The organism is Labedaea rhizosphaerae, assembly GCF_004362825.1.
In the GTDB taxonomy this organism is placed as follows: Bacteria; Actinomycetota; Actinomycetes; order Mycobacteriales; family Pseudonocardiaceae; genus Labedaea; species Labedaea rhizosphaerae.
On the sequence record NZ_SNXZ01000002.1, the window covers coordinates 1,522,794 to 1,579,297 of the forward strand.

55 protein-coding genes and 1 pseudogene (2 of these 56 cut by a window edge) are annotated in these 56,504 nt (G+C 71.2%); 36 read left to right on the plus strand and 20 right to left on the minus strand.

All coding sequences use genetic code 11. From position 1 onward, the window contains the following. Positions 1-490, plus strand: partial view of a GntR family transcriptional regulator gene (locus EV186_RS16500; RefSeq protein WP_133850087.1) — the 3' portion only. 236 nt of this gene lie to the left of the window's left edge; 490 of the gene's 726 nt are visible here — the last part of the coding sequence; its start codon lies beyond the left edge, outside the window; its stop codon occupies positions 488-490. A gap of 30 nt (positions 491-520) precedes the next feature. Further along, entirely contained in the window at positions 521-1,465 is a 945-nt protein-coding gene (locus EV186_RS16505; RefSeq protein WP_243754063.1) for a phosphotransferase family protein, read from the plus strand. Here EV186_RS16505 and EV186_RS16510 read toward each other — a convergent pair. Genes EV186_RS16510 through EV186_RS16520 form a run of 3 tightly spaced genes read right to left on the minus strand, consistent with a single transcriptional unit; the run spans position 1,462 to position 3,436 of the window. Continuing rightward, positions 1,462-1,836: a DUF6176 family protein gene (locus EV186_RS16510; RefSeq protein WP_133850088.1), complete on the minus strand. Its 375-nt coding sequence runs from the start codon at positions 1,834-1,836 to the stop codon at positions 1,462-1,464. The two genes, EV186_RS16505 and EV186_RS16510, sit on opposite strands and share 4 nt — an antisense overlap. After that, positions 1,833-2,537 carry a GntR family transcriptional regulator gene (locus tag EV186_RS16515; protein WP_208115618.1) on the minus strand — a complete coding sequence of 235 codons (705 nt, stop codon included), beginning with the start codon at positions 2,535-2,537 and terminating at the stop codon, positions 1,833-1,835. Before EV186_RS16515 ends, EV186_RS16510 begins: the two co-directional genes overlap by 4 nt. After that, complete coding sequence (locus EV186_RS16520; RefSeq protein WP_166659199.1) at positions 2,534-3,436, minus strand: LysR family transcriptional regulator; 903 nt, start codon at positions 3,434-3,436, stop codon at positions 2,534-2,536. The genes EV186_RS16515 and EV186_RS16520 overlap by 4 nt, the downstream gene beginning before the upstream one ends. Positions 3,437-3,493: 57 nt before the next feature. Here EV186_RS16520 and EV186_RS40495 point away from each other — a divergent pair, with 57 nt between their 5' ends. Further along, entirely contained in the window at positions 3,494-3,628 is a 135-nt protein-coding gene (locus tag EV186_RS40495; RefSeq protein WP_279538296.1) for a hypothetical protein, read from the plus strand. A gap of 55 nt (positions 3,629-3,683) precedes the next feature. On the opposite strand, the gene EV186_RS16525 is transcribed toward EV186_RS40495, so the two are convergent. After that, positions 3,684-4,301 (minus strand): UbiX family flavin prenyltransferase, encoded by a 618-nt coding sequence (locus tag EV186_RS16525; protein WP_133850090.1) that lies wholly within the window; start codon positions 4,299-4,301, stop codon positions 3,684-3,686. A 118-nt stretch (positions 4,302-4,419) separates the two neighbouring features. Here EV186_RS16525 and EV186_RS16530 point away from each other — a divergent pair, with 118 nt between their 5' ends. The 12 genes from EV186_RS16530 to EV186_RS16585 all read left to right on the plus strand — a co-directional run bounded on the left by EV186_RS16530 (position 4,420) and on the right by EV186_RS16585 (position 18,186). Next, positions 4,420-5,298 (plus strand): amidohydrolase family protein, encoded by an 879-nt coding sequence (locus EV186_RS16530; RefSeq protein ID WP_166659200.1) that lies wholly within the window; start codon positions 4,420-4,422, stop codon positions 5,296-5,298. Continuing rightward, on the plus strand, positions 5,295-6,089 hold the full coding sequence (locus EV186_RS16535; protein ID WP_243754064.1) for an alpha/beta fold hydrolase: 795 nt from the start codon (positions 5,295-5,297) through the stop codon (positions 6,087-6,089). The genes EV186_RS16530 and EV186_RS16535 overlap by 4 nt, the downstream gene beginning before the upstream one ends. Further along, the gene (locus tag EV186_RS16540; RefSeq protein WP_133850092.1) at positions 6,086-6,955 is read left to right on the plus strand and encodes an FAD binding domain-containing protein; all 870 of its coding nucleotides are present in this window, start codon (positions 6,086-6,088) and stop codon (positions 6,953-6,955) included. The genes EV186_RS16535 and EV186_RS16540 overlap by 4 nt, the downstream gene beginning before the upstream one ends. Continuing rightward, complete coding sequence (locus EV186_RS16545) at positions 6,952-7,422, plus strand: (2Fe-2S)-binding protein (protein ID WP_133850093.1); 471 nt, start codon at positions 6,952-6,954, stop codon at positions 7,420-7,422. The genes EV186_RS16540 and EV186_RS16545 overlap by 4 nt, the downstream gene beginning before the upstream one ends. Next, a complete protein-coding gene (locus EV186_RS16550; protein WP_133850094.1) occupies positions 7,419-9,863 on the plus strand; it encodes a xanthine dehydrogenase family protein molybdopterin-binding subunit in 2,445 nt (814 codons plus the stop codon). Before EV186_RS16545 ends, EV186_RS16550 begins: the two co-directional genes overlap by 4 nt. After that, positions 9,863-10,483 carry an SRPBCC family protein gene (locus EV186_RS16555; RefSeq protein WP_133850095.1) on the plus strand — a complete coding sequence of 207 codons (621 nt, stop codon included), beginning with the start codon at positions 9,863-9,865 and terminating at the stop codon, positions 10,481-10,483. The genes EV186_RS16550 and EV186_RS16555 overlap by 1 nt, the downstream gene beginning before the upstream one ends. 166 nt (positions 10,484-10,649) lie before the next feature. Then, entirely contained in the window at positions 10,650-11,993 is a 1,344-nt protein-coding gene (locus EV186_RS16560) for a uracil-xanthine permease family protein (RefSeq protein ID WP_133850096.1), read from the plus strand. Positions 11,994-12,010: 17 nt separating this feature from the next. Then, positions 12,011-13,192 carry an amidohydrolase family protein gene (locus EV186_RS16565; protein WP_133850097.1) on the plus strand — a complete coding sequence of 394 codons (1,182 nt, stop codon included), beginning with the start codon at positions 12,011-12,013 and terminating at the stop codon, positions 13,190-13,192. Positions 13,193-13,248: 56 nt separating this feature from the next. Continuing rightward, positions 13,249-13,932 carry a TetR/AcrR family transcriptional regulator gene (locus EV186_RS16570; protein ID WP_133850098.1) on the plus strand — a complete coding sequence of 228 codons (684 nt, stop codon included), beginning with the start codon at positions 13,249-13,251 and terminating at the stop codon, positions 13,930-13,932. Beyond that, complete coding sequence (locus EV186_RS16575; RefSeq protein ID WP_133850099.1) at positions 13,920-14,648, plus strand: SDR family oxidoreductase; 729 nt, start codon at positions 13,920-13,922, stop codon at positions 14,646-14,648. Before EV186_RS16570 ends, EV186_RS16575 begins: the two co-directional genes overlap by 13 nt. Before the next feature lie 100 nt (positions 14,649-14,748). Further along, positions 14,749-17,190, plus strand: a complete 2,442-nt coding sequence (locus EV186_RS40795; RefSeq protein WP_424982781.1) for an ABC transporter permease subunit — start codon at positions 14,749-14,751, stop codon at positions 17,188-17,190. A 21-nt stretch (positions 17,191-17,211) separates the two neighbouring features. Then, positions 17,212-18,186 (plus strand): glycine betaine ABC transporter substrate-binding protein, encoded by a 975-nt coding sequence (locus EV186_RS16585; protein ID WP_133850100.1) that lies wholly within the window; start codon positions 17,212-17,214, stop codon positions 18,184-18,186. Between the two features lie 3 nt (positions 18,187-18,189). Here the strand turns inward: EV186_RS16585 and EV186_RS16590 are convergent, their stop codons facing one another. Continuing rightward, complete coding sequence (locus EV186_RS16590; protein WP_133850101.1) at positions 18,190-18,729, minus strand: TetR/AcrR family transcriptional regulator; 540 nt, start codon at positions 18,727-18,729, stop codon at positions 18,190-18,192. 50 nt (positions 18,730-18,779) lie between these two features. Here EV186_RS16590 and EV186_RS16595 point away from each other — a divergent pair, with 50 nt between their 5' ends. After that, positions 18,780-19,115, plus strand: coding sequence for an ester cyclase (locus tag EV186_RS16595; RefSeq protein WP_133850102.1), 336 nt, complete (start codon positions 18,780-18,782; stop codon positions 19,113-19,115). On the opposite strand, the gene EV186_RS16600 is transcribed toward EV186_RS16595, so the two are convergent. The 4 genes from EV186_RS16600 to EV186_RS16615 all read right to left on the minus strand — a co-directional run bounded on the left by EV186_RS16600 (position 19,116) and on the right by EV186_RS16615 (position 24,887). Continuing rightward, positions 19,116-19,592, minus strand: coding sequence for a lipoprotein LpqH (locus EV186_RS16600; protein ID WP_133850103.1), 477 nt, complete (start codon positions 19,590-19,592; stop codon positions 19,116-19,118). 25 nt (positions 19,593-19,617) lie between these two features. Next, complete coding sequence (locus tag EV186_RS16605) at positions 19,618-20,634, minus strand: LacI family DNA-binding transcriptional regulator (protein ID WP_133850104.1); 1,017 nt, start codon at positions 20,632-20,634, stop codon at positions 19,618-19,620. Between the two features lie 168 nt (positions 20,635-20,802). Then, positions 20,803-23,163 (minus strand): glycoside hydrolase family 3 C-terminal domain-containing protein, encoded by a 2,361-nt coding sequence (locus tag EV186_RS16610; protein ID WP_133850105.1) that lies wholly within the window; start codon positions 23,161-23,163, stop codon positions 20,803-20,805. Then, positions 23,160-24,887, minus strand: coding sequence for a discoidin domain-containing protein (locus EV186_RS16615; RefSeq protein WP_133850106.1), 1,728 nt, complete (start codon positions 24,885-24,887; stop codon positions 23,160-23,162). The genes EV186_RS16610 and EV186_RS16615 overlap by 4 nt, the downstream gene beginning before the upstream one ends. Positions 24,888-25,095: 208 nt before the next feature. Between EV186_RS16615 and EV186_RS16620 the strand changes: the two genes are divergently transcribed. Genes EV186_RS16620 through EV186_RS16630 form a run of 3 tightly spaced genes read left to right on the plus strand, consistent with a single transcriptional unit; the run spans position 25,096 to position 27,823 of the window. After that, the gene (locus EV186_RS16620) at positions 25,096-26,016 is read left to right on the plus strand and encodes a DUF1996 domain-containing protein (RefSeq protein ID WP_243754065.1); all 921 of its coding nucleotides are present in this window, start codon (positions 25,096-25,098) and stop codon (positions 26,014-26,016) included. Then, positions 26,009-26,581: a DUF305 domain-containing protein gene (locus EV186_RS16625; protein ID WP_133850107.1), complete on the plus strand. Its 573-nt coding sequence runs from the start codon at positions 26,009-26,011 to the stop codon at positions 26,579-26,581. Before EV186_RS16620 ends, EV186_RS16625 begins: the two co-directional genes overlap by 8 nt. A gap of 18 nt (positions 26,582-26,599) precedes the next feature. Then, positions 26,600-27,823 (plus strand): PucR family transcriptional regulator, encoded by a 1,224-nt coding sequence (locus EV186_RS16630; RefSeq protein ID WP_481808310.1) that lies wholly within the window; start codon positions 26,600-26,602, stop codon positions 27,821-27,823. On the opposite strand, the gene EV186_RS16635 is transcribed toward EV186_RS16630, so the two are convergent. Then, on the minus strand, positions 27,824-28,138 hold the full coding sequence (locus EV186_RS16635) for a hypothetical protein (protein WP_133850109.1): 315 nt from the start codon (positions 28,136-28,138) through the stop codon (positions 27,824-27,826). 178 nt (positions 28,139-28,316) lie between these two features. On the opposite strand from EV186_RS16635, the gene EV186_RS16640 reads away from it, so the two are divergent. The 3 genes from EV186_RS16640 to EV186_RS16650 are packed head-to-tail and all read left to right on the plus strand — an operon-like array spanning position 28,317 to position 31,887. Beyond that, entirely contained in the window at positions 28,317-30,641 is a 2,325-nt protein-coding gene (locus tag EV186_RS16640) for a xanthine dehydrogenase family protein molybdopterin-binding subunit (RefSeq protein ID WP_133850110.1), read from the plus strand. Between the two features lie 10 nt (positions 30,642-30,651). Beyond that, the gene (locus tag EV186_RS16645; RefSeq protein WP_133850111.1) at positions 30,652-31,128 is read left to right on the plus strand and encodes a (2Fe-2S)-binding protein; all 477 of its coding nucleotides are present in this window, start codon (positions 30,652-30,654) and stop codon (positions 31,126-31,128) included. A gap of 48 nt (positions 31,129-31,176) precedes the next feature. Further along, positions 31,177-31,887: a cytochrome P450 gene (locus tag EV186_RS16650; RefSeq protein WP_243754066.1), complete on the plus strand. Its 711-nt coding sequence runs from the start codon at positions 31,177-31,179 to the stop codon at positions 31,885-31,887. A 9-nt stretch (positions 31,888-31,896) separates the two neighbouring features. Here EV186_RS16650 and EV186_RS16655 read toward each other — a convergent pair whose 3' ends face one another. Next, complete coding sequence (locus EV186_RS16655) at positions 31,897-32,814, minus strand: acetamidase/formamidase family protein (protein WP_133850112.1); 918 nt, start codon at positions 32,812-32,814, stop codon at positions 31,897-31,899. Between the two features lie 33 nt (positions 32,815-32,847). Here EV186_RS16655 and EV186_RS16660 point away from each other — a divergent pair, with 33 nt between their 5' ends. Further along, complete coding sequence (locus EV186_RS16660) at positions 32,848-33,057, plus strand: KTSC domain-containing protein (protein WP_133850113.1); 210 nt, start codon at positions 32,848-32,850, stop codon at positions 33,055-33,057. Here the strand turns inward: EV186_RS16660 and EV186_RS40005 are convergent. Continuing rightward, the gene (locus tag EV186_RS40005; protein WP_243754067.1) at positions 33,054-33,845 is read right to left on the minus strand and encodes a hypothetical protein; all 792 of its coding nucleotides are present in this window, start codon (positions 33,843-33,845) and stop codon (positions 33,054-33,056) included. The genes EV186_RS16660 and EV186_RS40005 overlap by 4 nt on opposite strands. A gap of 137 nt (positions 33,846-33,982) precedes the next feature. On the opposite strand from EV186_RS40005, the gene EV186_RS16670 reads away from it, so the two are divergent. From EV186_RS16670 to EV186_RS16680, 3 genes are read left to right on the plus strand one after another with little or no spacing between them, the layout of a single operon-like run. Next, positions 33,983-34,996 carry an MATE family efflux transporter gene (locus tag EV186_RS16670; protein WP_133850114.1) on the plus strand — a complete coding sequence of 338 codons (1,014 nt, stop codon included), beginning with the start codon at positions 33,983-33,985 and terminating at the stop codon, positions 34,994-34,996. After that, entirely contained in the window at positions 34,993-35,655 is a 663-nt protein-coding gene (locus tag EV186_RS16675; RefSeq protein ID WP_133850115.1) for an alpha/beta fold hydrolase, read from the plus strand. Before EV186_RS16670 ends, EV186_RS16675 begins: the two co-directional genes overlap by 4 nt. 30 nt (positions 35,656-35,685) lie before the next feature. Continuing rightward, entirely contained in the window at positions 35,686-38,454 is a 2,769-nt protein-coding gene (locus EV186_RS16680; RefSeq protein ID WP_133850116.1) for an AfsR/SARP family transcriptional regulator, read from the plus strand. 217 nt (positions 38,455-38,671) lie between these two features. On the opposite strand, the gene EV186_RS16685 is transcribed toward EV186_RS16680, so the two are convergent. Further along, complete coding sequence (locus EV186_RS16685) at positions 38,672-39,685, minus strand: ScyD/ScyE family protein (RefSeq protein ID WP_243754068.1); 1,014 nt, start codon at positions 39,683-39,685, stop codon at positions 38,672-38,674. A 272-nt stretch (positions 39,686-39,957) separates the two neighbouring features. On the opposite strand from EV186_RS16685, the gene EV186_RS16690 reads away from it, so the two are divergent. The 3 genes and pseudogenes from EV186_RS16690 to EV186_RS16700 all read left to right on the plus strand — a co-directional run bounded on the left by EV186_RS16690 (position 39,958) and on the right by EV186_RS16700 (position 43,222). After that, complete coding sequence (locus EV186_RS16690) at positions 39,958-41,097, plus strand: MalY/PatB family protein (protein WP_133850118.1); 1,140 nt, start codon at positions 39,958-39,960, stop codon at positions 41,095-41,097. A 72-nt stretch (positions 41,098-41,169) separates the two neighbouring features. Further along, positions 41,170-41,692, plus strand: a pseudogene (locus EV186_RS40800) (rRNA adenine N-6-methyltransferase family protein). Positions 41,693-41,854: 162 nt separating this feature from the next. Next, positions 41,855-43,222: an MFS transporter gene (locus EV186_RS16700; RefSeq protein ID WP_133850119.1), complete on the plus strand. Its 1,368-nt coding sequence runs from the start codon at positions 41,855-41,857 to the stop codon at positions 43,220-43,222. A 19-nt stretch (positions 43,223-43,241) separates the two neighbouring features. Here EV186_RS16700 and EV186_RS16705 read toward each other — a convergent pair whose 3' ends face one another. Then, complete coding sequence (locus EV186_RS16705; RefSeq protein ID WP_133850120.1) at positions 43,242-44,267, minus strand: TIGR03617 family F420-dependent LLM class oxidoreductase; 1,026 nt, start codon at positions 44,265-44,267, stop codon at positions 43,242-43,244. Positions 44,268-44,324: 57 nt separating this feature from the next. Between EV186_RS16705 and EV186_RS16710 the strand changes: the two genes are divergently transcribed. Next, entirely contained in the window at positions 44,325-45,119 is a 795-nt protein-coding gene (locus EV186_RS16710) for an alpha/beta fold hydrolase (RefSeq protein ID WP_133850121.1), read from the plus strand. Here EV186_RS16710 and EV186_RS16715 read toward each other — a convergent pair. The 3 genes from EV186_RS16715 to EV186_RS16725 are packed head-to-tail and all read right to left on the minus strand — an operon-like array spanning position 45,116 to position 47,964. Beyond that, entirely contained in the window at positions 45,116-46,243 is a 1,128-nt protein-coding gene (locus tag EV186_RS16715) for an aminotransferase class V-fold PLP-dependent enzyme (protein ID WP_133850122.1), read from the minus strand. The two genes, EV186_RS16710 and EV186_RS16715, sit on opposite strands and share 4 nt — an antisense overlap. Further along, positions 46,240-47,415, minus strand: coding sequence for an alkaline phosphatase family protein (locus tag EV186_RS16720; RefSeq protein WP_208115622.1), 1,176 nt, complete (start codon positions 47,413-47,415; stop codon positions 46,240-46,242). The genes EV186_RS16715 and EV186_RS16720 overlap by 4 nt, the downstream gene beginning before the upstream one ends. Before the next feature lie 18 nt (positions 47,416-47,433). Further along, entirely contained in the window at positions 47,434-47,964 is a 531-nt protein-coding gene (locus EV186_RS16725; RefSeq protein ID WP_133850123.1) for a DUF2269 family protein, read from the minus strand. A 236-nt stretch (positions 47,965-48,200) separates the two neighbouring features. On the opposite strand from EV186_RS16725, the gene EV186_RS16730 reads away from it, so the two are divergent. Beyond that, positions 48,201-49,790 carry an ABC-F family ATP-binding cassette domain-containing protein gene (locus tag EV186_RS16730; protein ID WP_133850124.1) on the plus strand — a complete coding sequence of 530 codons (1,590 nt, stop codon included), beginning with the start codon at positions 48,201-48,203 and terminating at the stop codon, positions 49,788-49,790. 9 nt (positions 49,791-49,799) lie between these two features. On the opposite strand, the gene EV186_RS16735 is transcribed toward EV186_RS16730, so the two are convergent. Both EV186_RS16735 and EV186_RS16740 read right to left on the minus strand, forming a co-directional pair. Beyond that, a complete protein-coding gene (locus tag EV186_RS16735) occupies positions 49,800-50,348 on the minus strand; it encodes an isochorismatase family protein (RefSeq protein ID WP_133850125.1) in 549 nt (182 codons plus the stop codon). A 10-nt stretch (positions 50,349-50,358) separates the two neighbouring features. Further along, positions 50,359-51,300, minus strand: a complete 942-nt coding sequence (locus EV186_RS16740; protein WP_133850126.1) for an NAD(P)/FAD-dependent oxidoreductase — start codon at positions 51,298-51,300, stop codon at positions 50,359-50,361. Between the two features lie 66 nt (positions 51,301-51,366). Here EV186_RS16740 and EV186_RS16745 point away from each other — a divergent pair, with 66 nt between their 5' ends. Continuing rightward, entirely contained in the window at positions 51,367-51,933 is a 567-nt protein-coding gene (locus tag EV186_RS16745) for a helix-turn-helix domain-containing protein (RefSeq protein WP_133850127.1), read from the plus strand. Positions 51,934-52,008: 75 nt separating this feature from the next. Here the strand turns inward: EV186_RS16745 and EV186_RS16750 are convergent, their stop codons facing one another. Continuing rightward, positions 52,009-53,007, minus strand: coding sequence for a LacI family DNA-binding transcriptional regulator (locus EV186_RS16750; protein ID WP_133850309.1), 999 nt, complete (start codon positions 53,005-53,007; stop codon positions 52,009-52,011). A 111-nt stretch (positions 53,008-53,118) separates the two neighbouring features. On the opposite strand from EV186_RS16750, the gene EV186_RS16755 reads away from it, so the two are divergent. The 4 genes in view from EV186_RS16755 to EV186_RS16770 are tightly spaced (at most 30 nt apart) and all read left to right on the plus strand, a layout consistent with a single transcriptional unit that may run on beyond the window. Next, positions 53,119-54,117: a Gfo/Idh/MocA family oxidoreductase gene (locus EV186_RS16755; RefSeq protein ID WP_133850128.1), complete on the plus strand. Its 999-nt coding sequence runs from the start codon at positions 53,119-53,121 to the stop codon at positions 54,115-54,117. Next, complete coding sequence (locus EV186_RS16760; RefSeq protein WP_133850310.1) at positions 54,117-54,998, plus strand: TIM barrel protein; 882 nt, start codon at positions 54,117-54,119, stop codon at positions 54,996-54,998. The genes EV186_RS16755 and EV186_RS16760 overlap by 1 nt, the downstream gene beginning before the upstream one ends. A 30-nt stretch (positions 54,999-55,028) precedes the next feature. Next, complete coding sequence (locus EV186_RS16765; RefSeq protein WP_133850129.1) at positions 55,029-56,051, plus strand: sugar ABC transporter substrate-binding protein; 1,023 nt, start codon at positions 55,029-55,031, stop codon at positions 56,049-56,051. A gap of 27 nt (positions 56,052-56,078) precedes the next feature. Further along, positions 56,079-56,504 carry the beginning of an ABC transporter permease gene (locus EV186_RS16770; RefSeq protein WP_243754069.1) on the plus strand. 594 nt of this gene lie beyond the right edge of the window, so 426 of the gene's 1,020 nt are visible here — the first part of the coding sequence; the start codon lies at positions 56,079-56,081; its stop codon lies off the right edge, out of view.

Here is a 56,504-nt window from a genome sequence, read left to right on the forward strand (position 1 = left end):
GCTGGAGCGCGAGGGGCTGGTGATCGTCCCACCGCGGCGGCGCCCCTTCGTGTCGCCGGTGGCGTTGTCGCAGGTGCGGGAGATCTACGAGATCCGCGCCAGCCTGTACGCGCTGGTGTCGGAGCTGGTGGTGCAGCGGGCCACCGACGAGGAGATCTCGTCGTTGTGGCGGTGGCAGAAGGTGCTGGAGAACGACGCGGCGACCGGCGACGTCGACGGCTACTTCTGGCACAACGTCGGCTTCCGGGACGCCGAGGCGGCGTTGTCGCGCAACGGCGAGTTGCAGCGCCGGTTGAGTTCGCTCGGGCTGCAGATGCACCGGTTCCGGCACCTGAGCCTGTCGCTGCCCGGCCGGTTGTTGAACTCCGTCGCCGATCACGAGCGGTTGGTGCGGGCTTATGCCGATCGCGATGTGGCGTTGGCGGCCGCGGTGAGCAAGTCGTTGGTGTTGCGCGGGTTGCGGGCGATCGAGGCTTCGGGTCGGTTCTGACCCCTGCCCCGCAGGTGTGAGGATGCTCGGGTGTCCTCTCGCGCGCGTGTCACGGATCCCGGCCGCCTCGCCCGGTGGTGTGTCGAGCACCTGGGCAGCCCACCGCAGGAGGAGCTGTTCAGCTCCGGGCACCTGTCGGCGGTCCTCGGGCTCCGGCTGGCGGATGGCCGCGAGGTCGTGGTCAAGGTCCGTCCGGCATCGCGGCGGTTGGCAGCGTGCGTCGACGTCCAGCGCCGCATGTTCCAGGCTGGTTACCCGTGTCCGGAGCCGCTCACCGGCGCCACGGCCTTCGGCGACGACCTCGCGACCGCGGAGGTCCACGTTCCCGGCGGCGCACTGCTCCCGAGCGCCGACCACGCGGCCCCGGCCTTCGCCGAGGCTTTCGCGCGGCTGATCCGGCTGGCCCCGCGGCCGGACGAGGTGGGCATGCTCGATCCGCCACCGTCGTGGGCGGACTGGAACCACACCAGGACCGGACTGTGGCCGCGCCCGGAGGAGGACCTCGAGGCCGACCTCGACGCGGTGCCCGGCGCGGAGTGGCTCGACGAGACCGGGCGCCGCGCCCGAGACCGGCTGCGAGCCAGCGAATCCGACCGGTCCGACAGGTCCAACGCCGTGATCGGCCACTGCGACTGGCTGGCCGGCAACCTGCGCTGGCGCGGGGACGAGCTGCTGGTGGTACACGACTGGGACAGCGTGATCGTGGCGAGCGAAGCCGTCCTGGTCGGCTTCGCCGCCGCGCTGTATTCCACCGTCGACGCGGACGAGCTGGCAGGCGTCGAAGACACGGAACGGTTCCTCGACGCCTACTGCCGTGTGCGTGGCCGGGAGTTCAGCGATGACGAACGCCAACGGTCGTGGGCGGCCGGGGTCTGGACCAGGGCCTACGACGCGAAGTACCAGTACTCGGTCGGGCAGCCCATCACGTCGTTGACGCAGGACGAGGCCCGCGAGCGCCTCCGTCGTGCGGGCTAGTCACGCAGGGCCCAGTCGAGCACAGCCTTGCGCACGGGATCGGGCAGCATCAGCACCTGCGGCTCCGCCTCGACCCAGCCGGGTTCTTTGACCTTCATGCCCTGGGCGACGTGGTCCCGGTCGATGGGGAGGTTCTCGTCCAGCTCGTCGCCGTGCTCGCCACGCACCTGCACCCAGTACAGGTACTCGTCGGCGCCTTCGCGCAGGCGGAACACGATCTCGATGGCCATCCGCTCGCGGTCCAGCGTGGCCACGCACTCGTCGAGGCGATCGTTGAGCATGGCCATCCACTTGTCAGCTTCCGCCGAAGCGCCCGGCATGACCTTCGCGCGGGACAACTCGACCTTCAGCCCCGCGGGGATGCTCTTCACTCGCCCACCCACCCCGACTGCTCGATGGCCCGCAGCCCGCCCATGATGATCGACTTGGTGATGGCCACCGCCAGCTCGGCGTCCCGGTCGGCGTACGCCTGCAGCAACCGGTCGTGGTCGTCGACCGAACGCTCGAGCCGGCCGGGCAGCGACAGGCTCACGTGCCGCAGCTGCAACGTCCGCAGGCCCAGGGAACTCAAGGTCCGCGCCAGCTGGGCGTTGCCCGCCACCTCGGCCTCGGCCTGCCGGAACGCGACGTTGTCCCAGAAGTACCCGTCGACATCGCCGGACGCGGCGTCCTGGGCGAGCTTGCCGTGCCACTCGTACAGCACGTCCAGCGGCGGTTGCCGTCGCACGATCAGCTCCGACACCAGACCGTGCAGGCTCGCCCGGACCTCGTACACCTCGCGGGCCTGCACCAGCGTCACCGGCGCGACCCGCGGGCGTTTGCGGGCGGGGATGTCGACTAGACCTTCGCGCTGCAACGTCAGCAGGGCCTCGCGCACCGGCGTGCGGCTGCTGGAGTAGCGCTTGGCGAGCTCGACGGAGTTCACGTCGGCGCCCGGGGGCAGGCGGCCGTCGATGATCTGCAGGGCGACGTCCTCGACGATGCGGTCGACCAGGGAGCGCTCGGCGTCCAGGCCGTTGCCGAGCATCTGCCGCAGCATCAGTGTCGCGGTACTGGTGTCAGGGTCGGTCACGACTCCCCCACCGACACGTCGCACAGCACGTCCAGCATCCACAAGGCGGCTTCGGTGTGGTCGGCGTCCTTGCGCCGCACGGCCGCGATCCGCCGGTGCGGTCCGTCCCCGGCCAGCGGCACGGCGGCCACGTCCGGCCGCAACGCGACGAGGGCCAGGCGCGGGACGATGCTCACGCCGATGCCCGCCGCGACCAAACCCTGCGCGGACAGGTAGTCCTCGGTGACGAACCCGATCTCCGGCTCGAACCCGGCGATCCGGCACATGGTGGCGAACGCGTCGTCGTAGGGCGGCTGGTGACCGCGCACCACCCAGGACTCGCCCGCGAACTCCATCAGGTCCACTTCGGACTCGCCGGCGAACGGGTGGTCGGCGGGCACGAGCAGGTACAGCGGATCGTCCACAAGGGGCAATCGCTCGATGTCCGCGGGTACGGTGCGGGGCAGGAAGTCGTAGTCCCACACCAGACCGACCTGGATGTCGCCGTCGCGCAGGGCCGCGGGCATGTCGGCGGCGTGCGCCGAACGCAGGTGCACCTTCGTGTCGGGGTGGCGTTTGCCGAACTCGCGCAGCACGCGGGGGATCAGGTCGGCGGCGGCCGTGGGGAACGCGCCGAGGCGCACGCTCGCGGAGCGCTGGGTGAGGTCGTGCATCTCCTGCTCGATCGTCGCCATGGACCCGAGCAGGGCCTTGGACCGCTCGGCGAGCAACTCCCCCGCCTCGGTCAGCTCGACGCCCCGCGGTCCACGCACCATCAACGCGACGCCGAGCTGGCGCTCCAGCAACGCCATTTGCTGCGACACCGCGGAGTGCGTCATGAACAGCGCCTCCGCCGCGGCGGTGAACGACCCGCGCTCGGCCACCGCGGCGAACACCTGCAGCCGACGGACCTCCAGCACGCGCGCGGTCCTCTCTGCCGTGAAAAGGCCATTGTGCCACGCGATAGGTTTCGCCCCATGCCTGAGCTGGGTCTCCGCACGTGGCCACCGACCCCGATCGAGACCGAGCGGCTGGTCCTGCGCGCGGCCGAGGCACGCGACCGCACAGCGCTGCTGGACCTGTTCTCGTCGCCGGAAGTCAGGCGGGCCTAGAGCTGCCAAGCCCTGAATGTCCCATTGGGGGCGCTGGGTGTCCCGGATGGGACATTCAGGGCTTGTCGGCCAGGCGGGGGGCCGTGGTGACCTCTTCGCCCTTCCACTCCTCGGGCGCGAGCTCCCCCAGTCCCACCCGCGCCAGGGCGCGGCGCGCGACGTGGTCGATCAGGTCGTCGACCGACTCCGGGCGCGGGTAGAACGCGGGCACCGGCGGCGCGATGATCGCGCCCGCCTCGGTGACGGCGACCATCGACCGCAGGTGGCCCAGGTGCAGTGGTGTCTCGCGCACCATCAGCAGCAGCGGCCGGCCCTCCTTGAGGCAGACGTCGGCGGCGCGGGACACCAGGTCGTCGGTGTAGCCGGTGGCCACGGCCGAGAGCGTCTTGATCGAACACGGCACGACCAGCATGGAGTGCACGTCGAAGCTGCCCGAGGCGATCGAGGCGCCGATGTCCTTCGCGCGGTGGAAGACGTGGGCGAGTTCGCGGACCTCGCCCGGCGTGACGTCGCATTCGTAGCGCAGGGTGCGCATCCCGGCGGACGACACCACGAGGTGCACTTCCACGTCGGGTAGTTCACGCAACACGGTCAGCACACGCAGGCCGATCGCGGTGCCGCTGGCGCCGGTGATCCCCACGACCACCCGCCGGATCCGTCTGTCGCTGCGCATGCCCCATGGCATCACGGCCGCTACCGCGGGCACCAGCTTCCTGCTGTCAGACCTGCTAATGGCCGCCCACAGGAAAGCTCGCTGGTCCGGTCCGCGGCGCGAACCTAGCGTCACCTTCATGACCGTTCTGGACGCGCACGCACACCTCGTGCCGCGCTCGTTGCTCGGCGAGGTCGGCAAGCTGCCACCGTTGCCCGGCATGACCGATGTGGACGTCCGCGCGCGGTGGCTGGCGGACACCGGGATCACCAAGCAGGTGCTCTCGCCGTGGCTGGACGTCCAGGCCGGCGGCCCGGACTGGACGGCCCGGCTGAACGACGCCATGGTCGCCGCCGCGAGCGACCTCGGCACCGTGACCCTGGCCAGTGTGGACACCGCGGACCCGGACCGCGCGGCCGAGGACCTGGTGACCGCGGCGAAGCCGGCCGAGGTCGCCGGGGTCATCGTGAACACCGGCACCGCACCGGTGGAGAACCCGTTCGCTCCACTGTGGAGCGCCGCGGCCGAGCACGGCGTGCCGATCGTGCTGCACCCGCCGACCCGACCGCCGACGCCGGAGCTGGTCGGGCTCGGCAACGTGCACGGCCGGCTCATCGACACCACGATCGCGGTCAGCAGGTTGATCCTCACCGGCGTGCTCGACCGGCACCCCGGGCTGAAGCTGCTGGTGGTGCACGGCGGCGGTTTCCTGCCGTACCAGGCGTCCCGGCTCGACGGCGGCTACCGCTCGGGCGAGTCCAAGGTGGTCGACCTCGAGCTCGGCCGGCCCAGCGCGTACCTGTCGCGGCTCTACTACGACACGGTGGCGCTCTCGCCCGCGTCGATCCGGTTCCTGGCCGGGATCGCGCCCGGGCACGTGGTGCTGGGCAGCGACTACCCGTTCCCGATCGGCGACCAGCAACCGGCGGACACCGTGCGTGCGGCCGGGCTGGACGAGACGGAAACCGCCTCCATCCTGCACGGCGCAGCCGCGGACTTCTTCGGAGTGACCGCGTGAGCGCACCTTTGCGGCTGACCGCCGCCACCGCTACCGGGCACCTGTCCGTGCTGCGCTGGGGCGCGGGTGAGCCCATCGTCCTGCTGCACCCGCTGGCCCTGGCCGGTGAGCTGTGGACGCCGATCGCCGCGCGGCTCACCGGTGGCGCGGTGTACGCGCCGGACCTGCGCGGGCACGGCCACTCCAGCTGGGACGGCCGGCCGTTCTCGATCGCCGACATGGCCACCGACCTCGCGCACGCGCTGGACTCGCTGGGCCTGTCTTCGGTGCACCTGCTCGGCATGTCGATGGGCGGCAGCGTCGGGCTGACCTTCGCCGGCACCCACCCGGAGCGGGTTCGCTCGCTGGTCCTGGCCGACACCACCGCCTGGTACGGCCCGGACGCGGTCGCCACGTGGGAACAGCGTGCGGTGAAAGCGAAGGAGACGCCCCGCGCGGAGCAGCTGCCGTTCCAGCGCGACCGCTGGTTCTCCCCCGACTGGGCGCGGGAGCACGCGGACGAGGTGCGGCGGGTCTGCGACATCTTCCTGCGCACCGACAGCGCCGCCCACGCGGCGTCGTCGCTCGCTATGGGGGCCATGGACTCCCGCGAGCTGCTGCCCAAGATCACCGCGCCGACCCTGGTGCTGGTCGGCGAGCACGACTACGCGACGCCGCCCGACATGGCCCGGGTGCTCGCCGACACCATCCCCGGCGCGACGCTGCGCGTGCTGCCCGACCTGCGGCACATGTCGCTGATCGAGCGGCCCGAGCTCGCCGAGGTCATCCGCAAGCACATGGAGGTCCGGTGAAACCAGGACGGTTCACTTACCACGCCCCGCGTTCGCTGGACGCGGCGCTGGCGTTGCTCGCCGAGCACGGCGACGAGGCGAAGGTGCTGGCCGGCGGGCAGAGCCTGGTGCCGATGCTGAACTTCCGGCTGGCGCAGGTCGACCACCTCGTCGACATCAACCGGATCGGGCCCGAGTTCGCCGGCCCGAAGGTCACCGGCGACACGGTGACGATCCCGGCCTTGGTGCGCCAGCGCGTCCTGGAACGCTCCGCCGAGGTCGCGGCCGTGCTGCCGGTGTTCGCCGCGGCGCTGCCGCAGGTGGCGCACCCGCAGATCCGCAACCGCGGCACGGTGTGCGGCAGCTGCGCGCACGCCGACCCGGCCGCGGAGCTGCCCACGGTGATGTCCGTTGTGGACTCGACGTTCCGGATCGCGTCGGCCCGCGGCACCCGCGAGGTGGACGCCGCGGACTTCTTCCAGTTCCACCTGACCACCGCGCTGGAGCCGGACGAGCTGCTCACCGAGGTGGCGATCCGGGTCCCCCAGCCGGGAACCCGCATGGCGTTCAAGGAGTTCGCCACCCGTCGCGGCGACTTCGCACTGGTGGCCGTCGCGGCGTCGGCCACAGTGGACGAATCCGGCACGGTGACGGCTTGCCGCATCGCCGCCGCCGGGGTCGCGCCGACGCCACAACGGCTGCACGATGCCGAAGCGGTGGTCATCGGCTCCACAGTGGACGACGAAGCGATCGCCGCGGCGGAGGCAGCGGCCAGTGCCGCGGTCGACCCCACCGGCGACATCCACGCGACCGCCGAGCACCGGCGCCGGCTCACCGCCGTGCTGGTGCGCCGGGCGCTCGCGGAGATCAAGGGAGACCAGTCGTGACCGACAACATCACCGTGACGGTGAACGGGAAACAGCACACGGCGACGGCCGACGACCGGCTCACCCTCGCCGACTTCCTGCGGGAGAAGCTGCGCCTGACCGGGACGCACCTCGGCTGCGAGCACGGCGTCTGCGGCGCGTGCACGATCATCGTCGACGGGTCAGCGGTGCGGTCGTGCCTGATGCTCGCCCGCCAGGCCGACGGGGCCGAGCTGGAGACCGTCGAGGGGCTGGCCGAGGGCGGCAAGCTCAACCGGTTGCAGCAGGCGTTCAAGGACAACTACGCGCTGCAATGCGGGTTCTGCACGCCGGGCTTCCTGATGAGCGTGACGGCGGCACTGCGCGAGGGCCCGGTGCGTGACGAGGACGAGGCCAGGGACGTGTTGAGCGGCAACATCTGCCGCTGCACCGGCTACCAGGGTCTCGTCGACGCCGTGCTGGAGACCAGCAAGGAGATGCACTCGTGACCGGCACCATCGGCGCGTCGGTGAAGCGGCGCGAGGACGACCGGTTGCTCACCGGCCGCGGCCGCTACCTCGACGACCTCGACCTCCCCGACGCCTTGGCCATCGCTTTCCTGCGTTCGCCGCACGCGCACGCCAAGATCAACTCGATCGACGTCGACGAGGCGCTGCAGGCACCCGGCGTGGTCGCGGTGTACCGCGGCTCGGACCTGATGGCGATCCACAAACCGTTGGCGCCCAAGGTGCAGCACCCCATGCTCAAGGAGCTGCCGCGCTACCCGATCCCGTGCGAAGAGGTGCACTACGTCGGCGAGCCGGTGGCCGTCGTGGTCGCCGAGAACCGCTACCTCGCCGAGGACGCGCTCGAACTGATCGACGTGGACTACGACGTGCTGCCCGCGATCTCGTCCACCGCGGCCGCGCTCGCCGAGGGCGCGCCGCTCGCGCACAGCGACGCCGACAGCAACGTCGCCGTCACGCTCACCCAGCGCTGCGGTGACGCCGAAGCCGCGTTGAACAGCGCACCGAACCGGCTCTCCGGCGAGTTCCGGGTCATGCGGGGCGGCGGGCACTCGATGGAGGCCCGCGCGGTCGCGGCCCGGTTCGAGCCGGCCACCGGCCAGGTGACCGTGTGGGACACGACGCAGTCGCCGCACTACGCGCGCCAGCAACTCTCGATGATCTACGAGATGGCCGAGGACGACATCCGGGTCATCGCCCCGCCCGACGTGGGCGGCGGGTTCGGGCCCAAGGCGCAGTTCTACGGCGAGGAAGTCGTCGTGCCCTGGGTGGCCATGCTGCTCGGCCGCACGGTGAAGTGGGTCGAGGACCGCCAGGAGAACTTCGTCAGCGCCATGATGGAGCGCGGCCAGACCCACCGCATCGAGGTCGGCTTCGACGACGACGGCAAGCTGCTGGCCGTCCGGGACCACATCGAGCACGACCAGGGCGCCTACTGCGCGGGTCTGCAGGTCCCGTCCATCACCACGAGCACCGTGCCGGGGCCGTACAAGATCCCGAACATCCACACCGAGCTGTACGCCTGCTACACGAACATGGTGCCGACGTCGTCGGTGCGCGGTGCCGGTCGCCCGCAGGCCGTGTTCGCGATGGAACGCATGATGGACCGGATCGCCGAGCACCTGGACCTCGACCCCGCGGAAGTGCGGCGCCGCAACCTCATCCAGGCCGACGAGTTCCCGTACCGGGTCGGCATCACCTTCCGCGACGGCAGCCCGCTGACCTACGACAGCGGCGACTTCCCCGCGTTGCTCGAGGGCACGCTCGACAAGCTCGACTACGAGCGGTGCAAGCGCGAACGCGACCAGGCCCGTGCCGAGGGCCGCCACGTCGGGATCGGGATCGCGGTTTACGTGGAGGGTTGCGGGCTCGGCCCGTACGAGGGCGCGAAGCTCCGCCTGGACAACCGCGGCAAGATCCTGGTCACGCTGGCCGCCGCCGGGCAGGGCCAGGGCTACGAGACCGTGTACGCGCAGATCGCCGCGGAGGCCATCGGCGTCGACATGGACCTCATCGAGGTCGTCACCGGCGACACCGGCCGCATCCCGTTCGGGCAGGGCACGTTCGCCTCGCGGATCACCGCGACCGCCGGACCGGCCGTGTACAACGCCGGGCACCAGCTGCGGGAGCGGCTCAAGGACACCGCCGCGCACCTGCTCGGCTGTGCGCCCGGCGACATCGAGTTCGACGGCGACCGCGCCACGTTCGCGGGCGATGCCGAGAAGTCGGTGTCGCTGCAGGAGATCGCGCGCGTGGCGAACATCGGCAAGCACGGCATCACGCTGCCCAAGGGCATCAAGCCGGCGATCGAGGTGTCGAGCTACTTCGCCCCCGAACGGGCCGCCTACGCCAGCGGCGCACACGCCGCCGTGGTCGAGGTGGACCCGGACACCGGTGGCGTGAAGGTGCTGAAGTACGTGATCGGCCACGACTGCGGCAACGTGATCAACCCGCGGCTGGTGGACGGCCAGGTGATCGGCGGCTTCGCGCACGGCATCGGCAACGCGCTCTACGAGGAGCCGGTCTACGACGCCGAGGGCCAGCCGCAGGCGGCGAGCTACCTGGACTACACGCTGGTGTCCGCCGCCGAGGTGCCGCGGGTGGAGCTGTTCCACCTGCACACGCCGAGCCCGCTGAACCCGTTGGGCGCCAAGGGCGCGGGCGAGGGCGGCACCATCCCCGCCCCCGCCGCGATCGCCAACGCCGTCGAAGACGCCTTGCGTTCCATCCGGCATCGCGGCGGTGTCGAGGACGGCCGCCCCGACCACAGCGGCAAGCAGCCACCCGGCGGCCGTGCTCGGCATCGCCTTGAAGGCGATGCCGACGGAGCGCGGAGCGCGACCATCCAACGCAGTCCTCGGATCGACTACGCCCCGGTCACCCCGCACCGGGTCGCCACCGCCGTGAGAGAAGCAGGGCACTGATGCGCATCGACAACTCCTTCGACATCGACGCGAGCCCGGACCAGGTCTTCGAGTTCCTGCAGGACGCGCACAACGTGGCCGCGTGCTTCCCGGGCGCCGAACTGACCGAGGACCTCGGCGACGATTCCTACAAGGGCAAGGTCAAGATCAAGGTCGGCCCGGTCACGGCCGCGTACGCGGGCACCGCGACCATCGTCGAGCGCGACGACGTGAACCGGGTGGCCGTGCTGCTGGCCGAGGGCAAGGACGCGAAGGGTTCCGGTTCGGCCAAGGCGACCGCGCGCATGCAGGTCGACCCGCACGGCGCGGGCGCCACGGTCACGTTCTCCACCGACCTGACGATCTCTGGCAAGCTGGCGCAGTTCGGTCGCGGCATCATGGCCGACGTGTCGGGCCGCATGGTCGCCGAACTGGCGGCCCAGGTCCGGACCCGCATCACCGCCGCGACCCCGGCGGCCGAGTCTGCTGCGGCGTCCGCGGAAGCCCCGCCGACGCTGCCCACGCCACCGGCCGCCGCGCCACCGATGAAGTTCTCCAGCATCCTGCGCGCGATGCTGGCCGGTTTCGTCAAGCGGGTGCGGGCGCGCATCCGCGACCGCCGGGCCAGGAACCCCCGCTGAGCCCGATCCATTCATTCCGCATGCATGAACCCGCCCCTCCGACATCCTCCCTGGTCACTCCGCCTCTGCCCACCAACTCGCCCTGGGATTTAGCCCGCTGAATCCCGTTTAATGGGTGGGCGCCGTCGCGGCGAGGCGCGCCAGGGGCACCGCCAGGAGCAAGCTCATGAGCACCACCGCATCGACCCGGACCACCACCGCGGGCGTCTTCGACGTCGGCATCGACGACCGGGTGCCCATCGGCACCGCCGCCGGCCTCGGGGTGCAGAACATCCTCGGCATGGCCGGGCTGTTGATCTTCCCCGCGCTGATCGGCGCGGCCTTCCACCTCAACCCACACGACACGGCCTACCTGTACGGCGTCACCTTCATGACGTCGGGGCTCGTGGTGATCCTGCAGTCGGTGTTCCTGCTGCGGTTGCCGATCATCCAAGGCCCGTACGCGGGCACGCTGGCCGCGCTGCTCGCCGTCGGCCACGGCGAGGGCGGCCTCGGTGCCGCGTACGGCTCCATGGTCGTGGCCGGGCTGATCTGGTGCGTGCTCGCCGTACCCGCGCGCCGGTTCAGCCCGGTCGCCCTGCTCAGCCGGTTCGTCCAGGACCCGGTGGTGCCGGGCGTGATCGTGATGATCCTGGCGACGCAGCTCTCCAGCACGGGCCTGCCGACGTGGCTCGGCACGCCGTCGAGCCCCGGCTTCCCGCTGGTCAACCTGGGGGCCGGCGCGATCGCGGCAGCCCTGGTCATCGCGTTGACGTTGCTCAAGCCGCAGGCCGGCCTGCGGCTGGTGTTGCGCCGGGCCGCCGTGCTGATCGCGATCGTCGTGGCGACGATCGTGTACGCGGTGTTCGCGCCGACGTCGTTCGGGGAGATCGGCAACCACCTGGGCGTGACCGTGCCGAAGGTGTTCCCCTTCGGCTTCTCGGTCCACCCCGACCTGGTGCTGATCTTCTTCATCACGCTGCTGCCCGCGATCGCCGAGAGCGTGGCCACCTACGGCATCGTGGCGAAGTGGGGCGGGCAGGACCTGCCGGGCCACCGGGTCGCGCAGGGCGTGTTCGGCGAGGTCGTCGGGAGCACCGTCGGCAGCGTCTTCGGTGGACTGTCCACATTGGCCTACCCGGACAACGTCGGCCTGCTGCGGGTGACGCGGGTCGGCTCGCGGTACGTCACGCTGGCCACCGGGATCATCCTGCTGGTGCTGGGCGGGCTGGCGCCGTTCGACGCGTTGTTGCAGGCGGTGCCGCTGCCGGTGCTCGCCGCGGCCGGGACGGTGCTGTTCGGCGTGCTCTTCGCCAGCGCCATCGACGTGCTCTCCGGTGTCAAGTGGACACAGCGGAACCTGCTGGTGGCCGGGGTTCCGTTCATCACGGCGATCGGCGGGTTGTTCATCCCGCCGACCACGCTGGCGGCCATGCCGGTGCTCGTGCGGTTGATCCTCGGGCAGCCCCTGATCCTCGGCACCGTGCTGCTCATCGTGTTGCGTTTGGCCCTAGGCGAGCGGGACGACTGAGTCGCACACTCCCGCGTATGACCACCTTCGCGACCGACCGACCGCTTCGGACCGCCGTGCGCGGTGCGCGGCTGTTCGACGGCGCGTCCGTGACGTCTTCCTCGGTCGTGCTCTTCGACGGGACGCGGATCGCCGCGGTCGGCCAAGCGGTTCCGGCGGACGCCACGGTGATCGACCTGCCCGGCACGACGCTCCTGCCCGGGCTGGTCGATCCACACGTGCACATGGCGTTCGACAGTTCCATGGACGTGGTCGGGGCGCTGGCCGCCCGCGACGACGACGCTGTCCGTGCGGCGATGGTGGCGTTCGCGCGGACGGCGGCGCTGGGTGGGGTCACCACGGTGCGCGACCTCGGCGACCGCGACTTCCTCTCCCTCGCCGTGCGGGACACGGCCGATCCGGCCATGCCGACGATCCTCACGGCCGGGCCGCCCATCACGTCGGCGGGCGGGCACTGCCACTTCCTCGGCGGGGAAACCGTTGGGGTGGACGGGATCCGTGCCGCGGTGCGCGAGCGGGCCGAGCGCGGGTGCGACGTCATCAAGGTCATGGCCAGCGGCGGAAACCTGACGCCCGGCAGCGTGCAGCACCTGCCCCAGTTCGCGGTCCCGGAGCTGCGGGTCGCGGTCGAGGAGGCCCACCGGTTCAACCTGCCCATCACCGCGCACGCGCACGGCACGCAGCCGGTCTACGACGCCGTCGCCGCCGGGCTGGACTCGATGGAGCACGCCTCGTTCATCACCGCGGACGGGGTGGACCCGGCGCCGCCCGACCTGCTGGCGACCATCGCCGCGCGAGGGATCACGTTGAGCATGACGCTGGGCACCAAACCGGTTCCCGGCGGCATGCTGCCGGGGATGGCCGCCCGGATGCCGTTGCTGGTGGCCAACCTGCGGGCGATCCTCGCCGCGGGGATCCAGGTCGTCGCGGGGACCGATGCGGGGGTCGCGCCGACCAAGCCACCGGACGCCGTTCGCTGGGCCCCCGCACAGCTGGTCCAGGTGGGGGTCTCACCCGTCGATGCGTTGCGCGCCAACACGTCGGTGGCCGCCGACCTGTGCGGGATCGGCGACCAGAAGGGGCGCCTGGCTGCCGGGTACGACGCCGACATCCTGGCCGTCGACGGCGACCCTTTGGCCGATCCCGCCGCTCTGCACGACCTCCGGGCGGTGTTCGTCCGCGGCACCAGGGTGCGGTAGCGATGTTACCGCCGACACGGTAGCGATGTTTACAACAACGGCGTAGCATCGTTCACGTGGATACGAAAACAGCGATACTCCAGGCGGCCACCGAGCTGCTCGTGGCATCGCCGACCGGCGAGGTCTCCACCCGCGCCATCTGCGAGCGGGCGGGAGTCGGCGCTCCGACGCTCTACCGGCACTTCGGCGACAAGGACGGGCTCATGTCCGCCGTCGTCGACCACGCCTTCGAGCGGTACCTGGCCGGCAAGCGTGCGGCCACGCCGTCGCCGGACCCGGTCCAGGACCTGCGGGACGGGTGGGACAACCACGTCGCGTTCGCGCTCGAGCACCCCGCCCCCTACCGGCTCATGCACTCGGTCGCGGTGCCACCGGCCTCGGCCAAGGAGGCGCAGCGGCTGCTCGAGCTGGTGCTCGAACGGTGCGCCGCGGCCGGCCGGTTGCGGCTGCCGGTGGACGTGGCCGGGCAGCTGGTCATGTCCGCCAACGTCGGCATCGCGCTGATGCTCGTCACCCGGCCGGAGCTCTACGACCGGGACACCTCGACCCGGCTCCGGGACGCCGTGCACGCGGCGATCCTGACCGGCACCGAAAGCAAGCCGGCCACGCGTGCGGCCGTCGCGACGCAACTCGCCGCGCAGCTGCCCGCCGCGCCGCTCACCCCAGCCGAGTCCGGATTGCTGACCGAATGGCTGCACCGGCTCGCCACCACGAAGGAGGAATCACCATGGCACGAGTAGCGATAGTCACCGGCGGATCCGGCGGCATCGGGCAGGCGTCCGCGCTGAAGCTGGCCCGCGACGGGATGGCGGTCGTCGTGCACTACGGCGGCAACCGCGACGTGGCCGACGAAACCGTCAAAGCGATCACGGAGGATGGCGGCAAGGCGATCGCGGTGCAGGCCGACATCACCGAGCCCGCGTCCGTCGCGGCGATGTTCGACCAGGCCGAGCAGGAGTACGGCGGCGTGGACGTCATCGTGCACACCGCCGGGGTGATGAACCAGCCGACACCGTTGGTGGACGTCGACTTCGACACGCTGGACCGCGTGCACCGCATCAACATCCGCGGGACGTTCGCGGTGGCCCAGCAGGCGGCGCGACGGGTGCGCGACGGCGGCGCGATCGTCTTCTTCTCGACGTCCGTGCTCGGGCTGAACCTCCCGGGCTACACGGTCTACAACGCCACCAAGGGCGCCGCCGAAGCGATCACCATGATCCTGGCCAAGGAGTTGCGCGGCCGCGACGTCACGGTCAACACGGTCGCGCCCGGACCGACGGCGACCAAGCTCTTCCTCGACGGCAAGGACGAGGAGACCATCTCGCGACTGGCGAACCAGGCGCCGCTGGAACGGCTCGGTCAGCCGGAGGACATCGCCGAGGCGGTCGCGTTCCTCGGCGGCCCGGCCCGGTGGGTGAACGGGCAGGTGATGCGCGTCAACGGCGGCATCGCCTGACGCACTTGGATCGACGGGCCCGGTGTCGAGGGTGTAGACAGAACGGGCACGTTCATGATCCGCTGGGCGGGTCCGACGTGAGGGGAGCGGGCCGCTGAGCTTGTGGGATTACCTGCGTCAGAACTGGATCGACGTGGTCAACGACGCGATCCGGCACGTCGACCTCACCCTGGCCACGATGGTGATCGCCACGCTCATCGGCGTCGCGATCGGCATCCTGACCTACCGGCGGCCGATCCCCGCGGCGCTGGCCACGACGACCACGTCGGTCTTCCTGACCATCCCGTCGCTCGCCCTGCTCGGCATCTTCATCGGCCCGTTCGGGCTCGGCCTGACCAACGTGCTGGTCGCGTTGGTGCTCTACGCACTGCTGCCGATCACCCGCAACACCATCGTCGGGCTGCGTGGCGTGGACCCGGCGGTGATCGACGCCGGGCGCGGCATGGGGCTGGGCCGGGCCAAGCTGCTCTGGCGGGTGCGGTTGCCGCTGGCGTGGCCGGTGATCCTCTCCGGCATCCGGGTGTCCACCCAGATCACCATCGGCATCGCGGCGATCGGCGCCTACGTGAAGGGCCCGGGCCTGGGCAACCAGATCTTCAACGGGCTCGGCCGCTTCGGCGCCGCGAACTCGCTGAACCAGGTGCTCACCGGCACCCTCGGCATCATCGTGCTGGCCCTGCTGTTCGACCTGGCGTTCGTGGTGGTGCCGAAGGTGCTCGGCTGGCTGCTGCGCCTGGTGCGCCGCGGCGTGCGGGCCAAGCCGAGCGCCCACGAGGTCACCAGCACGCCGGGCGAGGTCATCGCGCTGGCCGGGGTCGGCAAGCGCTACCCCGGGCAGGCGGAGCCCGCGGTCGACAACATCACCCTGACAGTCCCCGCGGGCGAAGTCGTCGTCTTCGTCGGGCCGTCAGGCTGCGGCAAGACGACCACGATGCGGATGATCAACCGGCTGATCGAGCCGGACAGCGGGCGCATCTCCGTCGGCGGCACCGATGTCCTGCACACCGACCCGGACGAGCTGCGGCGCGGCATCGGTTACGTCATCCAGCAGATCGGCCTGTTCCCACACCTGCGCGTGGCCGACAACATCGCGGTGGTCCCCCGGCTGCTCGGCTGGCCACGCGAGCGGATCGCCGCCCGCGTCGGCGAACTGCTCGAGCTCGTCGGGCTCTCCCCCGCCTACGGCGACCGCTACCCGAGCGAGCTCTCCGGCGGCGAGCAGCAACGCGTCGGTGTCGCTCGCGCGATGGCCGCCGACCCGCCGGTGCTGCTGATGGACGAACCGTTCGGCGCCACCGACCCGATCACCCGGGCCCGGCTGCAGGACGAGTTCCTGCGGCTGCAGAAATCCCTCGGCAAGACGGTCGTGTTCGTCACCCACGACTTCGACGAGGCGATCAAGCTCGGCGACCGGATCGCCGTGCTGCGCCCGCATTCGGTGATCGCGCAGTACGACACGCCGGCGGCCATCCTGGCCGACCCGGCCGACGACTACGTCGCCAGCTTCATCGGGTCCGGCGGTCAGGTGAAGCGGTTGAGCCTGGTTGCCTTGCGGGACACCGAACTCACCACCGTCCCGGACACGCCGGAGTTCCCGGAGCTACCCGCCGACGCCTCCGTGCGTGACGCCCTCGACCTGATGCTGGCCAGCGGCACCGACGTCGTCGTGGTCACCGAGGGCGACACGGCGCTGGGCGCCCTCACCCACGACGGCGTTCTTACCGCCGTGGGCAACCACACGGACCACGTGGTCACCATCCCAGTGGAGTCCGAAGAGGACGCTCCGGTGGCACCGGCGCCCACACCGGCCCGCCGGCTGCGCAACCGCTGGCGTGGCTTGCTCATCCGCCCGATCGTGCTCGCCGCGGTCCTGGTCGTGCTGTGGCTGGTCGTGCGCACGCACCCGGCCGACTCCATCGAGGCGCGCTACCTCAACGCCACCGAGATCGGCCAGGAACTGTGGGACCACGTGAAGATCTCCGTGGTCGCCACGTTCTTCACCATCGCCATCGCCGTGCCGCTGGGCATCCTGCTGACCAGACCCGGCACGCGCTGGATCCGGCCGATCGGCCTCGGCCTGGGCAACCTCGGGCAGGCGATCCCGTCGATCGGTCTGATCGTGCTGCTGGCACTGTGGGTGGGCACCGGGTTCGCCACGGCGCTGATCGCGCTGGTCGTCTACGCGACGCTTCCGGTGCTGCGCAACACGATCGTCGGACTCGAAGGCGTGGACCGGTCGGTGGTGGAGGCCGCCCGTGGCATGGGCATGTCCCGGCTGTCCGTGCTCGGCCGGATCGAGCTGCCGCTTGCCGTGCCCGTGATCCTGGCCGGGATCCGCACCGCGCTCGTGCTGACCGTGGCGAGCGCCGTGCTCGCGACGTTCATCGACGGCGGCGGGCTCGGCGGCGGTCTGGTCGCCGGGATCGGCGTGTACCGGCCGGTGCTGAGCGTCAGCTTCGGCGTGATCGTGGCCGCGCTGGCCCTGTTCGCCGACTGGCTCGGGCTGGTCGCGGAGGAACTGTTGCGGCCCAAGGGAATGTGACCGAACAAGAGGAGCAGAACCATGCGCATCCGTAGACGCTCACTGGCGGCGCTCGCCCTGGTCGCGGCGGCCGCGCTCGGGGGCTGCACCATCAACGACGACAGCAACCAGCCGGCGGCGCCCACCGGCGGCGGCTCGATCAAGCCGATCCCCCAGCTCAAGGGGGTGCAGCTCAAGGTCAGCTCGAAGGAGTTCGACGAGCAGCTGCTGCTCGGTCAGATCGCGATCGTCGCGTTGCAGGCCGCGGGCGCGAACCCGGTGGACAAGACCAACATCACCGGCTCGGACAACGTTCGCAAGGCGCTGACCACCGGCGAGGTCGACCTCTACTGGGAGTACACGGGCACCGCCTGGGTCAGCTTCTTCAAGCAGAGCAAGGCGATTCCCGATCCCAAGGCGCAGTTCGACGCGGTCAAGCAGGCCGACGCCAAGAACGGCATCACGTGGTGGGCGCCGTCGCCGGCCAACGACACGTACGCGATCGCGGCCAACGCGGACGCCGCCGCGCAGCACAACATCAAGTCGCTGTCGGACTACGCGAACCTGGCCAAGACCGACCCGGGGTCGGCGTCGATCTGCATGGGCTCGGAGTTCCGCAGCCGCGACGACGGCTTCCCCGGCCTGTCGAAGACCTACGGGTTCAGCCTGCCCGCGGGCGATGTGCACCTCGTGCAGGACGCGGTCGTCTACCCGACCATCGGCAAGGGCGACACGTGCGACTTCGGCAGCGTCGCCGCCACCGACGGCCGCATCCCAGCCAACAAACTGGTGCTCCTGACCGACGACAAGCACTTCTTCCCGGTCTACAACCCGGCGATCAGCATCCGCACGCCGCTCGCCCAGCAGTACCCGCAGCTCGAGCAGCTCTTCGCGGGCATCGCCGCCAAGCTCGACACGGCGACGCTCACCGACCTGAACAAGAAGGTCAGCGTGGACGGCCAGAAGCCCAACGCCGTGGCCCGCGACTGGCTCAAATCCACCGGCTTCATCGGCTGAGGGTCAGGCGCCGGGTTCCAGCGCGCGCACGGCCGCGGCGAGCAGTTCGCGGCGGGTGAGGTCGTCGAGGTCGCCGCCCTGGGCCAGGATGGCCAGAGCGGCGTTCTTGACCGTGGCGTAGGCCGCGTGGGCGCGCGCCGTCGACCCGGCCGTCGGGTCGGGGCCGGCCAGGACGGCGACCAGGGTGGCGTTCACCTGGGCGGACGTGGCCCGGGTGGCGTCGGCGTCCAGGTGCTTGCGGGTCGAGGGGTCCTTGTCGAGCAGCTCGAACAGGGTGCGCATGGCGATGGCCGTGTCGAGGATCGCGGCCAGCAGGTCGCGTGGTGGCAGGTCCCGCGCGGCCGCGGCGAGCTTGGTGAAGGCGGTGAGCGGCTCCGACACCAGGGCGTCGAGGATCGCCCCCTTCGACCGGAAGTGGTAGTACAGCGCGGCTTTGCTGGTACCGAGCCGTTCAGCGATGTCCGACAGGGACGTCGCCGCGTAGCCGCGCTCGGCGAACAACTCGGTCGCGATGTCCAGGATCTTCTGGCGGGTGTCGCTCATGGCACCAGCTTACTTGCCGACCGGTAAGTGACTGTGCCAGGCTACGGGACATGACCGATCCACGCGACTTGTTCCGCCGCATGCACGACGTCCTCGTCACCAAGGACGTCAGCGTGGCCGACGAGATCTTCGCCCCCGACTTCTACAGCCACCCGCTGGACGGCGGCATCGACCGGGTCAAGGCCTCCTGGACCAGGATCCTGGCCGAGTACCCCGACCTCCGGTCGACCATCGAGGACATGCTCGTCGACGGCGACCGGGTCGCCGCGCGGGCCACCGTCACCGGGCTTCCCAGCGGCCCGGGCACCATGTTCGAGATCATCCGGGTCGCCGACGGGCGGATCGCCGAGTTGTGGGGCGCGAGCACGCTGAACCTGCGCGGCTGATCAGCCGACGCCGCTGCTGCCCGGCGGCGTAGCGAAGAACTTCGCGCAGTGGGCGGTGATCGAGAACTTCGACGGCGGGTCATCGCTCAGGGAGACGCCGATCATCCCGGTCACCGTCACCGTGTCGCCGTCCCGCTTGGCCGCCGCGCTCTGCCCGGGCTTGGTCGTGTCGAGGTCGTACAGGTCCGGGTCGGCGCCCTTGACCTTGATGCTCAACGAGACGGCGTTGTTGAAGTAATCCATCAGGAAATGCGTGCCTTCGGGGTCCTTGTTGGACGCTTCGACCGACACGTGCCCCTCGAAGTCGTAGCACTTCAGCGTCGCGCTCGACAGGTCGATCGGCTGGTCCTTGAGGGTCAGTTCGACCGTGGTGACGTCGGAACTCTTCTGCGGTGTGCCGGAGGTCGCGTCGTCCGAGCAACCGCTCACCACGAAGGCGAGGGCAGCGAGGAGCAGAGCGCTACGTGCGGAGGCCATGGCCCAATGCCTATCAGGTCGCCCGTCACGCCGACTCGCGGATCACCAACACCGGCTCGAAGATCACGGAGCGTGGCTGCTCCTCGCCCGCGAGCCGGTCCAGCAGCAGCCGGACCATCGCGGCCGCCATGTCCTCCACCGGCTGGCGGATCGTGGTCAGCGGCGGTCGGGTCGCGGCCGCCGCGCTGCTGTCGTCGAAGCCGACCACGGCCACGTCCCCCGGCACCGCACGACCGTGCTGGCGCAGCACCTGCACCGCGCCCTGCGCCATCAGGTCGTTGCCGGCGAACACGCCGTCGAGATCCGGGTGGTCAGCGAGCAGGCGTTCCATGGCCGCCTCGCCACTGGCCAGCGTGAAGTTGCCCTCGGCCTCGGGCACGTACGGCTGGCCGTGGCGTGCCATCGCGTCCCGGAACCCGGCCCGCCGGTCCTGGCTCGCGGGCACGGTGGCCGGACCGGTGATCGTGGCGACCCGACGACAGCCGCGGGCCACCAGGTGATCGGCGGCAAGCGCGGCCCCTTGACGGTGCTCCAGGTCCACGTAGCTGATCGGCACCGGGCGGGTCGGCCGCGCGAACAACACCGCGGGCACCTTCTCCGCCACGCAGTCGTGCGGCAACGGGTCGTCGGCCCGCGTGGACACCAGCAAGGCGCCGTGCACCATGCCCGAGCGCAGGGCGTCCAACACCCGGTCCCGGCCCGCGCCGGAGTCGGCGTGCATCAGCAAGGGGTACTGACCGGTCTCGCCGAGCGCGGCCACCACGCCACCCGCCACCCGGCCGAAGAACGGGTCGGCGAACACCTCGCCCGGCGACTGGTCCTCGGCACCGGACACCACGAGCGCGATCGCGTCCGTCCGCCGGGTCACCAGCGAGCGGGCCGCGCGGTTGGGCCGGTACCCGATGTCGTCGATCGCCTCGGTGACCTTCGCGCGGATGCCCGGGTCGACGTTGCGCACGCCGTTGACCACCCGCGACACCGTCGCACGGGACACGCCCGCCGCCCGCGCCACGTCTTCCAGCGTGGGCGCCCGATCACTCATGCCGCCAATGCTACCGACGCAGAGAGCGCTCTCCCGATCAGTCGCGCGGCGAGTTGTCCACAGGCGACCAGTTGTCCACAGATCACGCTCGGCCCCGCTGCGCACCTCCCGAGCCGCAATAGCCTGGACGCAGTTGCTTGACAACTGAAGAGAGAGAACACGCGGCACTCATCGGGCCGCCACCCGGGTGGCGGCGCTCCGGGGCAGGTCGTTGGCGTTGCGGCCGACCAGCACCGACAACGGACCCGAGGCCAGGCACCAGCCCCCTGGCCCCGACCAGTGCTCCAGAGCGCGCCGCGGCACCGCGATCGAGACGTCCACCGCCTCCCCCGGGTCGGCCGTCACGGCGGCGTACCCGGCCAGCCAGCGCACCGGGTGGTCACCGTCCGAACGCGACAGGTACACCTGCACCACCTCCCGCCCCGGCCGCGACCCGGTGTTGCGCACCCGCGCCTGCACCGTGAAGGACCCGTCGACCGCGGGTGGCACGCGGATCCGCTCGTAGGTCCACGTCGTGTACCCGAGGCCGTGCCCGAACCAGTACGCGGGCTCCGCCTCCGCGGCCAGCCAGCCGCGATAGCCGATGTCGAGGCCTTCGGTGTAGTCGAGCACACCGTCCACGGGCGTCACCGATGGGCCGCCGTCGCGGTCCGGCCACGTCACCGGCAACCGGCCGCCCGGCTCGGCGAAGCCCAGCAGCACGTCCGCGAGCCCGTGCCCGCCTTCCTGGCCGGGCAACCACCCGACGAGCACCGCGCCCACCTCGTCGCGCCACGGCAGCAACACCGGTCCCCCGGCGTTGACCACGACCACCGTGCGCGGGTTGACCGCCGCCACGGCCCGCACCAACTCGTCCTGCCGGCCCGGCAACGCCAGCGTCGTGCGATCTTCCCCTTCGCGTTCCGAGGTTGCCGTCGTGCCGACGACGACCACCGCCGCGTCCGCCGACCGGGCCAGGGAAACGGCCTCGGCCAGCAACCGGTCCTCGTCGACCGGTGGCGGGTCGGCCGCCAGCACGCACGCGCGCCCGGAATCGGGGTCCACGGCACGGCTCGCCACGAGGTGCACTTCCGTGCCCTTGACCAGTTCGACCACGGCCGACCGGTAAGGCGGGGTCAGGTGCACCACCGCGGGATCGTCGGTGTCGCGAGGCACGTCCTCGTCGACCAGCAAGTGGTCGTCCGCCCGCAGCGTCACCCGGTTCCACCCGGCCACGGACACCGTCCACGGCCCCGACACCTCCGGCCGCAGCACCGCGTGCAGCTCCACGGTGGCGGCGCCCGCCACCAGGGTCGGCTCCAGCACCCGGCCCGTGTGCCGGTGCTCGGTCAGCAGTTCACGGCCCGACACGTCCAGCACACGCACCCGCACGGCGTCGACCGGCGTCGGTCCTTCGTCGAGCCGGACGCCAGGCGCGGCGCAAACGTCGGTCAGGAACGGCAAAGCCGCCCGCAGTCCATCCACGAGCGACACCACGTGCGATGGGTAGACCCCTGCGCTCCCACCACCTTGAGCCCGAGGAGTGGCCGCCTTCGGCCCGAGCACGGCCAGCATGCGCACGCTGCCCAGCGGCAACGTCTCGTTCCTGTTGTGCAGCAGCACCGTCCCGGCGGCCACCGCCTTGCGCAGCACCGTGCGCGGCAGCGACGGCTCGATCCGGCGACGGGTGCGCCGGCCCAGCGCTCCACACCACCGCGCCAACTCGAGCAACCGCCGCACCTTGTCGTCCACAACGGACTCATCGAGCTCGCCGGACCGCACGGCGGCAACCAGGGCGTGACCCCAAGGACCGTCCGGCATCGCCAGGTCGAGCCCGGCCGCGGCGGGGTCCAGCGACCGCACGGCGCCCCAGTCGGACACGACCACACCCTCGAAGCCCCACTCGTCCTTGAGCACCGAACGCAGCATCGGGTGCGACGACATGGGGTGACCGCCGACCCCGCCGTACGCGGTCATCACCACCCGCACGCCCGCGCGCACGGCCGCCTCGAACGGCGCCAGGTAGACCTCGCGCAGCGCACGCTCGTCCACCCGCACGTCCACGCCGAGCCGTCCGGTCTCGGAGTCGTTGGCCACCAAGTGCTTCGCCGTGGCCGCGACCCCGCCCGCCTGGATGGCGCGCACCAGCGCGGCGCCGGTCCGGGCGGCGAGCAGCGGGTCCTCGGCGAAGCACTCGAAGTGCCGGCCCGACAACGGCGACCGGTGCAGGTTCAGCGTCGGCGCGAGCACCACGTGCACACCCTTGCGGTGCGCCTCGGCGGCCAGCAGCCCGCCGAGGGCGGTGGCCGTCGCCGCGTCCCACGACGCGGCCACCGCGATGGGTGCGGGCAGCAGGATCGAGTTGGCCCGCTCGTCCCAGCCCTCACCGCGCACCCCGGCCGGGCCGTCGGAGAACACCACCGGCCGCAACCCGATGTCCGGCTCGGCCGCGGTCCGCCACACGTCGGCGCCGGTCAGCAGCGCGACCTTCGCGGGCAGGTCGAGCTTCTCCACCAGCAGCTCCGACTCCGGAGAGCGCTCTCCGTTCACCGGCGGTACACGCCGAACTCGTACAGCGAGTAGCCCCACGCGGTGCCGCGCTGGGTGCAGTACACGCGCACGTACCGGCCGGTGCCGGCCACGTCGAAGTCGTCCGAGCCGCCGTCGCCGTTGGCCGTCGAGTACACGTCGTGCCAGTCGGAGCCGTTGTCCGACACCTGGACCTGGTACGCCTTGCCGAAGGCCGACTCCCACACCAGTTGCACGTGGTCGAAGCTCTGGCTCGACCCGAGGTCGACCTGCACCCACTGCGGGTCGCTCCAGTCGCTGGCCCAGCGCGTGCTCGTGTTGCCGTCGACGGTGTTGGACGGCGGGTACGGCGCGCCGTCACCCTGCTGCTGGTACGACGACGCCGTGGCTGCCTTGCCCCGCGCGATGTTCGTGCCCTGCACCGGTGGTGCGACCACCCGCAGCGAGCGGGCCTCGATGCCGATGTTGCCGTGGCCGTCGCGGGCGTAGAGGTAGAGCTTCCAGACGCCGAGCATCTGCGGCGCGGTCACGGTGAACGGGCCGCCACCGGTGAAACTCGCCGCGATCACGCCACCGGATCCGTTGATGTACTTGGAGTTCAGTCCCATCGTGTACGTGATCGGGTCGCCATCGGGGTCGCGCACGGCGGCGTCGACCGTGAACGTGCCGCCTGCCGGGACCGAGGTGCTGTTGCCGAGCGACATCGACGAGATCACCGGCGGGGTGTTGCCCGCGGGCGCGCCGCCGTAGATGTCGCGCACGGCGTAGTACGAGAGCCGCTTCTCGTTGTTGGGGATCAGGTTGAACCACACGCCGCCGAAGTCGCGCTCGGTGCCGTAGTGGAACAGCGTGGCGCCGAGCGCGACGCCGGTGTGCCCGGTGATGCACGACCACGCGTGCCGGTAGGCGTCGGCCTTGGCCGTGTCAGCGGGCTCGTCGGGCACGCCGTTGGCGTCGTTCGGCGTCTCCCACTCCCCGGCCGGGCCGCCCTCGGTGACGATGTAGGGCTTGGTGTAGCCGCCGTTGATCCAGTCCTGCTTGATGTTGCAGACCGCGCCGTAGGAGTTGACGGCGTAGAGGTCGAGGTCGGGTGCGTTCGCCTTGAGGTAGGGCCAGGCGCCGGTCCAGGCGTCGGTCGAGGTGACCGGGTGGTTCGGGTCGATGCCGTGGATCGCTTGCGCCGCTTGGTTGACGAACTGCGCGTAGGCCGTGCGTTGCGCTTCGAGCTCGCTGCCGGAGAAGCAGTTCTGCATGCCGAGGATCGACTCGTTGCCGACGTCCCAGAGCAGCACGCCCGGGTTGTCGCGGTACGCGGTGACCCACTTGGTGATCTCGTTCAGCATGGTGGACTTGTAGTTCGCGTCGGTCACGTAGTTGACGCAACCGCCGCTACCCGGGCCGCCGCCCGGCTGCAGCCAGAATCCCGCGACGACGCGGATCCCGTTGGCTGCGGCGGCGTCGAACAGCGGCGCCGACGTGCCGTCGGTGCCCCACGTGCGGATCGTGTTCACGCCCATGGCGTGCAGGTCGGGCATCCGACTCGCCGCCTCGCTGACCGGCGGCCCCCACGTGAGGCCCTTGACCGTGTACGGCTGGCCGTTCACGGTGAGGCGCCAATTGCCCTGGCTGCCGGCCACCGCTACCGTGCCACCGGCCCGGATCCCTTGGGGCGCGGCGGAACCCGGTGGCGCCAACACGACGAGGCCGAGCAAGGCGAACAAGGCGATCAGGCGGAACCGGGACATGGCGTCTCCTCGCGAACCGGCGGGCGATCTTGGGAGAGCGCTCTCCCGCTTCCCGAGTGTTCCCATGGCGCTGCCCGAGTGTCAAGACCACGCGACATATGCCTTGACAACGGTGAACGAACGGCCCCATGCTGCTGGGAGAGCGCTCTCCCACGGTCCAGTTTCCTACTCAGGAGGATCCGTGTCCGGAAAACGCATGCTTGCTGCCGTGGGAGCGGCGGCAGTGGTCGCGGCCGTAACAACAGTCGCGATGGCCGGTCATCCGGCCGCCCGCGCCGACGACCTCGTCACCCACCACGAATTCCAGGTCGACTGCCTGATCAACCACCACCAACCCGACGACCCGATCGTGTTCCCCGGCCTGCCGGGCGCCTCGCACGACCACACCTTCGTCGGCAACAACACGACCAACGCCACCAGCACCCTGCAGTCGTTGCTGGGCGCCGGGGCCGGCGCCACGTCGTGCCTGAACCCCGACGACCTGTCCGCCTACTGGTTCCCGACCGCGTTCAACGGCGACACGCCGGTGCTGTCGACGTGGCGGCAAACGATCTACTACAAGTCCGGCATCCTGGACTACACCAAGGTCGTGCCGTTCCCGCAGGGGCTGAAGTTCGTCGTGGGCAGCCCGGCGGCGACCATCGACGAGTTCCGCACCTCCCCCGGCGCGGTCGAGGGCTTCGAGTGCGGCGACAGCACCCACAACTGGGACATCCCCGCGTACTGCGTCGACGGCAGCCAGCTCAACGTCCGGTTCCAGGCACCGAGTTGCTGGGACGGGGTGCACCTGGACTCCGCGGACCACAAGAGCCACATGGCTTATCCCAGCCTCCCCAACGGTGGCGGGGTCTGCCCAGCCGATCACCCGGTCGCGGTGCCGATGCTGGAGTTCAAGATCGCGTTCCCGGTCAGCGGCGACATGTCGCGCGTGCACCTGGCCAGCGGTCGCGGGTACTCGTGGCACTACGACTTCTTCAACGCCTGGGACCCGCCCACGCTCGCCGCCCTGGTGACGCACTGCATCAACGGCGGCCTGCAGTGCGACTCGCGCGGGTTCGACCTGTACAAACCCGACCGCGGCGCCGCGCTCGGCGACAACTACCGGTTGCCCGGCCGGCCCGATGTGTGAGCAACCGGCCCGCCGCGCCGCGCTTCGGCGCGGCGGGCCGCTCGCCCTTCTCCTGGTGCTGCTCGTCGCATGTGGACCCGGCGGCACGGCCGCACCCATGGGGTCCACGGCACCTGACCCCGCGTTCAACGCCACCGACACGGCCTGGCTGCAGCTGATGATCCCGATGACCGAGCACATGGCCGACGCACTCGCGCTGGCCGCCGACCACAGCGACGACCCGGGCCTGCGTGGGCTGGCCGCGGCCGTGCTGATCGAACACCGCGCCGAACTCGATCGGCTGCGGGCGTTGCGGGTGGCGGCCGGGCTGCCGGACACCGACGTGCACGCGGGCCACCGGATGCCCGGCATGGTCACCGCGGCCGACCTCATCGTGTTGCGTGCCGATCACGGCGCCGAGTTCGACCGGCACCTGCGGCCGCTGCTCGACGAACACCTCGCCCAAAGCGGCGTGCTGGCCACCGGCGAACTGGCGAACGGGCAGCAGCAAGGCGTGAAATCGCTGGCGCGGGCGATCGAACGGAATCGATCCCAGGAGCGCGAACGGTTGCGAGCGCTGCACTGAGCTTATGCTGTGTCCGACATGGACGAGCCGGGCGACGTTGCCAGCCGGACCGCGAAATCCTTGGTTGCCAAGGTGTTGACACGGGTGCCGGAACTGACCGACGCCCTGGTGCGGATCATCGGCGAGCAGAACAGCGGCTACGAGCGGGTCGGCGTGGTGCCGCCGGAGGACCTGTGGCGCTCCTGCCACGACAACATCACGCGGGTGCTGCAACTGATCGCGTCCGCCGCTGAGAACAACAGCAACGGGAAAGAACCGTACGACGCCGCCCGAGCGACCGGCAGGCACCGTGCGGAGCAGCGGATGCCGCTCGACGACGTGCTGCGGTCCTTCCGGCTCGGCGGCCGGCTGATCTGGGAGTCGCTGATCGAGGAGGCCCGCAAGGACGGGCACGTCGACCAGGGCGAGCTGGTCGACATGGCGACGTGGGTCTGGCAGGTGGTCGACGCGACGTCGGCGCAGGTGGCCACGGCCTACCACCAGACCGAGCGTGAACTGGTGCGGGTCGACGAGCGGCGCCGGGCCACGCTCTGGGAGGGCCTGCTGCACGGGCGGGCCAAGGACCTCGCGTTCGCGCTGGAGGCGGCGCGGATCATCGAGGTGCCCCTCGAAGGCCGGTATGCCGTCGTCGTGATCGATGTGGACACCGGCGACGAGCGCACCGGCCCGGCGCTGGCGCAACGGCTCTGCGTGGCTGGCATCGACTCCGCGTGGCAGGTGCGCACCAACACGCTCGTCGGGGTGCTGTCGCTGGGCACGGTCGACCTCGACAAGGCGCACGCCGTGCTGGCCAAGCACGTCAAGGCGCGGGCGGGGCTGTCGCTCGAGGTCTCCGGGCTCGCCGACGCCGACACCGCGTACCGGCAGGCCGTGCTGGCCCGCAACACGATCACCCCGGGCAAGATCGAGGTCGCCGCGATGAGCCAGCGGCTGCCGGAGGCGCTGTTGCTGAGCGCACCGGAGATCGCCGGGCACCTGGTCGACCGCCGCCTCGGGCCGCTGCTGCGCGTGCCGCTGGCCGAACGACGGCTCCTGCTGGACACGCTGGCGGCGTGGTTGGCCACCGGCGGCTCGATCAGCGCGACCGCGAAAGCCGCGCACTGCCACCGCAACACGGTGATCAACCGCATCCGCCGCATCGAGTCCATCACCGGCCAGCGGCTCGACGACCCGACGGCGACCGTCGAGTTGACCTTGGCGCTGCGGGCTTCCTGGCTGCTGCCACCCGGCCCGCTGGCCTGATCAATCCTCTTCGAGCGGCTCGTCGCTGTAGCGGAACCACGCCCGGTCACCGTCGATGTGCAGCCAGAACTCGGCCACCGGTCCATCAGGCGCGACGAAGGTCATCGTCTCCTCGATGGTCCGGGTCGCCCAGGCGCGCCGCTGCTCGTCCGCGCGGTCGCGCAGGGCATCGAAGAGTTCCTTCACCGCGGCAAAGCCCGGCCGCGCGGTGAACCGGCCGACGAGCCAGGGGAAGTCACCGTCCGGGGTCAGGTGGACCTCGCCGAGGACCTCGTCCCCGCGCTTCAGCAGCCACGCACCGCCCTGCTCGCTCACAGGCGAAGGATCGCAGGTCACGGCCCCAGCCTCGCACTGTGCACGGTGCACAACGCCGATAGGCCAAATGTAGGCACGGCGTTGCTACCGACGCCGTGTACGAGGTGACACACTCCGCGTTCAGAGCATCCCCTCGGCCACCACCTGCTCACCCGCTGTGAGCGGAGAGGACGTCCCCATGGCAGCCCCCGGGCGCCCCATGCCGGGCACCGACCCCACCGAAGTGCACCGCCGCAAGTTCCTCGGTTATCTCGTCGCCGCCCCGACGCTCGCCGTCGGCGTGCAGTTGTTCGCCTCTTCCGCCAAGGCAGACGCGGCGATCCCGACCCTCCCGCAGCCCGAGGACATCCTCGACCTCGGCGACGCGCAGAACCTCGCCGCGCTGCCCACCTCCGGGCTGATCTCCGTCGAGATCAACACGGACGGCACCGCGTCGTTCGCGCTGCCGCGCGCCGAAGTCGGCCAGGGCATGACCACGACGGCGGCCATGCTGATTGCCGAGGAGCTGGACCTGCCGCTGGACAAGGTGCACATCACCCTTGCCGACGCGCGACCCGAGCTGATGATGAACCAGCTCACCGGCGGCTCCAACTCGGTGCGCAGCATGTACACCCCGATCCGCACCGCCGCGGCGATCGCCCGCGCGCAGCTGGTGAACACGGCCGCGAAGCAGTGGGGCGTCCCCGCGTCCCAGCTGACCACAAAGGACGGTGTGGTCGCGCACAAGTCCGGGCGCAGCGCGCACTACGGCGAGCTGACCAAAGCGGCGGCGAGCACCACGACCACGGTCGCCGCCGACGTGACGCTCAAGAAGAGCGCGGACTTCACGATCGTCGGTACGCCGCAGAACCGCATCGACGCCCGTGACATCGTCACCGGGCGCAAGGTCTTCGCGATGGACATGAAGGTGCCGGGCGCCCTGCCGGCCATGGTCCGCCGCCCGCCGACCATCAACGGCACGGTGAAGTCGATCAACAACAAGGCCGCGGTGCTCGCCATGCCCGGCGTCACCGACGTCGCGGCGATCACCTACGGCGTCGGCGTGCGGGCGCAGACCTTCGGCCAGTGCATCGACGCGTTGCGCGCGCTCGACGTCACGTGGGGTCCGGGCACGGTGGACAAGGAGTCCGACGCGACCGTGCTGCAGAAGCTCAAGGCCGCGACGCTGCCGCTGGCCGTGCCGCCGCTGGGTGCGCTGAGCGTGGACGCGGAGTTCGTCTTCAACTTCGCGAGCAACGCGGCGCTGGAGCCCGACAACGCGATCGCCGACGTCCGCTCCGACAGCGCCGAGATCTGGTCGAGCCTGAAGATCCCGATCACCGCGAAGGAAGACATCGCGGCGATGCTGGGCATGCCGCTGGACAAGGTCAAGGTGCACGTGGTCACCGGCGGCGGCTCGTTCGGCCGGCACCTGTTCCACAACGTCGCCGCCGAAGCCGCCGAGTTCTCCAAGAAGATCGGCAAGCCGGTCAAGCTGATGTGGTCGCGCACCGACGACTTCCGCCAGGGCCGCACCCACCCGATGAGCATCAACCGGGTCCGCGCCACGCACCTGCTGGGCAACGTGCTCACGTTCGAGCAGCGGCACACCAGCGTGCAGACCGATTTCAGCCACGGCCTGGGCGAGGTGCTGACGGCGACCGCGGCCCGGCTGCCGGTCGGCGGCAACCTCAGCTTCGCCGAGACGATCTTCCTGCTGACCCAGTCGGTGCCCTACAACTTCGGTGTCGTCACCCAGCTGCTCAACGAGATCCCGTTGCGGTTCAACACGGGCAGCATGCGCAACATCTACTCGCCGAACGTGGTGACCGCGCTGGAGCTGGTGGTCGACGAGCTGGCCAAGAAGATGGGCAAGGACCCGGTGGCGTTCCGCCGGTCCTTCCTGCGCGACGCCAAGCTGCGTGCGGTGCTCGACAAGGCCGTCGAGGTCGGCCAGTGGGGCCGGGCGCTGCCCAAGGGCGTGGCGCAGGGCATCGCCGTGCACTCGGAGTACCGCGGCGCGGTCGCGGTGCTCACCGAGGTCGACTGCCGCCCGGAGACGGTCAACCGGCCGGTGCCGACCAGCGAGGGCGTGACCGGGCCACGGGTCACCAAGGCGACGATCGTGGTGGACGCGGGCCTGCCGCTGAACCCGAAGGGCCTCGAGGCGCAGATGATCGGGGGGATGAACGACGCCATCGCGATCATCCTGACCTCCAGCCTGCACATCAAGGACGGCCTGCCGCTGGAAGGCAGCTGGGACAACTACTTCTACACGCGCCAGTGGAACACCCCGCCCGAGGTCAACGTCGTCATCATGCCAGCGAACAGCGAGACCCCGAGCGGTGCGGGCGAGCTGGCGGTGGCCCCGGTGGCCGCGTCCGTGGCGTGTGCGTACGCGCGGGCCGTGGGCAAGATGCCGACCACGTTCCCGATCAACCACGGGACGCTGAGCTTCGAGCCGCTGCCCCTGGAACCGTCCACCCCGCAGTCGCCCACCGACGGCCTCGACCACACCTTCTGAGGAGTCTTCCGTGCCAACGCATACTTTCCAGCTGAACGGCACCCGGGTGACCGTCGACGTCGCCGATGATGTTCGACTGCTGTGGGTGCTGCGCGACATCCTCGGGGTGACGGGGCCGAAGTACGGCTGCGGCCTCAACGTGTGCAAGGCCTGCACCTCGCACATCAACGGCAAGGCGTTCAACCCGTGCTCGGTGCCGGTGTCGCAGATCAAGGACTCCGACGAGATCACCACGATCGAGGGCCTGCCCGCCACGGTCGGCGCCGACCTGCACCCGATGCAGGAGGCGTGGCTGGAGGAGGACGTCGCGCAGTGCGGTTTCTGCCAGCCGGGCCAGATCATGGCGGCGGTCGCCCTGGTGCACAAGGTGCGGGCGGAGGGCCGCCAGATCACCGACGAGGACCTGGACGGCCTGCGCAACATCTGCCGCTGTGGCACCTACCCCCGCATCCGCACGGCGATCAAGAAGGCCGCGCAGAACATGTGACCCTTTTTCGGGTCGCACCGAAATGAACCGGGCATAGCGTTCCCAGCCATGGCCACCACTGTGCTCGACGACGACAACTTCGTGGTGCCGCCCGCGGTCGGCTATGGCTGGGAAGCGGGCGGCATCGGTTGGCTGCGGGCGAACGTCGCCCGGTTCAGCAGTGGACCGGCGCACGAGCGGCGCCGGGCGCTCGCCTTGGCCGAGCTGGCCCGCGTGGACTTGGAGTCCGCGCGGGCATCGGCGTTCGAGCTCGCCGCCGGTGAGTCCGATGTGGACACAGTGCCGGTCGTCGTCCTAGCGGCGGCGCTCGGTGTTCCCGATGCTCCACCGGATTCGGTGGCGGCCGTGGCATCGGTCTACCTGACCGGGGCGAGCGGTGGCCCGGAAGTCCAGGACGCCCTCGACGCCCTGGTGCACGCGTGCGGCGGCGTCCCCGACGAGCGCACGGCTGCCGTCATCGGCCTGCTGGTGCAGACCTACGCGGCGACCGCCGCCCTCATCCGGGCGGCGCTGGCGACGGGCGCGAGCTCGGGTGATTCCGCTGTGGCACAAGCATTGCGGGACACGCCGCCGGTGCGCAGCACCCGCCGGATGGCAGTCGCGGACACCCACTTGGACTACGGCACCGTAAGAGCGGGCACGGTGGTGCCGGTGGACCTCGCAGCAATGCCGTTCGGCGCGGGACCGCACGCGTGCCCGGGAGCGGACCTGGCGGTGGCGATCGCGGCGGGCGCCGTAGACGCCCTGCTCAACCGCTGACACCCCCACTCACCGGCGAAGCGCCCCATCCGCCAGCACGGCATGCACACCCCACGTCTGGTTGGCAACCTGCGTCACCCGCAAATCCACCACCGGACTGGCCAACGCCAGCGCAGAAGCCCGATCCACCCCGAACAACCGCTGCAACCAGTCGAGCATCGCTCCGAGCGCCTGCGCCGTCGCCTCGTTGAGGTCAGGGCTGAACCCGAACGTAATCCGGCCGGCGGGCGTGATCGCGTGCGCCGTCGCGACGGCCGGGTCGGGTTCGAGGTCGACCACCAGCCGGGAGGTCATCCCGCACTCGATCGCCGTGCCCGCGACCTCGCCGTCGCCTTGGGCCGCATGCCCGTCACCCACGCACAACAGTGCCCCGGCGACCTCGACCGGCAGGTACAAGGTCGATCCGGCGATCAGTTCGCGGCAGTCGATGTTGCCGCCGCAGGGCCGCGGCGGCACCGTCGAGTGCTCGCCCGGCTCGTCCGGCGTCAACCCGATCACGCCCAGGAACGGCGCGGTCCGCACGGTGAAGCCGAGGTTGTTGCGCGCCAACCCGTCCTCGATGTCCCACAGCAGCCACGCCGGGTCGCCGGGCACCACGCCGAGCCGCTTGTTCAGCTCGTTGTCCCGGGCCGCGGCGACGGTGTAACCCCAGTCGCCCGGCCGCAGCGACTCGACCCGCACGGCCAGCGTCATCCCGGGTTCGGCGCCACGCACGGCGATCGGCCCGGCCAGGCAGTGCCCGCGCCTGCTGTCCAGCAGGCCATCGGCCGGCACGCCTGGCGCCGACGGCTTCGTGAGCTGTCCGGCGGCGTCGAGGGTGCGCACCTCTACCGTGTCGCCGGGATCGATCGTCAGCACCGGCGCGCGATCGCGGGCGAAGACGTCGGTCACGGTGTCGAGCGTGGGATCCAGGCGGTGCTCGGCCATGTCGCCATCCTGCCCGACTGGCACGATGGATGGATGCGGCGGAAACCGGTGAAGTCGAGCGTCGTGCGATCCATCGGCTACGACCCGGAGTCCAAGACGATGGAACTCGAGTTCAGCGACGGATCGCTCTACGAGTACTACTCCGTCCCGGCTGCCATCCACCGCCGGCTCATGGAGGCCGACAGCATCGGCGGCTTCCTCAACCGGTTCGTCGTGCCTGGCTACAAGAGCCGCAAGATCTAACGCCAGCGCAGCACGCCGATCCCCGCTACCAGGAAGAACACCAGCAAGAGCACCGCGGGTGCGGTGGCGCCGGTCGACGTGGTGACCTCTTCGTCCACGTAACCCGCGAGCTTGATCCCGCAGTCGGCCACCACCTCGCGGCGACCGGCTTCCACGGTGGTGAACTCGACCTTGGCGGTGAACGCGCCGGTCTTGTCGGCGGTGACCCGGCCGACCGGCTGGCCGTCGGAGGTCAGCTGGACCACCGCACCGGGCGGGCAACCCTCGCCGGACGCGGTGAGCGGGTCGCCGGGCCGGATGGCCGGGCGGTCGAAGTTGAGCGTGCCGTCCACGTGCACCGGCGGGGCGCCCGTCGGCCGCGGCGGCGGCTTCGACGTCGTCGTGGTGGTGGTCGTTGTCGTCGTGGTCGTGGTCGTCGTGGTGGTGTCCGACGGCGGCGCGGCGGTGGTGGTCGTCGGCGGGCGGTTCGTCGTGGTGGGCGGCGGAGCCGGGGAGCCGGACACGACGTGGAAGATCGCGGTGGCCGACATGGCCGTTCCTGCGCAAGAACCGGTCACGATGTGCGAGCCCGGCGCGGTCCCGGGCACGGTTGCCCGCACCGAACCGCCGCCCGCTAAGCCACCACCGGTGACGAACGGCGCGCCGTCCCACGTGAAGCTGACCCTCGCGCACAGGCCGAAGCCCTGCCACCCGATGGTCACCGAGGACCCGGACGGCCCGGTGGACGGCGAGAGGCTGACGCTCGCCCCGGCACGCGCGGCCGCGCTGGGAGCCAGCCCGACAGCCACTGTGAACAGGGCAGATCCGGCGACGATCAAGGCGGCCGCCCGTCGACTCACTCCCACACCAGCCATCCCCTCAGGTCGGAATCGGCAGCCGGTAGCATTCCCGCCCTGTCCTGGGCCCGTTCAACCGGGGGTTGCACATGAGGCGTCTGGTCGCGGCGTTGGCCGTGTTAGCGGCTCCCGCGCTCGCCGCGGCGGCACCGGCCGCGGCCGATCCGAACTCGATCGCGCTCTCGGTGACCGTGACCGCCAACGGGCAACCGCTCGGCGCCCAGACCGTGTCGATCGACCCCGACCAGCCGGTGTCGCTGCTGATCACCGCGGCCAACAACGGCCAGAACCCGCAGCACGTGCGCACGATCCGGTTCTCCGGTGGCGTTTTCGGCCTCTCGTTCTTCGGCTACGACACGGCCATGCCGTTCGACGTCGCCCCGCACGAACTCGCCACCCGGACGTTGGTGCTCGACCTGGGTGACCTGCGCAACCAGGCGATCGGCCTGATGCCGGCGTCGGTGGAGCTGCTGGACCAGGGCGGGACGTCGCTGGGCAGCGCCGACGCGGTGACCGACGTCCGCGGGTCGCTGCTGTCGCTCTTCGGCGCGCTCGGCGTGGTGTTGCTGGTCTTCGCCGCGGCGGCGTGGACGAGCGGCCTGCGTGCGCTCGGCCGCCGGGAGCACCAGGTGACCCGCGGGTGGGCCATCGGCCGCTTCTTGCCGGCCGGGATCGGCACCGGTCTGCTGGCCGTCGTGTGGCTGTCGATCTTCCGCGTGGTGGCACCGGCGCCGTTGCCCGCGCTGGGCGTGGTCCTAGGGGGCGTGCTGATCAGCACGATCGCGGCGTCGATCGCGGCACGCCCGGAGCCGCAGGAGATCGAGCCGATCACCACGATCCTCGACCCGACGGTCGGCGTGAAGACCGGCGTCCTCGAGACACCGGAGATCGAGGAGGACAAGGACAGCAGGGACGACGAGCCCTCCCACTCCGGCAACCTGGACGACCTCGCCGATCTCTACATCGACGACCACGACACCCGTGACGACCACGACGACCCGGCCGAGGACGCCGACGAGGAGCTCCACAAGGAGCTCGACGAACTCGACGGGGACGAAGCGGTCGAGGAGCCGGTGCGCGAGGAGAGCGGCAAGCGGGCGTGAAGACCCTCGCGATCCCCGGCACGCTCTGCGCCCCATCGCTGTTCGACCGGCTCGCCGAGCGAACCCCTTTGTCCACAGTGGACTGGATGGCCCTGGGCTCCCCTGCCGACATCCCCACGGTGGCCGCGCGCATCACGCCGACCGAACCGCACGTCGTCCTGGGTCACTCCACCGGCGGTGCGATCGCGTTGCAGCTGGCCCTGGCGCATCCGGAATCGGTCGCCGCCCTGATGCTCGTCGATACAGGCGCCTCGATGTCCGGCCACGGCGACGTCGACGGCCTGCTGAGTATGATCCGCGCCCAGTGGGGCCCGGCCCTGTGGCGCGGCGTCCTGGACCGCAGCTTCGCCCGGCCGCCGGACGAGGCGACGATGACCGCGTTGCTCGCCTACGCCGGCGCGGCGTCTCCCGACGTCACCTACGAGGTGCTGGACAGCCAGCGCTCGCTGGACTTCACGCCGCGCCTGGCCGAGATCACCGTGCCGGTCACGGTCGTCCACGGTGAGTTCGACCGCGCCCGCCCGGTCGAGCACGCGCAGCGCCTGGCCGGCGGGATCCCGGGCGCACAGCTGCACGTCCTGCCCACCGGCCACAGCCCGGTCTACGAAGCACCCGAAGCCGTCGCCGCGTTGCTGGCCGAACTCCACGAACGCGTCTGAACCCGCCCCGCGCTGGGTTAGCCTCCTCGCGTGTCCGTCCAGTTCCGCATCCTGGGTCCGCTGGACCTGCGGGACGGCGCGCGCACGATCCCGCTCGGCGGCGACCGCCAGCGCACCGTGCTGGCGCACCTGTTGCTCCACGTCAACCACCAGGTGACGCCGGACCAGCTGATCGAAACGGTCTGGCCGTCGCGGCCGCCGGCGTCGGCGGCGGCCAACCTCCAGACCTACGTGCACCGGCTGCGCAAGCTCATGCCGCCGCTGCCCGAAGGCGAAGGCCTGCTCACCCGGGGCGGTCACTACACAATGGCGCTCGCCGCCGAACGCCTCGACGCCACGCTCTTCGAGCAGCTCACCACCCGCGCCCGCCGGGACGGCGACCCGGCCACCGCGCTGCGGCTGCTCGACGAGGCCGAGGCGCTCTGGCGGGGCACGCCGCTGCAGGACCTGCCGACGCCGCCGGGCTGGGCCCCCGAGCTCGGCCGGTTGATCGAGGCCCGGCTGACCGCGACCGAGGACCGGCTCGCGCTGCGCATCGCCGAAGGTAGCGGGCTGGACACCGTCGACGGCGAGCTGGCCGAGTTGCTCGACCGGCACCCCTACCGCGAACGCCTGTGGCAGCAACGGTTGCTGGCCCTGGACAAGGGCGGCCGGCGCGCCGAGGCGCTGGAGCTCTACCGCGCCGTGCGGGACCGGTTCGTCGCCGATCTCGGGATCGAGCCCGGCGAGGACCTGCGCCGCACCCACCTCGCCATCCTGCGGGGCGAGCGGCCCAGTGGTGAACAACAGCGCGGGGACACGGCGATCGCGCTGCACCAGCTGCCGCCGGACGTCGCCGACTTCACCGGGCGCGAGCCGGAACTCGAGGAACTGCGGGCCGCCGTGGCGCCCGGCGCGCAGGCCGGGGCGCCCACGGTCACGATGCTCGTCGGCGCGCCGGGCACCGGGAAGTCCGCGCTCGCCGTCCACCTCGCCCACCAGGTGCGCGAGGAGTTCCCCGACGGGCAGCTCTACGTCGACCTGCACGCCACCGGCAACCCGCGCACGCCGCTCGATGTCCTCGCCGATCTGCTGCACCTGCTCGGCGTCGTCGGCGAGGCGCTGCCCGTCGGGCTGGACGCGCGCGCCGCCCTGTTCCGGTCCCGGCTGACCGGCCGGCGGGTGCTGCTCGTGCTCGACGACGCCGCGTCCGCGCAACAACTCCGGCCGCTGCTGCCCGCTGAGCAACGATGCGCGGTGCTGGTCACCACCCGCGCCCGGATCTCCGATGTGGACGGTGCGCGCCAGGTCGACCTCGACGTCCTGGACGAGCAGGAAGCCTTGCTGCTGCTGGCCAGGATCGCGGGCACGCAACGCGTCCAGGCCGAGCCGGCCGAGGCGGCCGCCATCGTGCGCTACTGCGGGTACTTCCCGCTGGCCATCCGCATCGCCGGGGCGCGGCTGGCCGGACGGCGGGGCTGGAGCCTGAAGACGTTGCGCACCCGCCTGGCCGACGAGTCGAGCCGGCTCAACGAGCTGCGGATCGGCCAGCTCGCGGCCCGCTCCAGCTTCGAGCTGAGCGTGCGCCAGCTGCCGTCCGAGGCCGTGCCCGCATTCGCGCGCCTGGCGTTGCTCGGCGCCCAGGACGTCACCGGCTGGCTGGTCGACGCGCTGCTCGGCCGCCACCGCAGCGAAGACGTCCTGGACGTGCTCGTCGACGCGAACCTCGTCGCGTCGACCGGGGTGGACGCGATCGGCGAGCCGCGCTACCGGATGCACGACCTGATCCGCGTCTACGCCGCCGAACTGCTGGAGAAGCAGCCGAGGGCCGAACGCCAGGCCGCGATCCGGCGGGCTATCGAGGCCTCGCTCGCGCTGACCGCGCGAGCGGTCGCGTTGCTGCCCGCGGCGTTCGGCGCCGCGCGCGTGACCCCGCGGGGCTGGCAGCCCGCCTTGGACCCGACCGACGCGCCGGTGTGCTGGCTGACCGCGACCCGGCGCACGCTGCTCGCCCAGGTCGAGCTGGCCGCCCAGAGCGGCGAGGCGACGCTCGCGTGGCAGCTCGCGTTGTGCGCGGTGCCCTTCTTCGATCTGCGGGGCGAGTACGACGAGTGGCAGCGCAGCCACCGGGCCGCGCTACCGGCGGTGCAGGCGGCGGGTGACGTGCTCGGCGAGGCGCACCTGCTGCGGGGCATCGGCCAGGTCCACCTCTACCGCGACGAGTACCCCGACGCCGAGAAGGCCTGGCTGCGGGCCGGCAACGCCTACCGCGAAGCCGGGGACGCGTGGGGCATCGCCGTCGCGACGGCCGGGCAGGGCACGCTGGCCCGGGCCCGGCGCCGGCCACGCAAGGCGATGCCGCACTACCTCGACGCGCTGGCCGGGCTCACCAAGGCCGGGGACGGCAACGGGCAGGCGCAGGTGCTGCGTTCGATCGGCATGGTGCACCGCGAACTCGGCGACCGCGACGCCGCCCGCGAGTGGTTGCACAAGGCGCTGGCGCTGGCCAAGGAGGTCGGCGACGCCCACCGCGAGGCCAAGGTGCTGGTGGACCTCGCCGTCATGCACCGCGAGGACGACGACGTACGCGCCGCCCTGTCCACTGTGCACAAAGCGCGGGACATCCTCGAGTCGCTCGACGACGAGCGGTGCACGGCGTACGCGCTGGTGGAACTGGGCGCGATCCTGTTGGCGGCCGGGGAACCGCGGGCCGCGAGCGGAGTCGCGCAGCGTGCGCTCGCGGTGTTCCGGCGCACGGGCAACCGCCGCGGCGAGCGAGCCGCGCTGGCGATGGTGCCGCAGTCCCACAATCAGGACTGACCGCACGATTTACCGCAGGACTGACGGCCGGTGCGAGCGGATCGTCCCTGGGCGGGTGCCCGTGGAGCCTCGCACCGGCCGTCCATGCGGGGTGCGCGTGCCCCGCAAGTCCTACGGTGTACGTCCCGAACGATGCCCAGGGGCGCTACACGCGCACTACACGCGACGCGGCCCGCCCGGGTGATCCGGGCGGGCCGCGTGCCTTCGTGGTGGTCGATCACCGCAGGGAGATGCGCAAGACCTGGCCGCCGCCGGCGCACGTGCCGCAGTTCGACACGTAGGCGGCGTCGCCCCGCAACGCCAGCCCGCCCGGCGTGATCAGCCCGGTCGACATCACGACGTGCTGCTCACCGTGCCGGCCGACCTTGATCAAGGCGCCCGTCGGGTCCTCCGACAACAGGCCGTTCTTGGCGATCTCCAGCACGTAGAGCGTGCCGCGCCGGTCGAAACCGAGGTCGATGATGTTGGTGAACCCGCGGGCCACGATCTTCGGGGCGTGCCCCGGCACGACCCGCCAGACGCTCGCCTTGCCCGGCACGAACGGGAAGCCGGTCAGCTGCCCGACGTAGTAGGCGCCGTCCGGGCCACGCACGACCGACGTCGGCACGGCCTCCATCGGGATCTGGGTGCCCGGCGGCAGGCCGAGGAACGGCGGCGCGTCCACCATCTGCGACGGGAACGTGGCGATCGTGGAGACCGTGTGGTGCCTGCCGGACACCTTGACCAGGTCGTTGCCGCCCGCGTCGGCCACCACGTAGCCCGACGACGTCGCGAGCACCGAGTTCGGGTTGCTGTCCGGGACGCCACCATCGGGGTTGGCCACGGCTTCGTAGCCGGCGATGTCAGCGATGCGGCTTACGCCATGGCGTCCGGCCTGCAGCAGCCACCCGAGGTTGCGCCCGGCCGCGGGCAGGTCCGCGCGGACCGCGGGGTCGGCGCCCAGGCCGACGGTGAAGGTCAGGCGGCCGTCCTTGAACGTCACGTCCGACGGGCCGATGGCCTGCGAGCCGTCGGGCGCGGCGGTCGACGGCAGCCCGGCCAGCACGCGGTACTGGTGGCCGTGGCCGATCTTGGTGATGGCGCCGCTGGTGCCGAAGCACACCTCGCCGCCCTCCGGGCCCGGCTGGCACGGTCCAGCGCCGCCCGCGCCGGCCTCGGCCACGTACAGGGAGCCGTCCCGGGCGAACGCGAGGCCGCGCGGATTGTCCAAACCGGACGCGATGACCGTCACCTTAGGACCGTGACGGTGGTTGGGACCGTGCCCTGTGCCGCCCGCCTGTGCCGCTCCCGCAGGCACGAGAAGCGCGACCAGAATCGCCGATGACGCCAGGACGACCTTTCTCGATCCGACCATGTTCCACCCCTCTCGACGCCGGATTGCGAACCGTCAGTCTGAGTGGGACAAACGCGAGCACCTAGTGCCGTTGTGCTCTTTCGGCTGCGGGAAATCGAACGGGAAATCGACTGCTTCGGTGAACCGTCCACATGCGCGATGATGGGGGCATGACCGATGAGTTGCCCGTGCCGCCGCTCGCCGAGCTGCGTACCCGGCAGAGCGCCAAGTGGCGGACCTACCCCTCGGACGTGCTGCCGCTGACCGTCGCGGAGATGGATTTCCCGCTCGCGCCGCCGGTCGCGGCGGCGTTGCAGCAGGCAGTGGCCCGTTCCGACACCGGGTATGCACTGGCCAGTCCTGATCTTGGCAAGGCCCTCGCCGGGTTCGCCGGGCGCCGCTGGGACTGGGACCTCGACCCCACATCGGTCACGTCCGTGACCGACGTGGGGGTCGGCGTGGTGGAGTTGCTGCGGGTGCTGACCAGACCCGGCGACCGGGTGGTGATCAGCCCGCCGGTGTACCCACCGTTCTTCCATTGGGCTCCCGAAGCCGGTACGGAACTGCTCGAAGTTCCGCTCACCGAGGATTACCGGCTGGATCTGCCGGCGCTGGATCGCGCATTCGCAACGCAGCCGGGCGTTTACGTTTTGTGTCATCCGCACAATCCGGTGGGCCGCGTGCATTCCCGCGGTGAGCTGACCGAACTGGTGACGCTCGCGAAGCGCCACGGCGTGGTCGTCATCAGTGACGAGATCCATGCGCCGCTGGTGCTGCCCGGCGCGGAGTTCACCCCGCTGCTGACCGTCCCCGGCGCCGCCGACGTCGCGATAAGCCTGATGTCGGCGAGCAAAGCGTGGAACCTCGCCGGGTTGAAGTGCGCGGCCGCGATCACCGCGTCGCCCGCCATGGCCGACGTCGTCGCGCGGATGGCGCCGGACATCCGCTGGCGCACCGGGCACTTCGGCGTGCTGGCGTCGATCGCGGCGTTCACCGACAGCGAGCCGTGGCTGGAGCAGTTGTTGTCCACATTGGTGGCGCGCCGCGCGTTGCTGGGCGAACTGCTGGCCGAACACCTGCCGTCGGTGCGCTGGCAGCCGCCGTCGGCGACCTACCTCGCGTGGCTGGACTGCTCCGCGATCGGGCCGGGCGACACCGTGCGCGACCTGTTCCTGGTCAAGGGAAAGGTCGCGCTGGAGCCGGGTTCGCGGTTCGGCGCGCCCGGCGACGGCTGCGTGCGGCTGAACTTCGGCACGAGCGCGGAGCTCCTCGAACAGGCCGTGACCGGGATGGCCGCCGCACTGGCCTGAATATTCGGTTTCGCCGTCCGGCCGGGGGTTCTACGGTCCTCGCCATGAGCTTGTTCATGGTGATGGTGCGTCGTGTCCGCGGCCGGGCGGTCGCGGCGCGCGTGGGGCTGGCACCCGCTCGTTGACCACTGGGCCCGCCGGGTCGTCGCCGAGGCCGGCGTGCGACCGGGCCAGCTCGTGCTGGACGTCGGCGCCGGTGACGGCGCGCTGACCCGGCACCTGGTCGAGGCGGGCGCCCGCGTGCTCGCGGTGGAGCTGCACCCCGCGCGCGCGGCAGCTGCGGGCGCGGTTCGCCGGTGCCCCGGTGACCGTCGTCGAAGCCGACGCGCGGACCCTGCGGCTGCCCGGGCGGCCGTTCCGGGTGGTGGCGAGCCCGCCGTACGGGATCTCCAGCGAGTTGCGGCGCGTCCTGCTGGCGCCGCGGTCGCAACTCGTCGCCGCAGACCTGGTGTTGCAGCGCGCCTTCGTGCACCGGCAGGTCGCCCAGGCCCGCGGGCGGCGATTCGCCGTGCGAGCAGGGCTTTCGCTGCCCAGGCACGCGTTCGCCCCGCCACCGCGAGTGGACTCGGCGATTTTGGTCGTCCGCCGTGTTTGAGACCCGCTAGGGGTGGTTATCCGGCATCACAACGGAACGAACCGGCCCGCTCACCCGACGGTGGGCCGGCGGCGTTCCCGCCGGAGGAAGAACGGCCCGCTCGGTGCGTCCGCGTCGCACCGAGCGGGCCGTTCTGTCGTACCCATGCGGTAGGGAGGAGTCATGGGGACTACCAATGTTCGTGGTGCTGGTCCGTGGGCCCTGCTCGCCATCTGCATGGGCTACTTCATGGTCATCCTGGACACGACGATCGTGAACGCGGCGCTGCCGGCTCTGCGCGCCGACCTGGGTGCCGACGTGACCGGGCTGCAGTGGGTGGTGGACGGCTACATGCTGGTGCTGGCCGCCGGGCTGCTCTCCGGCGGCGCGCTGGCCGATCTGCTGGGCGCCCGCCGGGTCTGCCAGTGGGGGCTGGTCGCGTTCGTGGTCGCGTCGATCGCGTGCGGTGCCGCGCCGAACCTCCCGGTGCTGATCGCGGCCCGGATCCTGCAGGGCGTGGGCGCGGCCCTGGCCGTGCCCGCCTCGCTCGCCCTGCTCAGAGCGGCGAACCCCGACCGGCAGGCGCGGGCGCGCGCCGTCGGCATCTGGGGCGGCGTGGCCGGTGGGGCGGCGGCCGCAGGCCCGATCCTGGGCGGGTTGCTGGTCGGCCTGGTCGGCTGGGAGTCGGTCTTCCTGGTCAACGTGCCGATCGGCCTGGCCGCGTGCTGGCTGATCGCCCGTACCGTCCCGGCTCCCGAGCCGCGCCCACGGGGGTTGGACCTGGTCGGTCAGGTCCTGGCCGCGCTCGCGTTGACGGCCTTGACGGTCGCGTTGATCGAACACACGCACGTCGGCGTCGCGGTGGTGTCCGCGGCGGTGTTCCTCGTGGCCGGGGTCGCGTTCGTGCTGGCCCAGCGCCGAGCCAAGGATCCGATGCTGCCGTTGAGCCTCTTCCGCGATGCGACGTTGTCGGCGGGGACGGCGGTGGGCCTGCTGATCAACCTGGGCTTCTACGGTGAGTTGTTCGTGCTGAACCTGTACCTGCAGGAACCCCGGCACCTGTCGGCGCTGGTGGCCGGGCTGGCGCTGCTGCCGCAGATGGGCATGGCCGCGATCGGGTCGGCGTTGTCGGGCCGCTACACGGCGGCGACCGGGGGCCCGCGCCGCACCATGCTGGTCGGCCTGCTGATCGGCGCCGCGGGCCTGCTCGGCTTGATGATCGCCGGCGAGCACACGGCCTACCTGTGGCTCGTTCTGCCGTTGGTCGCGACCGGCTTCGGCATGTCGTTCACGATGCCCGCCGCGACGACCGCGGTCACCGACGCGGCCCCCGACGACCGCGCCGGCCTGGCCGCCGGAGTGATCAACGCCGCACGCCAGCTGGGCAGCGTGCTCGGCGTGGCCATCCTGGGTGGCCTGGCCGGTCACGGCGCCGGCCTGGTGCCGGGCATGCGCGTGGCCCTGGCCGTGGCCGGGGCGGCGTTCTTGCTGGCCGCCGTGCTCACCGCAGTGGGGGTACGCCACCACGCTGAAGACTCCCTGCACGCCTGACGCGAGCCGACGGTGGTGGCTAACCGCGGATCGCGGCCACCAACGCCGTCCGCACCTCGTCCTGCATCTGGTACGGCGTGTACAGGGTCAGGCGGTCGACCACGTCGTCGAAGCGGGAGCGGATCTCGGCCCCGGCCTCCGCCGCCGAGCCGACCACGGCGAACGTGCGCAGCACGGTGTCGTCGATCAGCCCGGCCATGGCCTTCCAGTCGCCCTGCTTGGACAGGCCGTGCAGCTCGGTCTGCAGATCGCCCCAGCCGTGCAGTTCCAGGACCGGGCGGTAGGCCTTGGTCGAGCCGTAGAACGCGATCTGCGCGCGCACCGCCTGCGTGGCCGTCGCCAGCTCCTCCTCGGTCGAGCCGGTCGCGGTCAGCACAGGCAGGTTGATGACGAACTCCGAGCGCGGCCGCTCCCCCAGGCCCTCGGTCACCATCGGCAAGGTCACCTCGCGCAGGTACCGCTCGGTGGTGAAGCCGTGCACCAGCAAGCCGTCCGCGGCCCGGGCGGCCACCTTCGTCATGGCGGGGCCGACCGCGGCGAGCAGGATCGGCGGCGTGCCCTTCGGGTTGGGCGCGGGCCGGAACATCGGCGACATCAACGTGTGCTGGTAGAACTCGCCCTTGAAGTACAGGCGATCACCCGTCTGCCACGACGCCCAGATCGCGCGGACCGCCTCGATGAACTCCCGCATCCGCGGCGCGGGCGCCGACCACGGCATCGAGAACCGGCGGGTGATGTGGGCCTCGATCTGCGAGCCGAGGCCGAGCATGAACCGGCCGCCGGTGTAGGTGTGCATGTCGAACGCGGTCATCGCCGTGGTCATCGGGTTGCGGGCGAAGGCGACCGCGATGGCCGTGCCGACCTGCAGGCTCGACGACTGGCGCGCGGCGAGCAGCAGCGACAGGAATGGGTCGTGCCCGGTCTCGGTGCTCCAGACGCCGTCCAGGCCGGCCCGCTCGGCCGCCTCGACCTGCGCGTTCAGCACGTCCAGGTCACCGCCCTCGGTGCCGTCGACCGTCCCGCCGATGTTCCCGTCGACCAGCATGCCCGCTCCTTCTCGTCGATTGCGTCGAGTGTGCCAGCGCGTCGCTAGGCTGCCGCCGTGGAACTCCTCACTCTGCCGGACGAGCGGACCCTGCGTGTTTACGACGTTGGCAGCGGCCCGCCGGTGTTCTGGCACCACGGCTCGCCCAACACCGGCGAGCCGCCGGAGCCGCTGCTGGACGCCGGTGTCCGGTGGATCTCCTACAACCGGCCGGGATACCCGGGCTCGACGAGGCGGCCGGGGCGTGACGTCGCATCGGCGGCCGCGGACGTCGCCGCGATCGCGGATGCGTTGGGGCTGGACCGGTTCGCGCTGATGGGTCACTCCGGCGGCGGCCCGCACGTGCTGGCGTGCGCGGCGTTGCTGCCCGACCGGGTCACCGCCGCGGTGTCGATGTCCGGGCAGGCCCCACCCGACGCGGCCGGGCTCGACTGGCTCGACGGGCTGCACGACAAAGACGAGATCTTCGCGGCCCGGCGCGGCCGAGCGGCATTGGAGGACTACCTCGCCAAGGCCGAGTTCGATCCCGAGGTGTTCACCCCTGAGGACCACGCGGCGTTGTCCGGCCGCTGGTCGTGGCTGGGCCGGATCGTGGGCGCCGCGATGGCCGAGGGCGACGCCGGTTTCGTCGACGATCTCCTTGCCTCTCAACAACCCTGGGGCGTCGACCTGGCGGCCATCCGCTGCCCGGTGCTGTTCGTGCACGGCGGTCAGGACCGGATGGTGCCCGCCGCCCACGGGCGGTGGCTGGCCGGTCAGGTCCGGGGCAGCGAGTTGTGGCTTAAGCCCGAGGCCGGCCACCTGTCCGTTTTGGACTCGACGGCCGACGCCCTCGACTGGTTGCGCGCCTAACGTCTGGGTTCCAGCAAAGCCGCGGCCACCTTCTCGTAGTCCTCGATCTTGTTGTAGAGGTGCGAGCTCAGCCGCACGTAGCAGTGCCCGCCCCACCAGCTGATCGTCGTCTCCACCCGGTGGCGCGTGGAAAGCTCGTCGTAGTAGCGGTTCGCGTCCTCCGCGTCGCGAACCAGGCCGTCGGGCAACGGCACCAGCCGCATCAACGGCGTGTGCCGCGGGCTCACCTGCCCCGGCGCGCCCAGGGCCGCGGCCACGACCTCGACCGCCTTGTCCGCCAAGGCAGCGCTGCGGCGCACCGCGTCCCAGCCACCCTGCGCACGCCAGAACTCCAGCGCCGTCGGCAGCGACGCCCACGCGGACAGGTCGTCGGTGCCCACATCGCTGTAGGCGTCCGGGAACCCGGCCGGGTGCGCCCACGACGGCACCAGCGGCGGGATCCGGTCGCGCCACTGCGGGGCCAGCCAGAGACCGGCGGTTCCCCGTGCGGCGTAAGCCCACTTGTGGAAGTTGCCGACCCAGAAGTCCGCGCCGGTCGACTCGGGGTCGTCGGGGAGCTGGCCGGGCGCGTGCGCCGCGTCGACGAAGACCGCGACACCCTGTTCGTGGCAGAGCTTCGCGATCTCGGCGACCGGGAACACCATGGCGGTCAACGACGTGATCGCGTCGACCACGACCAGCTTCGTGCGTGGGGTCAGCGCGTCGGCGAAGGCCTGGACGGTGGCGTCGCGCTCGGCGGTGAGCGGCACGGGCGCGGTCCGCACCGCGGCACCGACCCGCGCGGCCCGCGCCTCGCACGCGATCGACACCGCGCCGTAGCCGTGGTCGGACACCACGATCTCGTCGCCTTCGCCCAGCTCCAGCGCGGCGAGCACGGTGGCGACGCCGGTGGTCACGTTGGACACCAGGACCAAGCCGTCGTCCACGCCGAGGAATTCGGCCGCCGCCGTCCGCGCGGTCGCGACCAGTTCGCGTTGCTCCACGCGGAAGAAGCGGACCGGGTTGGCCTCGGCGCGGGCCTTGATGGCGGCCTGCGCCTGTTGCACCACGAGCGGCACGGCGCCGAACGAACCGTTGTTGGCGTGCACGACCGACGGGTCGAGCGAGAACAGCTCCGCGCTCACCGGGCGGCTCCGGCGACCTCAGCAGGCATGATCAACAGGGGCACGAGCAACTCCTCCGGGGTCAGTGATCCGTGTTGGCCGATCATCGCGCTCAGAACGGGTTCCGCCGCCGTGCGGACCAGGCCGGTGGTGCCGGTCGCGGCCACGACCAGGTCACCGATGCGACCGCGGACCCGGTCGGTCACCGACGGCCCGAACCAGCCCTCGGCGGCCGCCTCGTCGCGGGTGCGGATCCACGCCCTGTCGCCGAGCGTCTCCTGCCAGGCGGCGCGCACGTCCGCGACCGCGCCCGGCTCGGTGTAGAGGTGGCGCACCCGGGGCTCGCCGCCGATCATCGCCACGCCCGCCCGCAGGGCGGGCAGGTCGTCGAGGTCGATGCGGTCGTCCGCGGCGACGGTGATCATGCCGTGGTCGGCGACGACCACCAGCATCCCGTCGGACGGCAGAGCGCCGGCGATGCTCTCGGCCAGCAGGTCGACGTGGCGCAACTGACGCCGCCACGGCTCGGTGCCGGGCCCGTACGCGTGACCCATGAGGTCGAGATCGCCGTGGTAGGCGTAGCAGAACACGCGGTCGCCCGCGGTCATGGCCTCGATCGTCACGGCGGTCAGGTCGCCCAGGGCGTGCACGCCCTGGAACTCGCCGCCACGCAGGACGGCCCTGGTCAGGCCGCTGCGCCGCTGCTCGCGCGGCGCGACGATGCGGACCGCGATGCCCGTGGCCGCGGCCCGCTCGAACACGGTGGCCTCGGGTTGCATGCGTTCGGGCACCACCGTGTCACGCAGGTCGACGTGCCCGTCCACGCCGTGGCGGTTCCAGCGCAGCGCGTTCAGCACCTCGCCGTCGACCGCGAACGACAGGCCGACGACGCCGTTCTCCCCCGGCGGCCGGCCGGTGCCGATCGCGGCGATGCTCGCCGCCGTGGTTGCCGGGAACCCGGACGTGATCGGGCCGCGGCCCTCGGCGAGGGAGTTCAGGAACGGGGCGTCGCCGGGGTGCGCACGCAGCAGGTGCCACCCGAGCCCGTCGACCAGGAGCAAGCAGACCTTGGGCCGGGCCGGCATGTCCAGCGTGGGCGTGCCGGGCCCGCCCATCCCGGCCACCAGGGACGACGCGACCTCCGCGAGGGAGCCGGCGCCGTAGCGCGGCAGCATCGGGACCGGTGGGTTCATGGTGGCTCCGACGTTAGGTCACCGCGTCTTGCGTACGCGACCCCACGGTTTCACCACGGACAGGATCGTTGCGAAGAGCAGGGCCGCGGGCGACACCACCGGCGGGTAGATCAGGTTCGACAGGTCCAGCGGCACGAGCTGACCGTCGAGGATCAGGCTCGCCCGGCGGGCCTGCTCGGCCACCTCGAACTGCAGCGAGACGACGACCAGCGTGGTGAGCAGCAGGTTGAGCACCAGCTTGGTCAGCACCCACCAGTGCTTCACCAGTCCCCACTTGCTGCCGAGCCCCAGCAGCACGCCGGAGCCGAGGCAGAGCAGCCCGCAGACGAGCAACGGCCACACGGTGACCATCTCCAGCACGCGCAGGCTCGACGCCCGGACCTGCAGGTCGTCGGTGAACTTCGCGGCCCCGATCAGCACGGCCATCGCGACGTCGATGCCCAGCCAGGCGCCGGCGGACGCGATGTGGCTGACCAACACCACCCGGCGGCCGTTGGTGCTCAGCCGCCACGGCTTGCGCTCGGGCCGCACCTCGGTCGTCGTACCCATGTCCCCTCCTGGATCCCGGTTTGCCTGCGGGACAAGGCTGCCGGGCGCACGGGGGCGGGCACATCCGTCCACGAGCGACGTCTCGGGTACCTCTCAGCACGTACAAAACGGTCGCGCTGAGTACGAAGGCGTCTGCTACGGTGGCGTTGTCTTGATCCCGACCGAATGGAGCTGGGCCCCGATGCTCAACAAGGACTGACCACACCGTCCCTGTCGCATCGCGTGAAAGCCCTTCCATGTCACGGATCACCTGTTCCGGTCTGTCCTTCGCCTGGCCCGACGACACCGTCGTCTTCGACGACCTGTCGTTCACCGTGGGCCCCGGCCGCACGGGCCTGGTCGCCCCCAACGGCGCGGGCAAGAGCACCCTGCTCAAGCTCATCGCCGGCGAGCTCAAGCCCACCGACGGCACCGTCACGGTCGACGGCGTGCTCGCCTACCTGCCGCAAACCCTGCCCCTGTCGAGCGACCTGACCGTGGCCGACGTCCTCGAGATCACGCCGATCCTGCGTGCGCTGACCGCGATCGAGTCCGGCGACACGGATGAGGAGCACTTCACGGTCGTGGGCACCGACTGGGACATCGAGGACCGCGCCAAGGCCGAGCTCGACCGCCTCGACCTCGGCAGCGTCGCGCTGGACCGCACCCTGGGCACGCTCAGCGGCGGTCAGATCGTCTCGCTCGGGCTGGCCGCGCAGCTGCTGAAACGCCCCGACGTGCTGCTGCTGGACGAACCGACCAACAACCTCGACCGCCCGGCCCGGGCCCGCCTGCAGGACCGGCTCGGCGACTGGTCGGGTTGCCTGCTGCTGGTCAGCCACGACCGAGCCCTGCTCGACCGGATGGAACGCATTGCCGAACTCGACCCCACCGAGCTGACCTTCTTCGGCGGTGACTTCACCGCCTACGAGGCCGCGAAGCAGGCCGCCCGCGAGGTGGCCGCGAAGAACCTCCGCAACGCCGAGCAGGACCTCAAACGGGAGAAGCGCGAACTCCAGCAAGCCCGCGAACGCGCGGCCCGGCGGGCGAGCGTCGGCGCGAAGACCAACACGGACATCCCGAAGATCGTCGCGGGCATGCACAAGCGCCGCGCCGAGGAGTCCGCGGGCAAGGCCGACGACATGCACAAGCAACGCCTCGAGGCCGCCCGAGCTCGCCGCGACGAGGCCGACCGGGCCGCCCGCGAGGACGACACGATCGCCATCACGCTGCCGAACACCACCGTTCCCGCGGGCCGCACCGTGTTCGACGGTGCGGGTCTGCAGGTCCGCGACCTGTTCACCGACCTGAACCTGTCGATCCGCGGCCCGGAACGCATCGCCCTCACCGGCCCGAACGGCGCGGGCAAGTCGACCCTCCTGCGCCTCATCACCGGCGACTTGCCACCGGATGCGGGCACAGTGTCCACAGCGGACGGACGGGTGGCGTACCTGTCCCAGCGCCTGGACCTGCTCGACCCCGCCAAGACCGTGGCCGAGAACCTGCGGGCCTTCGCACCGGAGCTACCGCAAGACGAACTCATGCACTGGCTGGCCCGCTTCCTGTTCCGCGACCGGCGTGCGCACCAGCCGGTCAGCACCCTCTCGGGCGGCGAACTGTTGCGTGCCACCCTGGTCTGCATCCTGTGCGCGGAACCAGCTCCCCACCTCCTCCTGCTGGACGAGCCGACGAACAACCTGGACCTCGCAAGCGTGGCCCAGCTGACGGCAGCACTGAACGCCTACAAAGGCGCCTTCATCGCGGTGAGCCACGACGACCGGTTCCTGAAGGACATCGGCGTAACCCGCCACCTGGAACTGGCCGACGGCGTACTGACAGAGAAGTGAGTTCGCCGGTCAGACGAAGGCCTCCTTGGTGACCACCGTGCCGGCGGTGCGCCCGGGCGCCTCGTGGTGGTGCCAGTACAGGTTCGTGTGGGCGATGACGGCATCGGGCGTGGGCGCGCCATAAGCGCTCAAGTCCTCGGTCGTGTGCGCGTCGCTGACCAAGGTGGCGTCGTACCCGCGCACGATCGCTCCGTGCAGCGTCGACCGGATGCACTGATCGGTGGACGCCCCCGCCACCACGAGGTGCCCGACCTCGAGGCCGGCGAGGACCTCCTCGAGCGTGGTCTCCTCGAATGCATCCGGATATCGCTTGTGTACCAAGGGTTCTCCGTCGAGTGCGGTCAGCTCGGCCACGAACTCCCACCCGGGACTGCCCGGCGGCAGCTCGTCGCCGGAGTGCTGCACCCACACGACCGGCACCCCGCCTCGGCGCGCCTTGGCTACCAGAGCGGCGACGTTGCCCACCACCTCGTCGCGCTGGTAGGCCCCGTCGACGATCTGGTCCTGCACGTCCACCACCAGCAAGGCGGTGTTCGGACGGTTCGTCAATGTGCTCATGGCAGGCACACTAGGACGCCCCACCGACAATTCCGGCGGCCGCGCGCGCGTCCTCGGCGACCAGGTCGGCGTTGATCTGCGCACCCGCCATCGCGCCCGCGGCCGCCGAAGCGCCGACCTGCGCGGTCATCTCGGTGACGTTGCCGGCCACCCAGAGCCCGGGCACCTCGGTGCGTCCCAGGGCATCGGCAGGCAGGTGCTCCCCCATCCCCGACGGGTGCGCCACCGGCAGCAACCCCAGCGGCTCGAGGAACCCGGCCCGCGCCACCATCCGCGATCCGACCACCACGACCTCGCGCGCCACGACCTGACCGTCGGCCAGGCGCAGCCCGGAGATCCGGTCGTCGGTGACCTCGACGGCCACCACTTCCCCGGCCACCACGGGAATCCCGAGCGCCGCCAGCTGCTTGGCCTGCTCCTCGTCCGGGCCCGGACCGGTGTGCGTGAAGAAGGTGACGTCCGCGCTCAGCTGCCGGAACAGCAACGCCTGGTGCATCGCCATCGGTCCGGTGGCCAGGATGCCGATCGCCTGGTCACGCACCTCGTACCCGTGGCAGTACGGGCAGTGGACGACATCGTGCCCCCACCGCTCGCGCAGCCCGGCCACGTCCGGCAGTTCGTCGACGACGCCGGTGGTCACCAGGAGCCGCCGCGCGAACAGGTTCTCGCCCCCGACCGACACCACGAACCCGTCATAACCGCGGGTCACGGTGTCGACCTCGCCGTCGCGCACCTCACCGCCGTACTTGCGTACCTCGGCGCGACCGCGGGCCAGCAACTCGGCCGGCTTGATGCCGTCGTGCCCGAGCAGCCCGTGCACGCCGTCGGCGGGCGCGTTGCGTGGCGAACCGGAGTCCACCACCACGACCGAGCGCCGCGAGCGCGCCAGCATCAGGGCGCCGCTGAGCCCGGCAGCGCCGCCACCAACCACAACCACGTCGTATTCGTTCATGCCACCACCATGCGACCACAAGCGTCCGATTGGCAAACCTTGTTGCCGAAGTGGCAAACTGGCGGCATGGACAGCACCTTGGACGCCGTCGGCCCGCGCCTGCGCGCGCTCCGCACCCAGCGCGACACCACCCTCGCCGAGCTCTCGGCCGAGACGGGCATCTCGGTGAGCACGCTGTCCCGGCTGGAGTCCGGCGACCGCAAGCCCACGCTCGAGCTGCTGCTCCCGCTGGCCAAGGCGCACGGCGTCACGCTGGACGAGCTGGTCGACGCGCCGCCGACCGGTGATCCGCGGGTGCACATGCGCCCGATCAAGCAGTTCGGCATGACGATGGTGCCGCTGACCAAGCGCGCGGGCGGCATCCAGGCGTACAAGATGGTGATCCCGCCCGGCGGCAAGGGCGACCCGGACCCGCGGACGCACGAGGGTTACGAGTGGCTCTACGTCCTCAATGGACGGCTGCGGCTGGTGCTGGGCGAGCACGACATCGTGCTGTCCCCAGGCGAGGCCGCCGAGTTCGACACGCACGTGCCGCACTGGTTCGGCCCCGACGGCGACGAACCGGTCGAGTTCCTCAGCCTGTTTGGCAAACAAGGCGAACGCGCCCACGTCCGAGCCCGCCCGAGGAGCTAGTCTCTCGTCCGTGTTCCCGAACGCGGGCTCAGCCATCTCCCGGGAGACCTGCTCCAACAAGGCAGGCTGGGCAAGCTAAGCGGCCGGCCCGGCCGTGGTCGCGCGAACAACCAGCGACGGCTGCAGCAAGTGGCGCACCGGCTCGGTGCGCTCCCCGCGCACCCGCTCCAGCAACGCCTCCGCCGCCAACCGGCCCAGCTCCGCGCGCGGCTGGTCGATCGTCGTCAGCGACACGTGCCGCAGAGCGGCCAGCGACGTGTTGTCGTAGCCGACCACCGACACGTCACGCGGCACCCGCAGCCCCAACTCCTCCAGCGCCGAGATCGCCCCCACCGCGTTGAAGTCGTTGCCCGCCACGATGGCGGTCGGCGGCGCGTCCGGACCGTCCCAGACGGAGCGGACGGCCTTCGCGCCCGCCACGTCCGTGTGCTCGCTGGGCACCACCCACGGCGACAACCCGTGCCGCTTCATCGCCGACACGTAGCCCTGGCGGCGGGCGGCCGCGACCGACGCGCCGTTGCCGTCGAAGTGCACGATCCGCTTGTGCCCCAACGAAACCAAGTGCTCGACGGCGAGGGTGGCGCCGGTCGCGCCGTCGTCGTTGACGGTGTCGACGGCGGCCAGGCGGGTCGTGCGGGACACCAGGACCACGGGGCTGTGCGCGCTCGCCTCCGTGATGGCCGACGTCGGCAGCACCGGCGACAACAACACCACTCCCGCCGGCCGGAACGACAAAAGGCTGCGCAGCGCCGCGCGCTCCCGCGCGGGGCTGCGGCCGCCCGTGTTGAGCACCATCTCGAAGCCGCTGGCGCGCGCGGCCGCGTCGATGCCCTCGACCACCTCGGCGAAGAACGAGTTGCGCAGGTCGGACACCATCACGCCGAGCACCGTGGACGTGCGGCTGGCCAGCGACCGGGCCATCTGGTGCGGGGTGTAGCCGAGCTGGGCCGCGGCCGCCAGCACGGCGTCGCGGCGGTGGTTGCTCACCTTGGGCGACCCGCGCATGACCAGCGAGACCAGGGCACGGGACACGCCGGCCAGTTCGGCGACGTCTTCCATGGTCGGCCGCGCCAAGTCGAGCACCTCCGCCCTTGACACCAGTGTGACGCACACTACACGATTAGCGCGCTCCAACGAATAGAGCGCTCTACTCGCGACGGAGTCAACGAAGGCAACGGAGGCCTGATGCGCATCGCGGTGGCCGGAGTCGGCCGCATCGGCGCAATGCACGCCGAGAACCTCAACTCGATGTCCTCAGTGGACGAACTGGTGCTTTTCGACCCCGCGCCCGGCAGAGCCGCGCAGGTGGCCGACGGCCTCGACGCGCGCGCGGTCGACGACCTCGACACCGCGCTCGCCGGCTGCGACGGGCTGCTGATCGCGACCCCGACCTCGACCCACCCCGAGGTGCTGCGCCGCGCGCTCGCCGCCAAGGTCCCCACGCTGTGCGAGAAACCCATCGCGCGCTCGTACGACGAGATGCGTGCCCTGGTCGCCGACATCGAGGCGGCAGGCGTGACCGTCATGGTCGGGTTCCAGCGCCGGTTCGACCCCGCCGTCGTCGAGTTGCACCGGCGCATCCGCGCGGGCGAACTGGGCACCGTGTACCTGGCGCGGTCGCTGGCCCAGGACGCGCAGCCGCCGGACTTCGGCTACCTGCCCTCCTCCGGCGGCATCTTCCACGACCTGCTGATCCACGACCTCGACGCCGTGCCGTGGCTGGTCGGCGAGCCGGTGGTCGAGGTGTACGCGGCCGGCTCGGTGCTGGTGCACGAGGCGTTCGCCGAGGCCGACGACGTGGACAACTGCGTCGCCGCGCTGACGTTCGCGGGTGGCGCCCACGCCCTGTTGTCGGGCGGACGGCAGGACGGCGTCGGCTACGACCACCGCATCGAGGTCTTCGGCAGCGACGACTCGCTGGCCATCGGCGTCGACGCGCGCACGCCCATGACGTCGCTCGAACCAGGCGGCACCGCGCCGGACGACCCCTACCCCGGCTTTCCCGAGCGGTTCCAGCGGGCGTACCGGAATGAGATGGCGGTGTTCGTCGACGTGGTCGCCGGACGCGCCGAGAATCCTTCCCCAGCAAGGGAAAGCCTGATCAGCCAGCAGCTGGCCGACGCGTGCGACGCATCGCGGCGCAGTGGCGCGCCGGTCCGCCTGACCGAGGCGGTGACCGCGTGATGCGCGTGGCGGCGGCACCGATCTCCTGGGGCGTGTGCGAGGTCCCCGGCTGGGGCCGGGTGCTCGACCCGGGCACCGTGCTCGGCGAGATGGCCGAACTCGGCATCACGGCCACCGAACTCGGCCCGCCCGGCTACCTGCCGTCCGCGCCGGACGAGCTGATCGAACTGCTGGGCAGCTACGGCCTCGGCCTGGTCGGCGGGTTCCTGGCCGTTCCACTGCACACCGGGGCCGACGAGACGATCGAAGAAGCCGACCGCGTGGCCGCCCTGCTCAAAGCCGGTGGCGGTGACGTGCTGGTGCTCGCGGCCGCCACCGGGCTCGACGGCTACGACGAACGACCGGAGCTGACCGACGGCCAGTGGCGCACGCTGATCGACACGGCGGAGCGGATCGCGGAGGGGGCCAGGGCGCACGGCCTGCGCACCGTCCTGCACCCGCACGTGGGCACGCACGTGGAGCGCGCCGCCGAGATCGAGCGGTTCCTGGCCGACTCGTCGCTGCCGCTCTGCCTCGACACCGGCCACATGATGATCGGCGGCGCGGACCCGGTGGCGATCACGGCCGAGTGGGCGTCGAGGATCGGGCACGTGCACCTCAAGGACGTCCGCCAGGACCTGGCCGCCCGGGTCCAGTCCGGCGAACTCGGCTACACCGAGGCCGTGCACAAGGGCGTGTACGTTCCCCTCGGTGACGGTGACGTGGACATCGCGACGATCGTCGGCGCGCTCACGGCCGTCGGCTACGACGGCTGGTACGTGCTGGAACAGGACACCGCGCTGGCCGACGACAGCCCCAGCGACAAGCCGCGCACCGATGTCGCGCGCAGCATCACCCACCTCGTTGACACAGCGGCCAAGATCGAGACCTCGGCCCGCTGACCGCAGGGTCATCACTCAAAGGAGAGCACGATGAGGTCACAACCGCGAGGACGCCGCGTCCGCGGCCTGCTCCTGGGCCTGGCCGCGGCCGGCACGCTGGTGCTCGCCGCGTGCAGCGGCCCGGCAAGCGACAACTCGAACACCGGTGGCAACACCCCCGCGCCCAACAGCGGCGGTGGTGCGGCGGCGTCGTCGGGTCCGCTGACCGTCGCGGTGATCACCCACGGCAGCGCGGGCGACACGTTCTGGAACGTGGTCAAGAACGGTGCGACCGACGCGGGCAAGCAGCTGGGCGTGACGGTCAACTACTCCTCCGACGGCGACCCGGGCAACCAGGCCAAGCTGATCGACAACGCGGTGTCGCAGCACGTCGGCGGGCTCGTGGTGTCGATGGCCAACCCGGACGCGCTCAAGACCTCGATCCAGAACGCGGTCAAGGCGGGCATCCCCGTGATCACCATCAACTCCGGGCAGGACAAGAGCGCCGAGTTCGGCGCGCTCGCCCACGTCGGTCAGGACGAGACCATCGCGGGCCAGCAGGCCGGCCAGAAGTTCAAGGCCGCGGGCAAGAAGAAGCTGCTGTGCGTGATCCACGAGGCCGGCAACGTCGGGCTCAACCAGCGCTGCGACGGCGCGCGGCAGACCTTCGGCGAGGTGAAGAACCTGCAGGTCGACATCAACAACCCGACCGACGTCGAGTCGCGGATCAAGGGCGCGCTGCAGGCCGACTCGTCCATCGACGCCGTGCTCACGCTGAACCCGCAGATCGCCACCAGCGCGGTGACCGCGGCCAAGGGCGCGAACTCCAAGGCGATGGTCGCGACGTTCGACCTCAACTCCGACGTGGCCGCCGCGATCAAGTCCGGTGACGTGGCCTTCGCCGTCGACCAGCAGCAGTACGAGCAGGGCTACCTGCCCATCGTGATGCTCAAGCTCTACCACGACAACGCCAACACCGTCGGTGGCGGCAAGCCGGTGCTCACCGGCCCCGGCTTCGTCGACAAGTCCAATGTGGACAAGGTGGCGCAGTACGCCACCCGCGGTACCCGGTAGTCGACCGTGACGGTTGCCGGTTCTTCTGTGGACGAACGGGTCGGCCGGTCGGGTCTCACCGACCGGCTGATCGTCCGGCCCGAGGTCGGCGCGCTGCTCGGCGCGGTGGTGGTGTTCGTCTTCTTCACCGTCGTCACCGAGCAGTTCGCCACCATCGGCGGGGTCGCCACCTGGCTGGACGACTCCGCGACCCTCGGCATCGTCGCGGTCGCGGTGGCGCTGCTGATGATCGGCGGCGAGTTCGACCTGTCCGCGGGCGTGATGACCGCGTCCACGGCCCTGGTCACCGCGACCCTGTCCACGCACTACGGCTGGAACGTGTGGGCCGCCGTCGTGGTGTCGCTGCTGTTCGCGTTGGGCGTGGGCGCGCTCAACGGGTGGCTGGTGATGCGCACCGGGTTGCCCAGCTTCATCGTGACACTGGGATCGTTCCTGGCCTTGCAGGGCCTGAAC

What these genes read in the sequence shown, in the direction of transcription:
- EV186_RS40495 (WP_279538296.1), top strand. Translation starts at nt 3,494, where the DNA reads ATGCCTGAGCTGGGTCTCCGCACGTGGCCACCGACCCCGATCGAGACC.
- EV186_RS16525 (WP_133850090.1), bottom strand. Translation starts at nt 4,301, where the DNA reads ATGCGCAGCGACAGACGGATCCGGCGGGTGGTCGTGGGGATCACCGGC.
- EV186_RS16530 (WP_166659200.1), top strand. Translation starts at nt 4,420, where the DNA reads ATGACCGTTCTGGACGCGCACGCACACCTCGTGCCGCGCTCGTTGCTC.
- EV186_RS16555 (WP_133850095.1), top strand. Translation starts at nt 9,863, where the DNA reads ATGCGCATCGACAACTCCTTCGACATCGACGCGAGCCCGGACCAGGTC.
- EV186_RS16560 (WP_133850096.1), top strand. Translation starts at nt 10,650, where the DNA reads ATGAGCACCACCGCATCGACCCGGACCACCACCGCGGGCGTCTTCGAC.
- EV186_RS16565 (WP_133850097.1), top strand. Translation starts at nt 12,011, where the DNA reads ATGACCACCTTCGCGACCGACCGACCGCTTCGGACCGCCGTGCGCGGT.
- EV186_RS16575 (WP_133850099.1), top strand. Translation starts at nt 13,920, where the DNA reads ATGGCACGAGTAGCGATAGTCACCGGCGGATCCGGCGGCATCGGGCAG.
- EV186_RS16585 (WP_133850100.1), top strand. Translation starts at nt 17,212, where the DNA reads ATGCGCATCCGTAGACGCTCACTGGCGGCGCTCGCCCTGGTCGCGGCG.
- EV186_RS16590 (WP_133850101.1), bottom strand. Translation starts at nt 18,729, where the DNA reads ATGAGCGACACCCGCCAGAAGATCCTGGACATCGCGACCGAGTTGTTC.
- EV186_RS16595 (WP_133850102.1), top strand. Translation starts at nt 18,780, where the DNA reads ATGACCGATCCACGCGACTTGTTCCGCCGCATGCACGACGTCCTCGTC.
- EV186_RS16600 (WP_133850103.1), bottom strand. Translation starts at nt 19,592, where the DNA reads ATGGCCTCCGCACGTAGCGCTCTGCTCCTCGCTGCCCTCGCCTTCGTG.
- EV186_RS16605 (WP_133850104.1), bottom strand. Translation starts at nt 20,634, where the DNA reads ATGAGTGATCGGGCGCCCACGCTGGAAGACGTGGCGCGGGCGGCGGGC.
- EV186_RS16615 (WP_133850106.1), bottom strand. Translation starts at nt 24,887, where the DNA reads ATGTCCCGGTTCCGCCTGATCGCCTTGTTCGCCTTGCTCGGCCTCGTC.
- EV186_RS16625 (WP_133850107.1), top strand. Translation starts at nt 26,009, where the DNA reads ATGTGTGAGCAACCGGCCCGCCGCGCCGCGCTTCGGCGCGGCGGGCCG.
- EV186_RS16630 (WP_481808310.1), top strand. Translation starts at nt 26,600, where the DNA reads ATGGACGAGCCGGGCGACGTTGCCAGCCGGACCGCGAAATCCTTGGTT.
- EV186_RS16640 (WP_133850110.1), top strand. Translation starts at nt 28,317, where the DNA reads ATGGCAGCCCCCGGGCGCCCCATGCCGGGCACCGACCCCACCGAAGTG.
- EV186_RS16650 (WP_243754066.1), top strand. Translation starts at nt 31,177, where the DNA reads ATGGCCACCACTGTGCTCGACGACGACAACTTCGTGGTGCCGCCCGCG.
- EV186_RS16655 (WP_133850112.1), bottom strand. Translation starts at nt 32,814, where the DNA reads ATGGCCGAGCACCGCCTGGATCCCACGCTCGACACCGTGACCGACGTC.
- EV186_RS16660 (WP_133850113.1), top strand. Translation starts at nt 32,848, where the DNA reads ATGCGGCGGAAACCGGTGAAGTCGAGCGTCGTGCGATCCATCGGCTAC.
- EV186_RS16670 (WP_133850114.1), top strand. Translation starts at nt 33,983, where the DNA reads ATGAGGCGTCTGGTCGCGGCGTTGGCCGTGTTAGCGGCTCCCGCGCTC.
- EV186_RS16690 (WP_133850118.1), top strand. Translation starts at nt 39,958, where the DNA reads ATGACCGATGAGTTGCCCGTGCCGCCGCTCGCCGAGCTGCGTACCCGG.
- EV186_RS16700 (WP_133850119.1), top strand. Translation starts at nt 41,855, where the DNA reads ATGGGGACTACCAATGTTCGTGGTGCTGGTCCGTGGGCCCTGCTCGCC.
- EV186_RS16705 (WP_133850120.1), bottom strand. Translation starts at nt 44,267, where the DNA reads ATGCTGGTCGACGGGAACATCGGCGGGACGGTCGACGGCACCGAGGGC.
- EV186_RS16720 (WP_208115622.1), bottom strand. Translation starts at nt 47,415, where the DNA reads ATGAACCCACCGGTCCCGATGCTGCCGCGCTACGGCGCCGGCTCCCTC.
- EV186_RS16725 (WP_133850123.1), bottom strand. Translation starts at nt 47,964, where the DNA reads ATGGGTACGACGACCGAGGTGCGGCCCGAGCGCAAGCCGTGGCGGCTG.
- EV186_RS16730 (WP_133850124.1), top strand. Translation starts at nt 48,201, where the DNA reads ATGTCACGGATCACCTGTTCCGGTCTGTCCTTCGCCTGGCCCGACGAC.
- EV186_RS16735 (WP_133850125.1), bottom strand. Translation starts at nt 50,348, where the DNA reads ATGAGCACATTGACGAACCGTCCGAACACCGCCTTGCTGGTGGTGGAC.
- EV186_RS16740 (WP_133850126.1), bottom strand. Translation starts at nt 51,300, where the DNA reads ATGAACGAATACGACGTGGTTGTGGTTGGTGGCGGCGCTGCCGGGCTC.
- EV186_RS16745 (WP_133850127.1), top strand. Translation starts at nt 51,367, where the DNA reads ATGGACAGCACCTTGGACGCCGTCGGCCCGCGCCTGCGCGCGCTCCGC.
- EV186_RS16755 (WP_133850128.1), top strand. Translation starts at nt 53,119, where the DNA reads ATGCGCATCGCGGTGGCCGGAGTCGGCCGCATCGGCGCAATGCACGCC.
- EV186_RS16760 (WP_133850310.1), top strand. Translation starts at nt 54,117, where the DNA reads ATGCGCGTGGCGGCGGCACCGATCTCCTGGGGCGTGTGCGAGGTCCCC.
- EV186_RS16765 (WP_133850129.1), top strand. Translation starts at nt 55,029, where the DNA reads ATGAGGTCACAACCGCGAGGACGCCGCGTCCGCGGCCTGCTCCTGGGC.